This is a genomic window from Pseudomonas sp. A-R-19, assembly GCF_019956575.1.
Lineage (GTDB): Bacteria > Pseudomonadota > Gammaproteobacteria > Pseudomonadales > Pseudomonadaceae > Aquipseudomonas.
On record NZ_JAHBDR010000093.1, the window covers coordinates 115,343 to 173,013 of the forward strand.

Genomic DNA, 57,671 nt, shown 5'->3' on the forward strand with positions numbered 1-57,671 from the left:
TCCAGGCGTCGTACAGGGCGATGGCCGTACCGATGAAGGGCAACATGCCCACGGCCATTTTCAGGTAATTGAACATGGCGCCGGACTTCAAGGCGACCTGTTCCAGGTACAACGCATCATTGGAGCGCGAAGTTGCCCGATGGGCTTCCAGCAAACGGCCCATGTGCGCATTCAGCAAATGCGCTGCCAGGGAGGTGCTGGCTGGCCAGGGCGTACCGACGCCGATCAAGCCGTCGAAATTTTTCACCCGGGCCTGATTGATCCGGCTGACGTGGTGGGCGAAATCCCCCTTCAAGGCACGGCCGGCCAGGTAGTTGACCATCGGGTCGCGCAGGCAGTCGTTGAACAGGCGCATCCGTGCCTGCTCGAGGCTGTCGAACTGGCGCAGAAAAACGCCGTCGGGACTGTCGGGCAGATACAGCAGGGTCAGGCCGCTGATGTGCTCGACGATAAAGGTGACACCGGACAACGTGCTCGGTCCCTCGGCGTGGGTGTCCTTGCCGCCCACCGTCAGGTGTGCCGGCAACAATTTGATGCGCTTGCCGTCGCTGGCAAAGGCTTCACGGCTGGTAGCGTCGATGGCGATTTCCAGCACGCGCTGGCCGTTGGCATCGATGTCCTTTGCCAGCACGGCGAACTCGCCTTGCAGGCGAAGCATCAGGCGCCAGGGTTCGCTCAGGCATTCGTGCCGATATTCATGACTGAACGCCGAGGCCGTCGAGGGGCCGAGGAAGGTCTCGCGGATCAGCGTTTCATACTTCCCGGCCAGATCCAGCTCGGTGACCAGCTTGCGCAGCCAGGACGCATTTATGGTGCTTTTCAGTTTCTGCTGTTGTGCGGCGTCGGCACCGCTGACCTCAACCTTCATGAACGACAGTCGCCACCACATTTCCTGATCGATGTTGCTCAGCGTCAGCTCACCGAGGGGCAGTTTGCTGCGCTGTTCGCTGGCGATCAGCACGTTTTGTTGAGGGGTGCCGGGTGCCGCGCCTTCCATCACGACTTTGCGCCAGTTGGTTGAATCGGGAACGTCGAGCAGCACCTCCACCTGCTGGCTGAGGTTGAAGTCCTGGCGCAGCCGGGCGTCGATAGCCTTGATGGCGAAGGCTTCCCGGGGCGGCAGCTCGCGTTCGAACCACTGCTGGGAGCGTCGCATCGCGGCGATACAGGACTTGAACAGCGTCTTGAGGCGCTCACGCTGCACGGTCGACAGTTCGCGATGCCACGATGGCAGTTGAGCGGCCAGCGCACTGCTGCGGGTTTGTTCGACGATGTGTGCGTACACCAACTCCCGGGCGGCCGAATGGGGCACGGTCAGGCGGGCGAGGGTCTGTTCGCGCAGTTTTTCCAGTTCGACCGCACGTTCGCTGGCACGCGACGGCACAGGATTGGCCGCGATGATCCGGGCCGCCTGTTGTTCACAGCTGTGAAGCTGGGTCTGCAAGGCGTATTCAAACGGCGGGCCATTGAGCGCCAAGACGTGCAGTGCCAGGGCAGGGTCGTTGGCCGGGCGTTTGAACAGTGACTGTTCCAGCTGCTGCCTGGAGGCAAAGCGTTGCAGTCCACCGAAGCGTCCGGGCCAGTAGAGCAACAGGCTGTCGGTCGAATGCGCCAGTAACGCCGAGGGTTTGGCAAACAGCAGAACGCCGTCCAGCTCCTCGGTTTGCGTGCGGGGTGTATCGCCTTCGGTGTCCGTTGCCGACAGTTCCAGCCGCGCGACCACCAGGTCGGCTGCACGGGGCTGATCGGGGGCATCCAGCACGCTGATGAGCCACTGATGCTCTTCACTGTTGATCTGATTCAGGCTCAATTGCAGTTCGGCTTCGGCGCGCAAGCCGTCCTGGCGTGCCTGGTGTAAAGCAGCGTAATGCGCGCCTGGCTGGTGGCGCAGCTCCAGCCATTTGAGTGCATCGGCCATGTCCAGCAGCGCCGTCGCGGCGGTGTTGCTGGCCTGCTCGGCTGTGGTGAGGGCGTCGAGTTGCCGTTGCAGGCGTTGCAGGCGCGGATCGTCGGCGGTACCGGTAAAATCATCACCGAGCAACGCCTCCAGTGCCGCCCGTTGTCGTGCCAGTGCACGGTGACGCATACCCAAAGGGATCTCGGGGCTTAGCTGGCCGAACAGGGCGGCGTTGTCGTCTGTCTGCGCATGCGATGGGTCGGGGGGCGCGACCAGCGCGGCAGCATTATCGGGTCGGTCTGCGGGGGCGACGGACAAGCGCGACAACAGGGCTTCGGCGCTGGTGTGCAGCACCGTCTTGTCGAGGGCGGTGTACTTGACCTTGACCGTGTCCGTCGACAACCGGGGCTGCTCGAACCGCTGCGGTTGATGTTCGATCAACCAGCGCTCCAGTTCAATGCGGCTTTGAAAGGTCATCCAGGCGGATGAATGCGAAGGCAGGTACAACAACTGAGTGACCGGCTGATCGGTATCCCGGGTGATGACCAAGGCACCTGACAGCTGGGTAGACAGTTCTTTGTCATCCTTGAGATTCAGTTGTTCGACATACACCGAGTGTGCGTCAGGCGTTGTTGTTTGCGCTGGCGGGTCGATCATCGCCATCAGCATCTTGACCTGCCCGGCATCCAGGATGCCCTGGGCAAATGCCCATTGGCTCGACGTCTCGAAATGCTGGCGATACAAGTGGATAGCCTGCGCCCGGCGCGAACGATCGGTGCCGAGCGCGCGTGAGCTCCACCAATCGGAGTCGAGGTGGGCTTGCGGGCTCTGCGCCATGAGGCTGAGCCATTGTTCGCGGCATTCTTCCCAGCGCGCCGAGGCGCTCAGGCTCAGGCCTTGATCCGGGTTCGCGGGCAAAGGGAAGGTAAGGCCGAAATTGGCTGCAAGGGGGGTGGTTTCGTCAACCATGACGATGAGTCTCCAAAAGACCGGGCCGTGCCGGCGGTACAGGCATTAGGCGGCAGTCGACAGGAGCTCGGGTGGTACATAGTTATGGTGAGGTTGAATCTGACGCCGGATGACCGCTCGGCACTCTTCATCAAACTGTCATGGAACTGTGGCAGCGCGCTTGAACAAACTTCATCAGACTCGCGCTCTACTGGGGTTCTGCGTTTTGGTGTTTTGTCATGGGTGCTTCATTCTTTTCACGAATCGTTTTTTTGGCCGCGCTGTTGTTCGGCCTGCCGTCCTTTGCGGCTTCGCGTTGTGACGTCAATGTTCCGACCGAACGGGTGGATCTGGCCCAGGTAAGCCTGGCGTACCAGAGCATCGGTCGTGCGTCGGACCCGGCCTTGTTGCTGGTGATGGGCCTGGGCGGGCAGTTGATTCACTGGCCGGATGAGGTGGTGGTCGCCCTGTGCCAGCAGGGCTTTCGGGTGATCCGCTATGACAATCGCGATGTCGGTCTGTCGACCTGGCGGCAAGCACCGCCTGAAGCCAACCTGACCTTCGAAGTGCTGCGCTACAAACTCGGATTACCGGTGTCGTCGCCCTACTCGCTGACCGACATGGCCGACGATGGCCTGGGCTTGATGGACGCCTTGCACATCGATCAATTCCACGTGTTGGGCGCCAGCATGGGCGGGATGATCGCCCAGCACATGGCGGCCATGGCACCGCAGCGGGTCGAGAGCCTGACCCTGATCATGACCAGCTCCGGGGCCGAAGGCTTGCCGGCGCCGAGTGCGGCGCTGGTGCAGTTGCTGGCCCGGCGCGGCGCACCGAACCGCGAAGTGGCCCTGGAGCAGCAGGCCGACTTGTTGGCGGCCCTGGGCAGCCCGATGGTCACCGACGATCGCCAGGCGCTGCTGCATCAGGCCGCGCAGTCCTATGACCGGGCGTTCAATCCCGAGGGCGTGAAGCGCCAGATCATGGCCATTCTCGCGGAGCCGAGCCGGGTGGCGCTGCTCAACCAGTTGCGGGTGCCGGCGCTGGTGGTGCATGGCACGGCCGACCCGTTGCTGCCGGTGATGCACGGCGTGCATCTGGCGGCGCATCTGCGTGGCAGTCAGTTGATCCTGATTCCGGGCCTGGCCCATCGCTTCCAGGAAGCTTTCAAGGCGCCGTTGCTGGCGGCGGTGTTGCCGTACTTGCGCGAGCACCGTGAAGACTCTTCGCACTGGGCGCAGATCGAGCCTGTGGCCGATCGCAACCTTCTCTAACCCCTCAATGTTTTCACCATGACACACCGCCATCGCTGGCAAGCCAGCTCCTACAGGGGGCTGCCGCCAGGCACAAATCCCGGGATCGCCCAATACTCCTGTGGGAGCGGGCTTGCTCGCGAAGAGGGAGTGTCAGTTGGTATTTAAGTTGACTGACACACCGCTTTCGCGAGCAAGCCCGCTCCCACAGGGGACCTGGCTCTAGTCTGGATACGTAGCCAGACAGTCACCAGGGTTGCTTTGAGAATCAGGTCCACACTTAATGACTCAGGCCGTACTTTTTCACTTTGTCGAACAACGTGGTCTTGGCCATGCCCAGTTCCTGGCTGGCCTGGGTCAGGTTGCCGCCGCTGCGTAGCAAGGCATCGCTGAGCAGGTTGCGCTCGAACGCTTCCACCGCTTCGGCAAAGGCCAGGCTCTGGTTGCCACCGCCGGCAGCGGTTTTCTTGAACGCCGGCAGGCCCAGGGCAAAACGCTCGGCGACGTTGCGCAGTTCACGCACGTTACCCGGCCAGTCGTGGCTCATCAGGTTCGATACGGTCTGGTTGTCCAGCTCCGGCGCGATGCGGTCGAAGCGCAGGGATGACTGCTGCAGGAAGTGTTCGAACAGCTGCAGGATGTCTTCACGGCGTTCACGCAGCGGCGGCAGTTCCAGGGTCACCACGTTGAGGCGGTAGTACAGGTCGCTGCGGAATTCGCCGGCCTTGCTCGACTCGACGAGGTCGGATTTGGTCGCCGCGATCACCCGGCAATCCACTGCCACGCTCTGGTTCGAACCGAGGCGTTCGAGGGTGCGCTCCTGTAGCACCCGCAGCAGTTTGATCTGCAAGGGCAGGGGCATGCTTTCCACTTCGTCGAGGAACAGCGTGCCGCCGTCGGCGTGTTCGATCTTGCCGATCCGGCGTTTGCCCGCACCCGTAAAGGCGTTGGCCTCGTGGCCGAAGATTTCGCTTTCGAAGAGGTTTTCCGGCAGGCCGCCGCAGTTCAGGGCGACGAACTGCTTGGTGTGCCGCCGACTGAAATCATGCAGGCAGCGCGCAACCAGTTCCTTGCCGGTGCCGGTCTCGCCTTCGATCAACACGTTGGCCGAGGTATCGGCAACGTTGGCGATCAGTTCCCGCAGGTTCTGCATGGCCGGCGAGCGACCGATGATCCGCCCTTCGAGGGAGTCGCGCTCGGCCAGTTGCCGGCGCAGCGACGACACCTCCCGCGCCAGGCTGCGTTGCTCCAGCGCGCGGCGGGCCACGTCCACCAGGCGCTCCGGGGAGAACGGCTTTTCCATGAAGTCGTAGGCGCCTTTCTGCATCGCGCCGACGGCCATGGAGATGTCGCCGTGCCCGGTGATCAGCACCACCGGCAAGCTGCGGTCGCGGGCCTTGAGGCGGGTCAGCAATTCCAGGCCATCGATGCCCGGCAGGCGAATGTCGCTGACAACGATGCCGGCGAAGTTGTCGCCGACGCGCTCCAGGGCTTCTTCGGCGCTGCCCACGCCAATGCAGGGAATGTCTTCCAGGGTCAGCGCCTGTTGGCAGCCGAGCAGCACATGGGGGTCGTCTTCGACGATCAATACACTAAGGTCGTTGTTCATATTGGCTCGGCGGGAGTGGGGCTTACCAACGGTAAACTGAGGACGAATGCGGTACCACCGCTGGCCGGGTGCTCGACACCCAGGTGACCGCCGGTGGCGGCGGCGAGGCTGGCGGAAAGGGTCAGGCCCAGGCCCAGGCCCTGTTCGCCGGGTTTGGTGGTGAAGAAGGGCTCGAACAGGTGCTTGCGCGCTTCGGCGTCGATGCCGTGACCGTTGTCACGCACCCGCAGGCGATATTTGCCATCGAACGCTTCGCCTTCGAGCCACAACTCGGGTTGCGGCTGCGCTTGCATGGCGTCGAGGGCGTTGCCGATCAGGTTGACCAGAATCTGCTCCAGGCGGGTCTGGTCGATCTGCACCTGCACATCGGTGAAATCGCGGTGCAGTTGCAGCTGAATGTTTTCCACCCGGCCGCCGAGCAATTGCAAGGCCGCGTCCACGCCTTTGCCGAGGCAGGCCTGGCCCTTGTCGTCACCGCGGCGGGCAAACGAGCGCAGGCTGGCGGTGATCCGGCCCATGCGGTCGATCAGTTCGTTGATGGTCTTGAGGTTGGTGCTGGCCACATCGAGCTGGCCGCGTTCGAGGAAGCGCACGGTATTGCCCGACAAGGTGCGCAGCGCCGCCAGCGGCTGGTTCAGTTCGTGGGCGATGCTGGTGGACATCTGGCCGATGGCCGCGAGTTTTCCGGCCTGTACCAGCTCATCCTGGGCGCGGCGCAAGGTCTCTTCGGCGTGCCGGCGCTCGCGGATCTGGCCCTTGAGCCGTTCGTTGCTGGCGCGCAGGTCGGTGGTGCGTTCGGTAATCCGACGCTCCAGCTGATTGTTGGCTTCCTGCAAGGCTTCCCGGGCCGCGAGACGGGTGGCGATCACCTTGCGCCGTTCGTTCCAGGCGATCAACAGAAAGGCGCAGAGGGCAAAGGCCACGGCCACCAGAATCCCCTGGTTGATCGCTTCACGACGCAAGTCCTGGAGCGGCGTGAGCAGGGTGAAATTCCACGGCGTATCGCTCAACTGCCGGGTTTGCGACAGGTAGCTGATGTTTTCATCGTCGGACACCAGTTCGCTGTTGGCCGGGAACGTGAGTTTTTCCACGCCCTCGGACAGGGTTTCCCGGGCCAGCGGTTGCAGTTCGTTGAGCGGGAACCAGTAGTACTGCAGGCTGCGGGCGAGCTTTTCCTTGGTTTCTTCACTCAGCGGCACCACCGACTTCAAGCGCCGGGCCGGATCGCTGGACAGAATGATGATGCCGTTCTCGTCGCTGACGAAGGCTTCCAGGCGCGCCCGCTGCCAGCGTTCTTCCATGGCTTCCAGGCGGACCTTGACCACGGCGACGCCGATGATCTTGCCGTGCTCTTCCAGTCCATGGGCCAGGTAGTAACCGGGTTCGCCGTTGGTGCTGCCGATGCCATAGAAACGCCCGGGCTGACCGCGCACGGCGTTCTGGAAATAGGCGCGAAAGGACAGGTCTTCACCCAGGTAACTGTCGACATCGCGCCAGTTGCTGGTGGCCATGACGCGGCCGGTGGTGTCCATCACGTAGATGGCCCGACTGCGGCTGCGCCGGTTCAGGCCTTCAAGGTAATCGTTGACCGCTTGCCGGTGTTCCGGGGTCGGGTCGGCCAGCAGCTGCGAAACACTGGTTTCGAGTTCCAGCAGGCTGGGCAGGTAGGTGTATTTGCTGATTTCGCTTTCGACGGCACGGGCGTGCAGTTCCAGCTGGCGCTGGCCGTTTTCGCTGAGGCTGCGGATGCCGTAGTGCTCACTGATCCAGAAGCCGATATAGCCCAGTCCGATCATCATGGCGATGATCAGGGGCGGCAGGAACAAATGACGAACCAGACGGGGTTTCACGGCGAGTGATGGCGACGTTGCGCGATAAAGATTGGGGTCGCATTTCATCACAGATGCCTTGGGTCAACCACAACACAAATCTGAACCTTGCACCGGTCCTTGTAGGAGCCGGCTCTGTGGCGAGGGGGCTTGCCGGATCGCCGCATCGCCCCGTTCGGCTGCGCAGCAGTCGTAAACCCTACCCACGCGGTTCGACTTTGCAATGCCGGGGCCGCTTCGCGACCCAACGGGGGCAAGCCCCCTCGCCACACAAGCCCGCCTCCACAGAGGGAGCGGTGTTTGCTTAGTGCTGCAAGATCTTGTTGAGGAAGTGCTGCGTACGTTCGGCACGGTGGCTGATGTCGCCGAAGAACTCTTCTTTCTTGCAGTCTTCAATGATCTTGCCCTGGTCCATGAAGATGACGCGGTCAGCCACTTTACGGGCGAAGCCCATTTCGTGGGTCACGCACATCATGGTCATGCCTTCGTGGGCCAGTTGCACCATCACGTCGAGCACTTCGTTGACCATTTCCGGGTCCAGCGCCGAGGTCGGTTCGTCGAACAGCATGACGATCGGGTCCATCGCCAGCGCACGGGCAATCGCCACACGCTGCTGTTGGCCACCGGACAGTTGACCCGGGTGCTTGTGGGCGTGAGCCGACAGGCCGACACGTTCGAGCAGTTGCAGGCCTTTCTTGGTGGCTTCTTCCTTGCTGCGGCCCAGCACCTTGATCTGCGCGATGGTCAGGTTTTCGGTGATGGTCAGGTGCGGGAACAGCTCGAAGTGCTGGAACACCATGCCCACGCGCGAACGCAGTTTCGGCAGGTTGGTTTTCGGGTCGGCGATGGAGGTGCCGTCGACCACGATGTCACCCTTCTGGAACGGTTCCAGGGCGTTGACGCACTTGATCAGCGTCGACTTGCCGGAGCCGGATGGCCCGCACACCACGATCACTTCGCCTTTTTTGACCTCGGTGCTGCAATCAGTCAGTACCTGGAAGTCCCCATACCACTTGTTGATGCTTTTGATAGAGATCATACGGCGAACCTTTTTTGCAGACGCTTGACCAGCTGCGAGGCGGCAAAGCTGATGATGAAGTACACGAGACCGGCGAAAACCAGGAACTCATTGGAGCGGCCAATGATGTCGCCGCTGGCGCGCGAAGCATTGAGGAAGTCCACCAGGCCGACGGCGTAGACCAGCGAGGTGTCCTGAAACAGGATGATGCTCTGCTGCAGCAGCAGCGGGGTCATCTTGCGGAACGCTTGCGGCAGGATGATCAGGCGCATCATCTGGCCGTAGCTCATGCCCAGTGCCTGGGCAGCGCCCATCTGGCCCTTGGGAATCGACTGCACGCCAGCACGGACGATTTCGCAGAAGTACGCCGCTTCGAACATCATGAACGCCACGATGCACGAGGCGAACGCGCCGATCGGCGTGTCTTCGCCGGTGATCCAGCGCAGTACGAACGGCACCGCCAGGTAGAACCAGGTGATCACCAGCAGCAGCGGAATCGAGCGGAAGTAGTTGACGTAGGCGCCAGCCAGGTTCGACAGCAGTTTGTTGTGGGACAGACGGCACAGCGCCAGGATCGTGCCGAGGATGATCCCGCCGACCACGCCCATGGCCATCAGCTTGAGGGTCATGATCATGCCGTTCCACAAACCGGGAATGGCCGGGATGATGCCCGAGAAGTCGAATTCCATCATTTACCCCCTACGGAGATCAGGCCCGGTACGGCGACTTTCTTCTCGACCAGACGCATCAGCAACATCAGGCTCATGTTCAGGGTGAAGTAGATCAGCGTTGCCAGGGTGAAGGCTTCGAACAGGTTGGCGGAGAACTCGGCGGTCTGTTTGGTCTGCGCGAGCAATTCCATCAAGCCGATCAGCGAGGCCACGGAGGTGTTCTTGAAAACGTTCAGGAATTCCGAGGTAAGCGGCGGAATGATGATCCGGTAGGCCTGGGGCAGCAGCACGTTCCAGTAGATCTGCGGCAGCTTGAAACCCATGGCACGGGCCGCGGATTCCTGGCCTTTTGGCAGGGCCTGGATACCGGTGCGCACCTGTTCGCAAACCCGGGCGGTGGTGAACAGGCCCAGGCACACGACGACGCTGAGGAAGGCCGAGGTGGTCGGGTTCAGGTCCTGCTTGTACCACTCTTGCAGGTCGGCCGGCAGCAGGTCGGGTACCAGGAAGTACCAGATGAACAGCTGAACCAGCAGCGGCACGTTACGGAAGAGTTCGACGTAGCAGGTGGCGATGCCCGATACGATGCGATTCGGCACGGTACGCATGACGCCCAGGATCGAGCCCAGTGTCAGGGCAATGATCCAGGCCACGATGGCGATGGCGATGGTCCAGCCCAGACCGGTCACGTACCAGTCGAGATAAGTCTCGCTGCCCACGCCGGTGGACTTGAAGAACACGCCCCAGTCCCAGTTGTAATTCATTAGGGTCTCCCCTCAGTTCAATCGATGTACAAGTGCCCGCTTGGGGGAAGCTCCGTTCCCGCCTGATCTTTACGTCAGGCACACGCCCCCGGCTCGGCAGCCACCGGTTCGAGTGTTTCCAAAAAATGCCAGCAGGAAGTGACCACCTCCTGAAAGGGCACGCGCCCTGTCAGGAGGTAAGGTTAGTCAGAAATCAGGATTTCTTTTCGTCAGCCGCTTTATCGGTCGGATTGGCGATCAGGGCCTTGAGTTCGTTGCTCATCGGGAAGTTCAGGTTCAGGCCTTTTGGCGGGATTGGCTGCATGAACCATTTTTCGTAGATCTTGTTGATCTCGCCCGATGCGTAGGTGGCCTTGATGGCGTCATCCACAGCCTTTTTGAACGGCTCGTCGCCTTTGCGCACCATGCAGCCGTAGATTTCGAAGGATTGTGGAGTACCGGTCACGGCCCAGTCATCGGCCTTCTTGGCCTTGGCGGCTTCACCGGCCAGTAGGGCGTCGTCCATCATGAAGGCCACGGCACGACCCGATTCCAGCATCTGGAAGGATTCGCCGTGGTCCTTGGCGGAGATGACGTTCATGCCCATCTGCTTGTCGGCGTTCATCGATTTGAGGATGCGCTCGGACGTGGTGCCAGCGGTGGTCACGACGTTCTTGCCTTTCAGATCGTCGAAATCCTTGTACTGGGAGCCTGCCTTGGACAGCAGGCGGGTACCGATTTCGAAGATGCCGACGGAGAAGTCGACTTGCTGCTGACGCTCGACATTGTTGGTGGTGGAACCGCACTCGAGGTCCACGGTGCCGTTCTGCACCAGTGGGATACGGGTTTGCGAAGTCACCAGGTTGTACTTGACCTGGAGGTTCGGCATATCCAGGTCTTTCTTGATGGCTTCGACGACTTTCAGCTGGATGTCGTGGGAGTAGCCGACCGGTTTGCCGGTAGCGTCCGCAATGTAGGAAAACGGAATGGAAGCGTCGCGATGGCCCAGGGTGATGGTGCCGGACTCTTTGATCTTCTTCAGGGTGCCGGTGAGTTCGGCGGCGAAAACCGGAGTGCTGATCAGAGCGGCAGCAATGGCTGCGCCCAGGATATGGGGAACGATGCGCATCAAATTTTCCTCGACTTTGTTTTTTTTATGGAGCCAGTTCATCGGCCCTTTTTGTGCTGCAAAACACCTGAGCGCGTTGATAAGTACGCGCAAAGGACATTCGTCGAAGAAGTGTAGAGCATGACTCGTGCCAGACCAGTGCTAATAGGTTAAGTCATTGATTTATAACTAAATTAAATATTTATGGCGCGAATGTTGAAGCTGAATGATCCGGTTAACCGAACCGACCCGCAGGTCGCGTTCGGAAAACCGAATGGCGGATTGTCTGAATCGCTTCCTGAAGGAGCCGGCTTGCCGGCGATAGCGGTCTCGAGATCGCCATCGCCGGCAAGCAGGCTCCTACGGGGAGGGTATGTCAGGGATATTTGCGCTTGTCCGGTGCTGGCGGGAAGTACTGGTACAACCAGGTCTCACTCAGCGTGCGGTCGTTGGTGCGGATGAACAGACGCAGCTCGACGGGCTCCACGCTGTCATTGGTCGGGTACCAGTCGAACAGGACACGGTAACCCTTGATGTCATCGAGTTTCAGGATGCTGAAATCCTTGACCTCGCCGTTCGAGCAGGTGACGACCGGCTCAATGCCCGCGCCTTCAGGCAAACGGTCCAGGCCGCCGCCAGTGAAGTCCACGGCGAAACGACGGGCCCAGACTGGCGGATAATGCTCGCCCGGCGCCCAGCCTTCGGTGAAACCGCCCATCCCGGAACGGGTGGCGTTGACTCGCGCCAGTGGTGTGCCGACCGGTGGCAGTGCGCTCCAGTAGAGCTTGTAGCCGTAATTCAGCGAGTCGCCGGCAGCCACCGGTTTCTTCGGGGTCCAGAAAGCGACGATGTTGTCCATGGTTTCGCCGGTGGTGGGGATTTCCAGCAGGTCGACCGAGCCTTCGCCCCAGGCGGTGGTCGGTTCGACCCACAGGCTCGGGCGGCGGCTGTACCAGTCGACGGTGTCCTGGTAGCTGGCGAACTCGTGATCGGTCTGCACCAGGCCGAAACCTTTCGGGTCCTTGTCGGCGAAGGCATTGAATTGCAGGGTCGCCGGGTTATTCAGCGGGCGGCAGATCCACTCGCCGTTGCCGCGCCACATGGCCAGGCGATCGGAGTCGTGGATTTGCGGGTGAATGGTGTCGCACATCCGGCGTTCGTGGGTGCCGCAGCTGAACATGCTGGTCATCGGCGCGATGCCCAACTGATCGATGGCGGTGCGTGCATTGACGTGGGCATCAATTTCCATCACTACGCGCTCGGCCTGGCAGTCGATATCGAAGCGGTAGGCACCGGTGGCGCTCGGCGAGTCGAGCAGGGCGTAGACCACGAAGCGGGTGCTGTCCTTGTCCGGTGTCTCGAACCAGAACTTGGTGAAATCGGGGAATTCTTCGCGCTTCTTGGCGTAGGTGTCGATGGCCAGTCCGCGGGCCGACAAACCGTACTGGCCGGTAGCGTCCACCGCTCGGAAGTAACTGGCGCCGAGGAAGGACACGACGTCGTGCTTGTCCAGTTCCGGGGCCTTGAACAACTTGAAGCCGGAGAAACCCAGGTCGCCCTTGAGCTGTGCGGTGTCGACCGTGGTGTTTTCATAGTTGAACAGCGACGGGCGGAAATGCACCTCACGCGCCTGGCGGGTCTTGGGGTCGACGCTGTACATGCGTACCGGCTGCTTGAATCCCATGCCGACGTGGAAAAACTGCACATCCAGCTGACCGTTCAGGTCATTCCACAAAGAGTGGTTGGCGTCGTAGCGGATCGCATTGAAGTTCTGCGGCGTCATGCTCGCCAGGGTCGGCGGCAACTGTTGTTTGGTGTCCTGGTAGCGATTGCTGGCGAGCTGTTTGGCCTGGAGCTTCAGCGCCTCGAAATCGAACGCGGTGGCCTCGCCATCAGCGGTGCCGCCGCTGGCGGCCCAAGCGCGGGCGGCGAGCAGGCCGGTGGCGGACAAACCGGTGTAGGCCGCGATAGCCATGGAGGCTTTGAGCAAGTTCCTGCGGTGCATAAATACAACCTGTCGTGAACAATCCCGCGCCGTTCCTGGCACGTGCTGGATCAGAAATATCGGTTCGGACATGCCTTCGGCCAAACGCAACGGACTTTTAAACAGATGCCGGCTAGCTTAAACCGTTCGATTGCAGAGCAAAATTGATTGATGGCACGACGCTGGCTCGGCAATGAAACAAGACATGTCGGGAAACAATTCCGACAGTGGTTTCTGATTTAGAGGGCATATCTGCTTTTTTCGACTAATTACTCTAAAAACTGTTTTTCAGCGCCCGGAATATTTCTATTCTGTGCACATGACCGGTTTATGCCCTTCGGGCCGGTGCGTTTCAGTTGGCACGAGGCGCTGCTGAAAAAGGGTTAGGGCGATGCGGTTTGTTGCAGTTTTCTTTGACGTATAGAGAAGGACATCGTCCATGTCGAAAGTACAAGGCATTACCGAAATATTGGGAATCTTTCCATGCCTGGCCATGGGGCGACGCAGGCGTCGGCTCAATAACGAGGAAATGAAGTTGGTGGAGCGCTATCGGGAGTTGTCGGAGAACGACAGGATTGCGATGAGGTATCTGGTGGATGCGATGAGGAGTGTTTCGAGGTTTTGAGCAGGGCTGGTTACCGTGATAGCCATTTGGCCTTCACGGTGGCCAGGCTGGTTAACCTGCCTGCATCAGCGTCGGCTATGCCAGCATCTATTGCTTGCTGTCGGACGAATTGCTGGTCGAGCTTATGGAGAGACGCTTCTGCAAACGAGCTATCACATGGAATCATTTCGATGATGTTTCGTTTGACGCTGCGAGTCTCGTTCATGTGGATATAACTCATTGAGCAGGACAATTTATTGAGAGGACTCAAACCAAAGGGGCGGACTGTGAAGTCCGTCCCTTTTTGATCAGCCCGACTTATCCCTTCAACTGCACGTGCCGGCGATTGGGAAGGGGTGCTACACCTGCATCAACTCAGGCATGTCTCGCCACTTGATCCAGGCGTGATGTTGGTAATGCAGCAAGGGCACCGAAACTCCGGCCCAATTCAAGGAGCTCAGGCTTGGCAGGTTTTCCACAGGCTCTGATTTCGCATCACGCAGCGAGGGTATGACTTCGTTGCTCAACCACTGACGCAGATTGCGATTTTCCGGAACGAAGTGGTGGACCAGCAAGGCGTACATGCCGGATTCGCTGACCATCAGGGTTTCGACCGTTTTGCCGTCCTTGCGCAGCCAGACGCTGCGACGTTGGTCGGGATCGAGTTTGAGGGTCAGGCGTTCATTGAGTGGTTTGCCCATCAAGCGACCTAGATCCTGGGCGCAGAACCAGGCTTGGTTGGCTTGCATGAAGGCGTGGAGGAAACGGTTGTGGCGGGTGAAGACATTAGGAATGAAGCAGGAAGGAATTTCAGTCGGATGAGATGTGTGCTTGTGCATTTTTCGACTCCATGTTGAAGAAAGGAGCCGCCAGTAATCCTTCGACAGATTTGGGTGGCGGACCGTGGGGCGTTCGAAGTCGGAACATTCTCGATCAACATGGAAGCCGAGAGGCCCGCGCCACACGGCCCGCCATAACGCGAAACTGAAAGGCAAAAAAATGCCCCAGCTCATATGGGGGGGCGGATGCGCCATGTTGATGTGTTCCGGCTTCGACTCCGGGCCGCTGATTTGGCAGCGACGGGATGAAGCCTATCGGTCAGGCGCTCGCGGCGCCAAGTCTACTCTGGCGACGCGTGTTGTAGGAATCGAGGGTTTTTCAGGAAGGCTGCGTCTGTAGGAAATTCCTGTTTTTGCACTCATTACAGAGACGATATTCCTGAGTCGCGGTATTTCCGTTATTTAAGCGGATCCGGGATAGGAGGCGAAAACTTGGACCAGAGGAGTAGATCTGTGGCTGACGACCGTGACGAGAAACGTAAGAGTGATGCTCAGGATCGCTTCGAAGCGGTGCGCGGCAAAGCCGATATCAAATGGCAAACTGATGAGTTGATGGCATTACTAAGGGGCGGGAGCGTGTTGGTTGAGGTTCTGGACGACGATGCCGTCTGAGGTTTTTGACTCCACGGATCGCTGGGAATGGCCATCCGTGGAGCTCAATTACCGTTGTTTAACCCACTTCCCCCACCGCTCGATACGCCTCATCGATCGCCGCATGGGCATACGCGCTCCACGCCGCGTCCGAGTTGGCAATGCTCACCCGTCCTACTGGCTGACGCGCCAGTTCCATCAGTTTCTCGCTCTCGTCGGCATCGTCGTACAGGCTGTTGGAGAAGTACGCGTAGCCGTGTGACCAGCGGTTGACGGTGATGGCGAGGATGTCGGTTTCGTGGTTGAAACCGCCAGGGCCGAGCATGCGTTGCAGTTGGTCGCGCAATTGCGCTTCCAGTTGTTCGAAGCTCTGGCCATACAGGCGAGCACGGCCGGCGCGGGCCTGGTCGCGGGCGTTCATGCCGCTGTTGGGGCTGGTGGGGACGTAGACCATGTGCAGGCCAATGGGTTGTGTCGGGTCTTTCGGGTGGTCGTAGCCGCCCATGCTCACCGGGTAGTCGAGTTTGATCCGGCTGTAGGGTTGGGTCGCGGCGTAGATTTCATGCACGCCGAGCTTCTGGAATGACTGCCAGTTGCGGATCACCACCTTGGTGTAGACCAGCGGGAACTTCACGTTCTGGCTCAGGGCGTGGGATTGCTCGGCGGGTAGGTCGCGCAGCAGGTACGGGATGATCATGTTGTAGCAGGCCATGATGCAATGCTTGCCGCGCACCTGGCTGAGCTGGCCGCCACGGCTGTAGCCGACGTTCACGCCGCTGCCGACGTTGCGCACGCTAACCGCTGTGCTGTTCAGGCGGATGCGCACTGGGGCTTTGGCCTGGTCGAGTTTGGCGTAGTCGAACGGGGCCAGGACGATGTCGTCCATGGTATGTCCAGGCGCCACGGCCGGGATCAGGCTGCGCACCAGCAAGCGCGCCAGCGAGGCATTGCCGTCGGGGAAGTGGTAGATGTAGGGCTCTTCCATTTCTGCCTGGGCTTCTTCGCTGATCGGCTCCAGATTCATCGCGCTGAAACCTGGGAAACCGACCGAGTAGGCGTCGGACGCGGCCACCGCGTCGATGCTCAGGGCCATGAAGTCGTTGGTGCGGCTCTGGAAATATTTAACCGCCTGAGCCGACAGGCCTACATCCTTGAGCAGGAAGTCCTGATAGCTGGTGGCTTCCAGGTGGGCGGTTTTTTCCTCGGTGGTTTTGCCGGGCAGGTAATCCTTGGGCGTCATGTGCAGGGCGATCAACGCCTGGCGGTCAGCTTCCGGCAACGGGAAGTCGTTGATGAAGTCGGGGATGGAGCGGGCGTGCAACTGGTCGGGGGCGATGTCGTCGGCCACCATCGGCGTCGGGTCGCCGGTCACCAGTTTGTCTTCGCCGAAGTTTTCCTTGTCGAAGAACACCCCGCGGGACAGGCCCAGGCCCGGGTAGAACTGGCGATCAAAAGCTGTCTCGAAGCGCTTGATATTGACCCCGAGTTTCTTCAGCAGGCCGTTCACTTCCTTGCTGTATAGATGGTTCGGCGACTGGAAGGCTTCACTGCCGCCGTAGCCGATGATCATGCGACCACCGGCGGAGAATTCGTTGCGCTTGGCGCGACCGCCGAAGTCGTCGTGGTTTTCCAGAATCAGGATGCGCGCTTTCGGATGTTTCTCACGGTAGAACCACGCAGCGGACAGACCGCTGAGGCCGCCTCCTACCACTACCAGGTCATATTCTTCGGTGATCGGCAGCTTGTCGGTGTCGAAGATCTTTTTCTCCCAGCCCATCTGGTGGGCAATTTCGAACGAGCCGACGTGGCTGCCCCGCAGGCCGGTGAGGGCCGGTGGGTAGTAGCGCCCGTCGGGGGCGGCCTGGAGAAGTTGCAGAGGGGTCATGCCGGCAGCGATGGTGACAGCGACGCCGTTGAGAAAGTCGCGGCGGGTGATATCCATATTTCTTCCTTGTTGGTTTTTTAGATCGCCCCGGCGCCACATCGGCACCGGGGCGAATGCCGTTACCGGCTGACTTTCCAGGCATCGCCCGCAGGTGCCTTGCCGTGGTCATACGGCTTGGCGATCCACATGTAGAGCAAGCCCAGGCCAATCACGATGGCGGTACTGAGCACCATCGCGTAGTTGATGTACCACGCAGCGTCCGGCGTACGTGGCCAGGCCATGTTGATGATTGCACCGACACCATAGACCAGCGCGCCGATGTTCACCGCCCAGCCCCAGGCGCCGAGGGTGAATTTGCCGCTCGGTTTCCAGCCCTTCATGCGCGCATACAGGGCCGCCAGCACAATCATCTGGAACGCCAGGTAGATGCCGATCGCCGCGAAGCTGACGATGGTGGCGACCGCGTCCTGCAGGAAGAAGCCGAGGATGATGATCAGCGCCGGCAGGACGCCGGACACGAACAGCGCGGCAACCGGAACTTGAGTCGTAGGGGAAATCTTCTTCAGCAGTCGGCTGCCGATGACCATTTCATCACGGGCGTAGGAATACAGCAGACGACTGGCCGCCGCTTGCAGGCTGATCACGCAGGAGATGAAGGAAATCATCACCACGCCCATCACGACTTTCGAACCCACCGGCCCGAACGCGTTGTTGAGGATGGTGGTGACCGGGTCCTTGTCGGTACCGTTGATCACGGCTTGCATGTCCGGCACGGCCAGGATCAGCGCCAGGCAGGCGAACATCGCCGCGATGCCGCCGATGTAGATGGTCATGCGCATGGCCACCGGGATTTTCTTGCTCGGGTTCGGGGTTTCTTCGGCAACGTCGCCGCAGGCCTCGAAGCCGTAGTACAGGAACATCCCCGCCAGCGAAGCGGTGAGGAACGCCGGCAGGTACGAGCCGTCGACGCTGATATCGAAGGTGTTGAACAACACGCTGAGCGGTTGATGACGCTCGAAAATCAGCAGGTAAACGCCAACGATCACCGCGCCGACCAATTCGCAGAGGAAGCCGAACATGGCGATACGCGCCAGCACTTTGGTGCCGCTGAGGTTGACCAGGGTGGCGAACAGCGTCAGGAACAGGGCGATGATGATGTTGGTGTTGTTGCTTGGCTCAAAGCCCATCATGGCGGCGAGGTACGGACCGGCACCCACGGCAACCGCCGCGATGGTCACGCACAGCGCGATGGAGTAGATCCAGCCAACCATCCACGCCCAGCGCTTGCCCACCAGGCGACGGGCCCATGGGTACACGCCGCCGGAAATCGGGAACTGCGAAACCACTTCGCCGAAGATCAGGCATACCAGCAACTGGCCGCAACCGACCAGCAGGTAAGCCCAGAACATCGGTGGTCCACCGGCGGCCAGGCACAGGCCGAACAGGGTATACACCCCGACGACCGGGGACAGGTAGGTGAAGCCCAGGGCGAAGTTTTCCCACAGGCTCATGCTGCGATTGAAGTTGGAGGTGTAACCCAGTTTGCGTAGTTGCTCGGCATCGCTGTCGGCAAGGGCTGTAGAGAGATCGGGTGATGCACTCATGTGTGTTTGCTCCGGAAAATCGGCAGATTTCGGATGTCCGAAACCGTGGCGGGGCGTTGGGAGCGCCGCCCGGATCGGTGGTTATTGTTTTGTCTTCTTTGGGGTGGAGCCTGGTGGTGCGTATTGCCGGTTTCTGCCTTGAAACCGAGGTGACCTCTTCGCTGTAGGAGCGAGCTTGCTCGCGAAAAATCTGAGGACACCGCGGGGCGTCAGGATCCCCGTGTCATCGTTGACGTCCATCGCGAGCAAGCTCGCTCCTACAGGCGATGCGTTTCTTAGTGCTTGAACATCACATGCCGAACCACGGTGTAGTCCTCCAGCCCATACATGGACATGTCCTTGCCATAACCGGACAGTTTCTGACCGCCGTGAGGCATTTCGCTGACCAGCATGAAGTGCGTATTCACCCAGGTGCAGCCGTACTGCAAACGCGCCGACAGGCGATGGGCGCGGCCGACGTCGGCGGTCCACACCGATGACGCCAGGCCATAGTCCGAGTCGTTGGCCCAGCCCAGCACTTGAGCTTCATCGCTGAACTTGGTCACCGACACCACCGGTCCGAACACTTCGCGGCGGACAATTTCGTCGTCCTGCTGCGCGTCGGCCAGTACGGTCGGTTCGAAGAAGAAGCCGTTGCCTTCCACAGCCTTGCCGCCGGTGATCAAGCGGATGTGCGGCTGGGCGATGGCGCGCTCGACGAAACTGGCCACGCGGTCGCGGTGTTGTGCGGTGATCAGCGGGCCGAGTTCGGTCGATGGATCATCCTGCAAGCCGTACTTGATGCTGCTGACGGCGGCGCCGAGCTTCTCGACGAACTTTTCGTAGATGCCTGCCTGGGCATAGATGCGGCAGGCCGCGGTGCAGTCCTGGCCGGCGTTGTAGAAACCGAAGGTGCGGATGCCTTCCACGGCGCCGTCGATGTCGGCGTCGTCGAAGATGATCACCGGGGCCTTGCCGCCCAGTTCCATGTGCATGCGTTTGACGCTGTCGGCGGTGCTGGAAATGATGTTCGAACCGGTGGCGATCGAACCGGTCAGCGACACCATGCGCACTTTCGGGTGAGTGACCAGCGGGCTGCCGACGCTAGGACCACGGCCGAACACCAGGTTGAGTACGCCGGCCGGGAAGATCTCCGACGCCAGTTCGGCCAGGCGCAGGGCGGTCAGCGGCGTCTGTTCCGACGGCTTGAGCACCACGGTATTACCGGCGGCCAGGGCCGGGGCGATTTTCCAGGCGACCATCATCAGCGGGTAGTTCCACGGCGCGATGGAGGCGATCACGCCCACCGGATCGCGGCGGATCATCGAGGTGTGGCCGGGCAGGTACTCGCCACCGGCCGAACCGCTCATGCAACGGCTGGCGCCGGCGAAGAAGCGGAACACGTCGGCAATCGCCGGGATCTCGTCGTTCAGCGCGGCGCTGTAGGGCTTGCCGCAGTTGTCCGATTCCAGCTTGGCCAGTTCTTCGCCGTGGGCTTCGATGGCATCGGCGAGTTTGAGCAGTAGCAGGGAGCGCTCTTTCGGCGGGGTCTGCGACCAGCTGTCGAACGCGGCATCGGCGGCGCGCACGGCGGCATCGACCTGGGCTTCGCTGGCTTCGTTGATTTCCACCAGCACACGGCCGAGCGCCGGGTTGAACACCGGTTGGGCGGGGCCTTCGCCGTCCTGCAGTTGGCCGTTGATCAGGAGTTTAGTTTGCATGTTCATGTCCTCTTTGGCGCTTTTATTGTTCTGTAGAAACCGGATCACTGTAGGAGCGAGCCTGCTCGCGATGGACGTGAACGATGACGCGTTCATCCAGGCAGCCCTCGTCATCGTTAACGTTTTTCGCGAGCGGGCTCGCTCCTACAGGAGATGTTGGTCGTCAGTTACTTCCCGCCACTGCCCGCAACGCTTTCGCCGCCACGGGTCAGGTAATAGGCGCCCAGAATCGGCAGCATGGTCACGATCATCACCAGCATCGCCACGACGTTGGTCACCGGCACGTCCCGTGGGCGGCTGAGCTGGTTGAGCAGCCACAGCGGCAGGGTGCGTTCATGGCCGGCGGTGAAGGTGGTGACGATGATCTCGTCGAACGACAGCGCGAACGCCAACATGCCGCCAGCCAGCAACGCCGAGCCGAGGTTCGGCAGGATGATGTAGCGGAAGGTCTGCCAGCCGTCGGCGCCGAGGTCCATCGAGGCCTCGATCAAGCTGTGGGAAGTGCGACGCAAGCGGGCGATGACGTTGTTGTAGACGATCACCACGCAGAAGGTCGCGTGGCCGACGATGATGGTGAACATCCCCGGCTCGATGCCCAGTGTCTTGAAGGTCGCCAGCAACGCGATCCCGGTGATGATCCCCGGCAGGGCAATCGGCAGGATCAGCATCAGCGAGATGCCTTGCTTGCCGAAGAAGTCTCGGCGATACAGCGCGGCCGAAGCCAATGTGCCGAGGACCATGGCGATCAGCGTGGCAATCGAGGCGATCTGCAACGACAGCTTGATGGCTTCGAGCACGTCCGGCCGCGAGAACGCCACGCCGATCCACTTCAGGGTGAAGCCCTTGGGCGGAAAGCTGAACGCTGCGTCTTCGGTGTTGAAGGCGTACAGGAAGATGATCAGGATCGGGAAGTGCAGGAACACTAACCCGCCCCAGGCGGCAATGCGCAGGCCCAAGGAAGCTTTTTCAGAGTGCATCGAAGGCCCCCAGACGTTTGACGATGGACAGATAGATGGCGATCAGCACGATCGGCACCAGGGTGAACGCGGCGGCCATTGGCATGTTGCCGATCGCGCCTTGCTGGGCGTAGACCATGCTGCCGACGAAGTAGCCGGGTGGGCCCACCAGTTGCGGCACGATGAAGTCACCCAGGGTCAGCGAAAACGTGAAGATGGAACCGGCGGCGATGCCCGGGATCGACAGCGGCAGAATCACTTGCATGAAGGTCTGGCGCGGCTTGGCCCCGAGGTCGGCGGAGGCTTGCAGCAACGACGGCGGCAGGCGTTCCAGCGAAGCCTGGATCGGCAGGATCATGAACGGCAGCCAGATGTAGACGAACACCATGAAGCGCCCCAGGTGCGAGGTCGACAAGGTACTGCCGCCAACCCCCGGAATGCCCAGCACGAATTGCAGGACCGGCTCCAGCCCCAGGTGCTGCACGAACCACTGCGCCACGCCGCCCTTGGCCAGCAGCAGCGTCCAGGCGTAGGCCTTGACGATGTAGCTGGCCCACATCGGCATCATCACTGCGATGTAGAAAAACGCCTTGGTCTTGCCTGTGGTGTAGCGCGCCATGTAGTAGGCAATCGGGAACGCAACGATGGCGCTGGCAATCGACACGACAACCGCCATGCCCAGGGTGCGCAGGATGATGTCGAAGTTCGACGGCTGGAACAGCGCGGCGAAGTTGGCCAGGGTCAGGTCGGGGGTGACCGCCATGGTGAAGTCATCGAAGGTGTAGAAACCTTGCCACAGCAGGGTCAGCAACGAGCCGAGATAGATCGCGCCGAACCAGATCAGCGGCGGCACCAGCAGCATCGACAGGTACAGGTTCGGCCGGCGATACAGCAGGTTGGAGAACCGGCGCAGCGGCGAGCCGCCCGACTGGTTTTGAGAGATAGCCAAGGTGTTCATGTCACACCCCGCCCGCAGCGGTGTCGTGCAACGGGATCATGGCTTCGCGTGCCCAACGCGCGCTGATGCGCTGACCGGTCTGGTGTTGTGCGCTAGTGTCCAGCCACTGGTTGTTGGCCTTGCTGATGTTCAGGGTCTGGCCGTTTTCCAGTTTCAGTTCGTAGCGGGTGGCGCTGCCCTGGTACTGGATGTCATGCAGCAAACCGCTGACTTCGATTTCGTGGCTGGCCAGCGGGCCTTCGGCGAAACGCACGTGTTCCGGACGAATCGAGAACGGCTGCGGATTGCCGCTGAGCTGTTTTGCCAGGTCACCGCGGATCACGTTGGAGGTGCCGACGAATTCCGCGACGAAGGTAGTGGCCGGTTTCATGTACAGGTTGCGCGGGCTATCGACCTGTTCGATGCGGCCCTTGTTGAACACCGCCACGCGGTCGGACATCGAGAGCGCTTCGGTCTGGTCGTGGGTGACGAAGATGAAGGTGATGCCGAGTTGGCGCTGCAGCTTCTTCAATTCGCTCTGCATTTGCTCGCGCAGCTTCAGGTCGAGGGCGCCGAGGGGTTCGTCGAGCAGCAGCACCCGTGGGCGATTGACCAGGGCACGGGCCAGGGCCACACGCTGGCGCTGGCCACCGGAGAGCTGCACGGGTTTGCGCTCGCCATAGCCGCCGAGGGCGACCATCTCCAGGGATTCTTCGGCGCGCTTGAGGCGTTCAGCTTTGCCGATGCCTTTGACTTTCAAACCGTAGGCGACGTTGTCGCGAACGTTCATGTGCGGGAACAGCGCGTAATCCTGGAACACGGTGTTCACGTCGCGCTGGTACGGCGGCAGGCCGGCGGCCTCTTCGCCATGAATTCGGATGGAACCTGCGCTCGGCTGTTCAAAACCGGCGATCAGGCGCAAACAGGTGGTCTTGCCCGAGCCGGAAGGCCCCAGCATGGAGAAAAACTCGCCGTCCTGGATGTCGATGGAAACCCGGTCTACGGCTTTCACTTCGCCGAACTGACGGGAAACGTTGGTGAACTGGACTGCAAGCGTCATGGTGCGGTGCTCCAAAAAGGCGAGGGCCGTCGCAGCGGCCCTGCCTGGACTTCTGAAAAAACTGAATCGGTAGAGAAGAGCGCTTTGCGCTCTATCGCTGGCAAGCCAGCTCCTACAGGGGTACACGGACTGTGTAGGAGCCGGCTTGCTGGCGATAAGGTCCGAAGGACCTTCAGGCGTTAACGGCCGCCCATGATCGCGATGTAGTCCTGGGTCCAGCGGCTGTACGGCACGAACTTGCCGCCTTCAGCCTGCGGGGTTTTCCAGAAGGCGATCTTGTCGAACTGGTCGAAACCATTGGTCTTGCAGCCTTCGGCGCCGAGCAGTTCGCTCTCCTTGCACGCCGCCGGAACCGCTGGCAACGAGCCGAACCACGCCGCTACATCACCCTGGACTTTCGGTTGCAGCGACCAGTCCATCCACTTGTAGGCGCAGTTAGGATGCTTGGCCTCGGTGTGCATCATGGTGGTGTCGGCCCAACCGGTGGCGCCTTCTTTCGGGATGGTCGAGGCGATTGGCTGCTTCTCGTTCATCAGGCCGTTGACCTGATAAGGCCATGCACCGGAGGCAACCACGCCTTCGTTCTTGAAGTCGCTCATTTGCACGGTGGTGTCATGCCAGTAGCGGTGGATCAGCGGCTGTTGGGCGCGCAGCAAATCGAGCACGGCCTTGTACTGGGCTTCGGTCAGTTCATACGGGTTCTGGATGCCCAGTTCCGGTTTGGTCGATTTCAGGTACAGCGCGGCGTCGGCGATGTAAATCGGACCGTCATAGGCCTGCACGCGACCCTTGTTCGACTTGCCATCGGGCAGGTCCTGCGGATCGAACACGACGTTCCAGCTGGTCGGCGCGGTCTTGAATACGTTGGTGTTGTACATCAACACGTTCGGGCCCCACTGATACGGGGTGCCGTAGGTCTGCTTGTTGACCACGTACCACGGTGCATCCTTGAGGCGCGGGTCGAGGTTTTTCCAGTTCGGGATCAACGCGGTGTTGATCGGTTGCACACGCTTGCCGACGATCAGGCGCAGGGAGGCGTCGCCGGATGCGGTGACCAGGTCATAACCACCCTTGGCCATCAGGCTGACCATTTCATCGGAAGTGGCGGCGGTCTTGACGTTGACCTTGCAGCCGGTTTCCTTTTCGAAACCGGTCACCCAGTCGTAGGCCTTGTCGCTCTCGCCACGTTCGATGTAGCCAGGCCAGGCCACAATATCCAGTTGGCCTTCGCCCGCCCCGACAGCTTTGAGCGGCTCGGCGGCCTGGACAGCGGCGCTGGCCAGCAGCGCGGTGGTGATTGCACTGAGCAGTGCGGTCTTGTGCACGAACATGGGAATTCCCTCTTCTTTAATTATGGTCGGGGCAGTTTTTTCAACGTGGTTTCAACGTCGTAAACGCGGTCCTGTAGGAGCCGGCTTGCCGGCGATGAGTCCCTCAAACCTTGCGGTGTCCTGATGGACGCCTTCGCTGGCAAGCCAGCTCCTACAAGGGGACCGCTTTGTTCCAACGTTTCTACATCAATGCCTTTACGGCTAATTGTTAGCGTAGTGCGATTTTATAAATGCTGTCCGTGGCGGGCCATGATGTGCCGCACCACGCTGTAGTCCTGAAGCGAATCGCTGGACAGGTCCTTGCCGTAGCCCGAACGCTTCAGGCCGCCATGAGGCATTTCGCTGACCAGCATGAAATGGCTGTTGATCCAGGTGCAGCCGTACTGCAAGCGCGCCGCGACCTGCATGGCCTTGTCGAGGTTCTGGGTCCAGACCGACGACGCCAGGCCGTATTCCGAATCGTTGGCCCAATCCACCGCTTGTGCCAGCTCATCGAAGCGGGTCACGGTGACCACCGGCCCGAACACTTCGCGCTGGACGATCTCGTCGCCTTGCTTGCAACCGGCGAGCAATGTCGGCTGGTAATAGAAGCCGGCACCGGAATGCACGGCGGCACCGGTCACCCGCTCGATGTGCGGCTGGCCGAGGGCGCGTTCGACAAAACTGGCCACGCGGTCACGCTGGCGGGTGCTTATCAGCGGGCCGATTTCGTTGTCGGCGTCGCGTTTGCCGGCAAAGCGCAGGCTGCTGACAGCCGCGCCCAGCTCGGCGACCAAACGGTCATGAATCCCGGCCTGGGCATAAATGCGGCAAGCGGCGGTGCAATCCTGGCCGGCGTTGTAATAGCCGTAGGTGCGCACGCCTTCGACCACGGCCTGAATGTCGGCGTCGTTGCAGACGATCACCGGAGCCTTGCCACCGAGTTCGAGGTGGGTGCGTTTGAGGGTTTTCGAGGCGGCCTGGAGAATCTTCTGGCCGGTGACGATATCGCCGGTCAGCGACACCATGCGGATCTTTGGATGGCTGACCAAATGACTGCCGACGCCTTCGCCACCGCCGCAAACGATGTTGATCACACCCCGTGGCAGGATCTCGGCCAGCGCCGGTGCCAGGGCCAGGATCGACAGCGGCGTGTGTTCCGACGGCTTGAACACCAGGGTGTTGCCGGCGGCGAGGGCCGGGGCGATTTTCCACGCGGCCATCATGATCGGGTAGTTCCACGGCGCAATCGACGCCACCACCCCGATAGGATCGCGACGGACCATGCTGGTGTAGCCCGGCAGGTATTCGCCACTGAGCTGGCCGGTCTGGCAGCGCACGGCACCGGCGAAGAAGCGGAACACGTCCACCGTGGCACTCAGGTCATCCTGACGGGCCAGGTGCAACGGCTTGCCGCAGTTCATGGATTCGAGGCGGGCGAGCAGGTCGGCGTTTTTTTCGATGGCGTTGGCGATGTCCAGCAACAGGTTCGAACGCTGCTGAGGCGTGGTCCGTGACCAACCGGCAAAGGCGCGGTGGGCGGCGAGGATCGCGGCTTCGACTTGCTCGGTGCTGGCTTCGGCGATCTGCGTGATGACTTCGCCGGTGGCGGGGTTGAGAATCGGCTCGACGCAGCCTTGACCGGCGACTAATTCACCATCAATCAATAATGCGGTGAACAACGGGGTCTGCGCGCCAGCCATTTTTCGGGTTCTCTTTTCTTGTGTGGCCATGGTGTTCCCAGTGATGGGGTCCGGCCGTCTTATATAGATGTAACAAGACTAGTTCGCGGGCCCGAGGACGACAAATACTAAATACTGAAGGTGGCGTTCGATTAAATAGATGGCTTGCGCCCGCCGTGGGGTTGTTCGCGTGCAACCGTGAGGAACGGATCCACCAGCGCCGGCCGCGCGGTGCCGCGACGCCAGGCGAGGCCGACGTCGAGGGTCTGGCTGAGGTCGGCAATCGTCCGCGCCTCGATGATGTCGCCCTCCAGAGACCACGGGCGATACGTCATGTCGGGCTGGATCGACACGCCCAATCCGGCAGCCACCAGGCTTCGCACCGCTTCGGTCGAAGCGGTGCGCAGGGTGATGCGCGGTTGCAAGGAGGCTGCCGACCACATGCGCTGGGCGTTACGGTCCATTTCGTCGACGTTCAATTGAATCAGCGGCTCGCGGGCGACGTCGGCGAGGTTGATGCTGTCGTGTTCCAGTAGCGGGTGCTGGGCCGGCAGCCATAGCCGGTGCGGCGAGTGGGTCAGTACTTCGGTCTGCAGGGCGTGACGGTCTTCGAGGTTGGAGAGGATCAGCACGCCGACATCGATCTCGCCGCTGACCAGCAAATGCTCGATGTACGGGCGCTCGTCTTCCATCACGCGGATTTCCACGTTGGGATAGGCGCGCTGGAAACGGGTGAGCAAATCCGCCAGGTAGTAGCCGGCGACCAGGCTGGTCACGCCGACGATCAACTGCCCGGCGACCTGGTCGGTGCTCTGTTGCAGGCTGCGCTTGGCGTTATCCACGGTGGCCAGGATCAAGTGCGCCTGGCGCAGGAATTGATGGCCCTGGTGGGTCAGGGTCATGCCCTTGGCGTGGCGGCTGAACAGGCTGACGCCGATTTCTTCCTCCAGTTGCTGGATCGCCAGGGTCAGGGTCGACTGGGAAATGAACGCGGTTTGCGCGGCGGCGGAGATCGAGCCGGTCTCGGCCACGGCGATGAAATGACGGATCTGACGCAAGGTCATCATGGGAAAGCACCCGGTGGGCTGTTTTTATCGATTTACGAGAGTCTATATCTTTTTTTTCGATAGGCGGCGTGTCAATGCAACATCTGGAAGCACTCTCGCGCACGGGGCGTGGGCACTTTCCAACTAGGCTGGTGGCCTTATTTCAGGTTAAACGTCCTGTGGAGGCGAAAAATGAACACCCGTGGATTGCTCGATCAACTGCTCAAATCCGGTCAGGTCCTGTTGCAGAACAAGACTGGCAGCTCTTCGCACAAAGGCGCGAGCGGCAGCACCGGTGCCCTCGGTGGTCTGCTCTCCGGCGCGAGTGGCGGGGCATTGGCGGCCGGCGCCATGGGCTTGCTGCTCGGCAGCAAAAAGGCCCGTAAGGTGGGGGGCAAGGTCGCTGTCTACGGCGGCCTCGCCGCGTTGGGCGTGCTGGCCTATAAAGCCTATGGCAACTGGCAGTCACAGCAGGGCGTTGCGGCCGGTACAGAGCCGCAAACCCTGGACCGCGTACCGCCCGCGCAAGTCGAGTTGCACAGTCAGGCGATTCTCAAGGCGCTGGTGGCGGCGGCCAAGGCTGACGGTCATGTCGATGAGCGTGAGCGCGCCTTGATCGAGGGCGAATTCACCCGGCTCGACAGCGACCAGGAACTGCAGCACTGGCTGCACGCCGAGCTCAACAAACCGCTGGACCCGAGCGATGTCGCCCGCGCTGCCCGCTCACCGGAAATCGCCGCCGAGATGTACATCGCCAGCGTGATGATGGTGGACGAGGAAAACTTCATGGAGAAGGCCTACCTCGACGAACTGGCGCGGCAGTTGAAGCTGGAGCCGGGGTTGAAAGCCGAGCTTGAGAAGCAGGTTCGCCAGGCTTCGCTGTAGACCTGTAGGAGCGGGCTTGCCCTTCAGTCAATAAATGGTTGTCTGGCACGACGTCTTCGCGAGCAAGCCCGCTCCCACAGTGTTCCTTGCCAGGCTCAAGAATTGCCTACGACACCGATCAAATGTGGGAGCGGGCTTGCTCTCGAAGGCGTATTCAGCCACACCGCATCCTTAATGGCCGATCCGTCGCCCGTTTCTACCCAATCACCGCTGGCACTCATCCCCTCAATTAACGGACAGTCCCCATCCAGAGCCCACCGGCTTGCCCGCGGGATGAGCGGCGGCGTGCATCCGTCTTATAAATGAAACACCGCCCTCGGCTATACTCCCCGCATTTCGAATCAGGCCCGAGGATTGACTGTGAAGAACTGGACGTTGCGCCAACGCATTTTGGCGAGCTTTGCGGTAATTATCGCCATCATGTTGCTGATGGTGGTCCTCTCCTATTCGAGATTGCTGAAGATTGAAGAGAGCGAAGACAGCGTTCGGGATGACGCATTGCCGGGGCTTTACTACAGCTCGATGATTCGCAGCGCCTGGAGCGACGCTTTCCTGCAGACGCAGGAAATGCTTGGTTTGAAAGAAGGGCAGGGCATCAGCAGCGAAGACGCCGCGGAGTTCAAGGCTTTCGAGGCGCGCCTGCTGGAGGAGATGAGCAACTATCGCAACACCGTCACGACGGATGAGGACAAGGTCGAATACGCCGTTTTCGTACAAAAGCACGAGGAATTCAACAAGGTTCTGGCTGCTGTGCTCGAGCTGCACAGCCGGAACCAGGAAGCTGAAGCGATCAAGTTGTTCACCGAGCAACTGACCCCGGTCTGGACCGCCGGCCGGATGAAACTCAACGACATCATCCGCGAAAATAAAGCAGTGGCCGATCGTGACATCGCCGCCATCGACGACGCGGTCATCGCGGCCAAGATCAGCATGGGCATTTCCCTGCTGGTGGCGGTGCTGGCCGCCGGCCTCTGCGGCCTGTTGCTGATGCGCGCCATCATGGCGCCAATGAACCGCATCGTGAAGATTCTGGAAATCATGCGCACCGGTGACCTCAGCAATCGCCTGAACCTGGAGCGCAAGGACGAATTCGGCGCCGTGGAAACCGGCTTCAACGACATGATGACCGAGCTGACCTCGCTGGTGTCCCAGGCCCAGCGTTCGTCGGTGCAGGTGACCACGTCGGTGACCGAGATCGCCGCGACGTCCAAGCAGCAACAAGCCACCGCCACCGAAACCGCCGCCACCACCACGGAGATCGGCGCGACCTCCCGTGAGATCGCCGCCACTTCCCGGGATCTGGTGCGCACCATGACCGAAGTCTCCACCGCCGCCGACCAGGCATCCGTGGCCGCCGGCTCCGGGCAACAGGGCCTGGCGCGCATGGAAGAAACCATGCACTCGGTGATGGGCGCGGCCGATCTGGTCAATGCCAAGCTGGCGATCCTCAACGAGAAGGCCGGCAACATCAATCAGGTGGTGGTGACCATCGTCAAGGTCGCCGACCAGACCAACCTGTTGTCGCTCAACGCCGCCATCGAGGCCGAAAAGGCCGGCGAGTACGGACGCGGTTTTGCCGTGGTCGCCACCGAAGTTCGGCGCCTGGCGGACCAGACGGCTGTGGCCACCTACGACATCGAGCAAATGGTGCGCGAGATCCAGTCGGCGGTGTCAGCCGGGGTCATGGGCATGGACAAGTTCTCCGAAGAAGTGCGTCGCGGCATGTCCGAGGTGCAGCAGGTCGGCGAGCAGTTGTCGCAGATCATCCATCAGGTCCAGGCGCTGGCGCCGCGGGTGCTGATGGTCAACGAAGGCATGCAGGCCCAGGCCACCGGTGCCGAGCAGATCAACCACGCGCTGGTGCAGTTGGGCGATGCCAGCAGCCAGACGGTCGAGTCCCTGCGTCAGGCCAGTTTCGCCATCGATGAGCTGAGCCAGGTGGCCATCGGGCTGCGCAGCGGCGTTTCGCGATTCAAAGTCTGATGAGTGAAATCACGGCCAAACGCTCTGCCGTGAAGCAGGCGCTGCATGCATTGTTCCTGGTGTTTCGCATCGGCAACGAGCGCTATGCCTTGAAGGCTATCGAAGTGGCGGAAGTGCTGCCGCGCCTGCCCTTGAAGCCCATTGCCCATGCCCCCGCCTGGGTCGCCGGGGTGTTCGCCTATCGCGGCACCGTGGTGCCGGTGATCGATTTGAGCGCACTGACCTTTGGGACGCCGGCACAGGCCCGTACCAGCACGCGACTGGTGCTGGTCAACTATCGCCCGGATGAAACTGCCGAGACACAGCTGCTCGGGCTGATTCTGGAACAGGCGACCGATACCTTGCGCTGCGCCCCGGCGGATTTTCAGCCCTACGGCCTGGACAATCGGCAGGCGCCTTACCTCGGGCCGGTGCGCAAGGATGAGCAGGGCTTGCTGCAATGGGTACGGGTCAGCGATCTGCTGGACGACCAGGTTCGCGCCTTGTTATTCCCCTCGCCGCCACTGGATCCGGTGCTGCTGGAGGAACGCTCATGAACAGCGATCAGCGTTTTTTCGACTTCCTCAAGGAACGTATCGGCCTCGACGTGGCTTCCGTGGGGCCGGCGATCATCGAGCGCGCAGTGCGCCAGCGCAGCATCGCTGCACAAGCATCCTCGGCCGATGACTATTGGCGCACCTTGCAGGGTTCCCGGGACGAGCAACAGGCATTGATCGAAGCGGTGATCGTTCCGGAGACCTGGTTCTTCCGCTATCCGGAGTCCTTCGCCACCCTGGCGAAACTGGCGAGCAAACGCCTGGCCGAGATCAACAACCTGCGCGCACTGCGGATTCTCAGCCTGCCGTGTTCCACCGGTGAAGAGCCTTACTCGATCGCCATGGCGTTGCTCGATGCCGGGCTCAAGCCGCACCAGTTCAAGGTCGACGGCATGGACGTCAGCCCGCTGTCGGTGGAAAAAGCCAGGCGCGCCTTCTACGGCAAGAACTCCTTCCGGGGCGACGACATTGCGTATCGCGACCGTCATTTTACGGCCGAGGGTGACGGCTATCGCCTGGACCCGCGTGTGCAGGAGCAGGTGCGCTTGCAGGTCGGCAATCTGCTGGATCCGGCCTTGCTGGCCGGTGAACCGCCGTTCGACTTCGTGTTTTGTCGCAACCTGCTGATCTATTTCGACCAGCCGACCCAGAAGCAAGTCTTCGACGTGCTCAAGCGCCTGACCCACGATGACGGCGTGCTGTTTATCGGTCCGGCCGAAGGCAGTCTGCTGGGACGCCTGGGGATGCGCTCGATCGGTATCGCGCAGTCCTTCGCGTTCAGTCGACAAGGGACTGCGGACCCTGAACCCTTGCCGGTGTTCGTTCCAGCCCCCTTGCCTGTGCCGCAACCGTTGCGCAATCCGCCGCCTGCACCCGTGCGCAGGCGCCCATTCGCCAGTGTCGTGCCGCTGGCTTCTGTAGCGCCAACGTCCGGCGCCGATACGGCCGTGCTGCTGGCGAACATCGCCACGCTGGCCAACGAAGGTAAAAGCGCCGAGGCAAGGGCCGCGTGTGAAAGCTATTTGCGCAGTCATGAACCGGTAGCCCAGGTGTTCTATTGGCTGGGACTGCTCAGCGATGTCGCCGGCAACGTCCTGGAAGCCCAGGGCTTTTATCGCAAGGTGCTGTACCTCGAACCGCAACATTCCGAAGCGTTGATGCACCTGGCCGCATTGCTGCAGGCCCAGGGTGACGCGACGGGGGCCAGACGATTGCAGGAGCGTGCCGCCCGTAGCGGGCGCGCCGCCGACAGTGAGCGTAAACGATGATCGCCTCCGACACCTTTAGCGTCACCCGGGATGCCCAGGCCATCGACGACTGCTGGAACCGCATCGGTATCCACGGCGACAAGTCCTGCCCGCTGCTGGCCGAGCATATTCACTGCCGCAATTGTGCGGTGTATTCGGCGGCCGCCACACGCTTGCTCGATCGCTATGCGTTGCAGCAGGAAGATCGCGGGCCAGCGTCCGTCGCGGTCGAGAACGAGGTGAAAACCCGTTCGCTGCTGATGTTCCGCCTGGGTGAAGAATGGCTGGCTCTCGCGACCCGCAGTCTGGTCGAGGTGGCGCCACTGCAAGCGATTCACTCCTTGCCGCACCAGCGCTCCCGGGCCTTGCTCGGCGTGGCGAATGTGCGCGGCGCGCTGGTTGCCTGCCTGTCGCTGGTGGAGTTGCTGGGGCTCGACGACATCGTCAGCGCGGTGTCCGGCACGCGGGTCATGCCACGCATGCTGATCATCGCGGCCCACGGCGGGCCGGTGGTGGTGCCGGTGGACGAAGTCGACGGGATTCACGCCATCGACGAGCGCATCCTCGATGCCGCATCGCGTTCGGGTGCCCAGGCCAGCGCCAAATACACCCGTGGCGTGTTGCAATTCAAAGGTCGCAGCCTGCGTTGGCTGGATGAAGAACAGCTGCTGTCCGCCGTGACCCGGAGCCTTACATGACCCCCGAGCAAATGCGCGACGCCTCTTTGCTGGAGCTGTTCAGCCTGGAGGCCGAAGCCCAGACCCAGGTGTTGAGCGCCGGCCTGCTGGCGCTTGAGCGCGACCCGACACTGGCCGATCAACTCGAATCGTGCATGCGTGCGGCGCATTCGCTCAAAGGCGCGGCGCGGATCGTCGGCGTCGATGCCGGGGTCAACGTTGCCCATGTGATGGAAGATTGCCTGGTCAGTGCCCAGGAAGGGCGCTTGTTGTTGCGCCCCGGACACATCGATGCGCTGCTGCAAGGTACCGATTTGCTGATGCGCATCGCCACGCCGGGCAACAACCCGGAGGCCGCGGACATCGAGGCCTACGAGGCGTTGATGGCGCGCTTGCTGGACCCGGCGGCCCCGCTGATTGCGCCTGCCGCACCGGTGATGGCCGAACTTCAACTTGAAGCACCTGCGTCCAAGGTCGAGGCACCGGTACCTGTCGTCGAGCCCACACCGACCGCAGTCCCACGCAAGACCAAACGCACCACCGAAAATGGCGAGCGCGTGCTGCGTGTCACCGCCGAGCGCCTGAACAGCTTGCTCGATCTGTCGAGCAAATCCCTGGTGGAAACCCAGCGGCTCAAACCGCACCTGGCGACCATGCAGCGCCTCAAGCGCATGCAGAGCAACAGCCTGCGAGCCCTGGAGAGTCTCAACGTTCACCTCAAGGATCACGCCTTGAGCCTGGAAGCCCAGGAAGTTCTCGAGGATGCGCGGCGCTTGCTGGCGCAATCCCAGCAACTGCTCATGGAAAAGAACGCCGAACTCGATGAGTTCGCCTGGCATGCCAGCCAGCGGGCGCAGGTGTTGTACGACACGGCGCTGGCTTGTCGCATGCGGCCGTTTGCCGATGTGCTGACCGGGCAGGTGCGCATGGTCCGGGATCTGGGGCGCGACCTGGGCAAACAGGTGCGGCTGGAAATCGAAGGCGAGAAGACTCAGGTCGATCGCGACGTCCTGGAAAAGCTCGAAGCGCCGCTGACTCACCTGTTGCGCAACGCAGTCGACCACGGCATCGAAACCCCGGAACAGCGCCTGCTGGCGGGCAAGCCAGCTGAAGGTTTGATTCGCTTGCGCGCCTCTCATCAAGCCGGTTTGCTGGTGCTTGAATTGAGCGATGACGGTAATGGCGTGGATCTGGAAAAGGTCCGTCGCAGTATCGTCGAGCGGAGTTTGTCGCCCGCGCAAACCGCCGCGCAGTTGAGCGAAGAAGAGCTGCTGACGTTCCTGTTCCTGCCTGGCTTCAGTCTGCGCGACACGGTCACCGAGGTGTCCGGTCGCGGTGTCGGCCTGGATGCGGTGCAGCACATGGTCCGGCAGTTGCGCGGCGCAGTGGTGCTGGAACAGACGGCGGGCGAGGGCAGTCGTTTCCACCTCGAAGTGCCGCTGACCCTGTCGGTGGTGCGCAGTCTGGTCGTGGAAGTCGGCGACGAAGCCTATGCCTTCCCGCTGGCGCACATCGAGCGCATGTGTGATCTGGAGCCGGAGGATATCGTGCAGGTCGAAGGCCGCCAGCACTTCTGGCACGAAGGCCGGCATGTCGGCCTGGTCGCGGCCAGCCAACTGCTGCAACGTCCGGCCAGCCAGAACAGCGGGCAAACCCTGAAAGTCGTGGTGATTCGCGAGCGCGATGCGATCTACGGCGTGGCGGTGGAACGGTTTGTCGGTGAGCGGACGCTGGTGGTGCTGCCGCTGGATGAGCGTCTGGGCAAGGTGCAGGACATTTCCGCCGGGGCCCTGCTCGACGACGGCTCGGTGGTGCTGATCGTTGATGTCGAAGACATGCTGCGTTCGGTGGAAAAACTGCTCAACACCGGTCGACTGGAGCGCATTGCCCGTCACAGCAATCAGGTGGTCGAGGCGGCCCGCAAGCGAATTCTGGTGGTGGACGATTCCCTGACCGTGCGAGAGTTGGAGCGCAAGCTGTTGCTCAATCGCGGTTACGACGTGGCGGTTGCGGTAGACGGCATGGACGGCTGGAACGCGCTGCGTTCGGAGGATTTCGATCTGTTGATCACCGACATTGATATGCCGCGCATGGATGGCATCGAACTGGTCACGTTGCTGCGTCGCGACACTCGCCTGCAATCGTTGCCGGTGATGGTGGTGTCTTATAAGGATCGTGAAGAGGACCGGCGTCGTGGACTGGATGCCGGAGCCGACTATTATCTAGCCAAGGCCAGTTTTCATGACGACGCCTTGCTCGATGCAGTGGTCGAGCTCATCGGAGGAGCGCGGGCATGAGGATTGCTATCGTCAACGACATGCCCATGGCGGTGGAGGCCCTGCGCCGCGCCCTGGCATTCGAGCCGACACACGAGGTGGTCTGGGTCGCCGGCAATGGCGCCGAGGCGGTGCGCCAGTGCGCGCAAGACACGCCGGACCTGATTCTGATGGACCTGATCATGCCGGTGATGGATGGCGTCGAGGCCACGCGACGGATCATGGCCGAGACCCCGTGCGCCATTGTCATCGTCACCGTGGATCGCCAGCAGAACGTGCACCGGGTGTTCGAGGCCATGGGCCATGGTGCGCTGGACGTGGTCGACACCCCGGCCCTCGGCGCCGGCAATGCCCAGGAAGCGGCTGCGCCGTTGTTGCGCAAGATCATGAACATCGGTTGGCTGATCGGCGACAAGGGCAACCGTCCGCGCCCGGCGCCGGCACCGTTGCGCAATTCGGGCTCACGCCAGAGCCTGATCGCCATTGGCTCATCCGCCGGTGGGCCGGCGGCGCTGGAAGTCTTGCTCAAGGGGTTGCCGCGTGATTTCTCGCCAGCCATCGTACTGGTGCAACATGTTGACCAGGTGTTTGCCGCCGGCATGGCTGAATGGCTCGGCAGTGCCAGCGGCCTCGACGTGCGGCTGGCCCAGCAAGGCGAGCCGCCGCAAAGCGGCAAGGTATTGCTGGCCGGCACCAATCACCATATTCGCTTGCTGAAAAACGGCACGCTGGCCTACACCGCCGAACCGGTCAACGAGATCTACCGGCCCTCCATCGATGTGTTCTTCGAGAGTGTGGCCAGCTACTGGAATGGTGACGCCGTGGGGGTTTTGCTCACCGGCATGGGGCGTGATGGCGCCCAGGGGCTTAAACTCATGCGCCAACAGGGCTACCTGACCATCGCACAAGACCAGGGCAGCAGTGCGGTGTATGGCATGCCAAAGGCGGCCGCGGCCATCGACGCTGCCGTGGAGATTCGCCCGCTGGACAAGATAGCGCCACGATTGCTGGAGATTTTCGCCAAATGAGCAGCTTTTCCCGCATTCCTGGCCCAGGCAGTACTCAGGTGACCGCACATGAATGAATTACAGCTCGACGACTTCAAGACCGACGAAAACGCCGCCATGGTATTGCTGGTAGACGATCAGGCCATGATCGGCGAAGCCGTGCGCCGCGGCCTGGCGAATGAAGATAATATCGATTTCCACTTCTGCGCCGACCCGCACCAGGCCATCGCCCATGCGGTGCGCATCAAGCCAACGGTGATCCTGCAGGATCTGGTCATGCCCGGCCTCGACGGCCTGAGCCTGGTGCGCGAATACCGCAATCACCCGGCGACCAAGGACATTCCGATCATCGTCCTGTCGACCAAGGAAGATCCGCTGATCAAGAGCGCGGCCTTCGCGGCCGGGGCGAACGATTACCTGGTCAAGCTGCCGGACAACATCGAACTGGTCGCGCGCATCCGCTATCACTCGCGCTCCTACATGACCCTGCTGCAACGGGACGCGGCCTACCGCGCGTTGCGGGTCAGCCAGCAGCAACTGCTCGACACCAACCTGGTGCTGCAACGCCTGATGAACTCCGATGGCCTGACGGGGTTGTCTAACCGTCGGCACTTCGACGAATACATGGAACTGGAGTGGCGCCGTTCGCTGCGTGAGCAAAGCCAGTTGTCGTTGCTGATGATCGACGTCGACTACTTCAAGGCCTACAACGACAGTTTTGGCCACCTGGAAGGCGATGAAGCCCTGCGCAAGGTCGCCTCGGCGATCAAGGACGCCAGTGCCCGACCTTCGGACCTGCCGGCCCGCTACGGCGGCGAAGAATTCGCCCTGGTGCTGCCCAACACCTCGCCGGGCGGTGCGCGGCTGGTGGCCGAAAAGCTGCGCCAGACCGTGGCAGCCCTGAAGATCCCGCACAATTCGCCGAGCGGAGGGTCGAGCCTGACCATCAGCATCGGCCTCTCGACCATCACCCCGACAGCCGGCAGCAATTGCCGGGAGCTGATCTCGGCGGCGGACAAGGGGCTGTATTCGGCGAAGAATAATGGGCGTAATCAGGTGGGGGTTGAGTAGGGGCGTGCGCACCGATGGTTGATTAGAAATAGCTGACAAGCTTATTTTTGATGGAGTAAAAATAAACCTGTCAGCTATTCGTATGTTTTACGGAGTCTGCGCCTGCGTTCGCCGCCCAATGACGTTCTTCAATCGCAACTGTCTCGCAGCGGGATGGTAAGTACAAGAGCGAAGTCGTGCAGGACGACGACTTCGTTGCGGATCTCCTCACGCGCATGTCCCGAGTAACTTCCGGTTCATAAAGACGTCACTGGTCCTCTTTGTTGGTCCCCCAATAGTCGTTGAGCTATTCCTGCCGCACCAACCACGCGGTTTGTCTTTGCGACGCAATTCGCACTCAAGTTCCTGAACGCTATTTTTAGCTTTGCGGGACTGCTCCCGATTTTCATTTTGCCGGATTTTTTTCGAACACTGCACTTCATTCAGAACCAAGCCGCTTGCTCCACTTTGACAAAGAATTTCGCTGATCTCTTCCGCCGGGAAGTCATGGCCTTCGACCGGTTACGCGTAGAAGCAAAATCCTGAGCAATGCGGCTTTACGTTTAGGTGAAAAGCGCGGCACGAATAAACGCAATCGGTACACAATATGAATTTTAGGAAAGTTCGATGAATCGACAAATTGTCCTGAGTCCAGGAGCTATAGAAATACGTTTGGGGTAAGCGTTTTGTTTGTAGCTTGTTGATAGCAATCTCTACAGTTTAAGAATCGTCTCTCTTGCATATAGTCCCGGTCCTACACGGAAAAATATTGATCAATTGTGTCGTGGGGGTTACAACTAATCCCGTCATTGCAAGTTGATGGCATGTGTTCAGATAGCTGGTGCTAGCAGTTTCAGCTCCTATGTCAAATAAGGAGTGGCAAGAGTGATTTAACTCTTGGGTGAAGTGCAGGGCTAGGGCACCCTAGTCTTGAATAATAAGGAGATAGTATGCGAGAGCTTAACTTTAATGTAGGTCATGTCGCAGTCGTAGATTTTTCAGAATCCAATTCACAGTCTGTTGCGGAATATTTTTCTAGAAATCAGAAGCATCTAGAAGCTTCTATGCCGAAACGTCCTTCTGAATTTTATACACAAGCGTTCTGGCAGGAACAATTGTCACGCTACCAATTATCACGCGCCGCTGGTAACGAGTTGCGGTTCGCTCTTGTCGATAGCGGAAAGGTAGTAGGTATAATAAGTTATGATCAAATAGTAAAAGGTCCTTTTCGAGCTTGCTATTTAGGTTATAGCATCGATAGAGAGTACCAAGGAAAAGGGTTAATGAGAGAGGCACTGTCACAAACAATTAGCTATGTGTTGGATGAGTTAAATATGAATAGGGTGATGGCAAACTATGAACCGTCAAATCAACGAAGTGTCAAATTGTTGAAGTCACTAGGGTTTGAGCGTGAAGGGTACGCCAGGAAGTATTTGAAGTTGAATGGCATGTGGCGGGATCATATTTTAACAAGCTTAATTTCAGATTAGGAATCGTTGAAAGGATGAGAGTATGGAACCGATACATCCGACTGCATCGGTCTGTCGACCATCCCCCCGAAAGCGGGCAGCAATTGCCGCGACCTGATCCTGGCGGCGGACAAGGGGCTGTATTCGGCGAAGAAAAATGGGCGCAATCAGGTGGGGGTTGGGTAACGCTCGACTTGATGGTGATGAACCTGTGGCGAGGGGGCTTGTCGGATCGCCGCACCGCCCCGTTGGGTCGCGAAGCGGCCCCGAAACTGCCGCCTATGTCTGCCAGACATACCGCATTGACTGGTTTTACGACTGCTTCGCAGTCGAACGGGGGCAAGCCCCCTCGCCACAGGTGGGTGGTGACTGCTTGATTTGCAGTTGGCAGGTGGCCGCTGACTGAAACCATTCGCCGGTAAACCCGCCATGCGGGCTGCCGGGATCGCTTGATTACGGTATACTCGCCGGCTTTCAAAAGTTCGCCAACGAGTGCTGCCCGTCATGGAAATCAACCCGATCCTGAACACCATCAAGGACCTGTCCGAGCGCTCCGAAACTATTCGGGGGTATCTTTGACTACGATCAAAAGCATGAGCGTCTGACCGAAGTCAATCGCGAGCTTGAAGATCCGAGTGTCTGGAACAAACCTGAATACGCCCAGGAGCTGGGCCGCGAGCGCGCTGCGCTGGCGCAGATCGTCGATACCCTCGACGAACTGAACACCGGTCTGGCCGATTGCCGTGACCTGTTGGACATGGCCGTTGAAGAGAACGACGAAGGCGCAGTGGGCGATGTCGTCGCCGAGCTGGCCCGTCTCGAGGAAAACCTCGCCAAGCTTGAATTCCGCCGCATGTTCAGCCACGAAATGGACCCGAACAACGCCTACCTGGACATCCAGGCCGGTTCCGGCGGCACCGAAGCCCAGGACTGGGCCAACATCTTGCTGCGCATGTACCTGCGCTGGGCCGACAAACGCGGCTTCGACGCGACCATCATGGAACTGTCCGCCGGTGAAGTCGCCGGGATCAAGGGCGCGACCGTGCACATCAAGGGCGAATACGCCTTTGGCTGGTTGCGCACCGAGATCGGCGTGCACCGCCTGGTGCGCAAGAGCCCGTTCGACTCCGGCAACCGTCGCCACACCTCTTTCTCCGCGGTGTTCGTTTCCCCCGAGATCGATGACAAGGTGGAGATCGAGATCAACCCGGCAGACCTGCGGATCGACACCTATCGTTCTTCCGGTGCCGGTGGTCAGCACGTAAACACCACCGACTCGGCCGTACGTATCACCCACGTACCGACCAACACCGTGGTCAGCTGCCAGAACGAACGTTCCCAGCACGCCAACAAGGACACCGCCATGAAAATGCTGCGGGCCAAGTTGTACGAGCAGGAAATGCAGAAGCGCAACGCGGCGTCCCAGGCGCTGGAAGACACCAAGTCCGATATCGGCTGGGGTCACCAGATCCGTTCGTACGTGCTCGATGCCTCGCGGATCAAGGATCTGCGCACCAACATCGAACGCAGCGACTGTGACAAGGTGCTCGATGGCGACATCGACGAATACCTGGAAGCGAGCCTGAAATCGGGGCTGTAATACACTGACACACCGCGCCCCCCTGTAGGAGCCGGCTTGCCGGCGATCCCCGGCCGAAGGCCGGGGACAACGAACCAGATGGAATATTTAAAGACATGAGCGACCAAGAACTCGACCCGCAAGCCCTGCAACAGGAAGAAAACTCCCTGATCGCCCTGCGCAAGGAAAAGCTTGCTGCCGAGCGCGCCAAGGGCAATGCCTTCCCGAATGACTTCCGCCGCGAAAACTACTGCGAGCAACTGCAGAAACGGTACGCGGACAAGACCAAGGAAGAGCTCGCAGAAGCTGCAATCCCGGTCAAGGTTGCCGGTCGCATCATGCTCAACCGTGGCTCGTTCATGGTGATCCAGGACATGACCGGTCGCATTCAGGTCTACGTCAACCGCAAGACCCTGTCCGAAGAAACCCTGGCCGCGGTGAAAACCTGGGACATGGGCGACATCATTGCCGCCGAAGGCACCCTGGCCCGTTCCGGCAAGGGCGACCTGTACGTTGAAATGACCAACGTGCGCCTGCTGACCAAATCCCTGCGCCCGCTGCCGGACAAGCACCACGGCCTGACCGACACCGAGCAGCGCTATCGCCAGCGCTACGTTGACCTGATCGTCAACGAAGACGTGCGCCAGACTTTCCGCGTGCGTTCGCAAGTCATCGCGCACATCCGCAGCTTCCTGATGCAGCGTGACTTCCTGGAAGTGGAAACGCCGATGCTGCAGACCATTCCTGGCGGCGCGGCAGCCAAGCCGTTCGAGACTCACCACAACGCCCTGGACATGGGCATGTTCTTGCGCATTGCGCCGGAGTTGTACCTCAAGCGGCTTGTTGTCGGCGGCTTCGAGAAAGTGTTCGAGATCAACCGCAACTTCCGTAACGAGGGCGTTTCGACTCGTCACAACCCTGAATTCACCATGTTGGAGTTCTACCAAGCCTACGCCGACTACGAAGACAACATGGACCTGACCGAAGAGCTGTTCCGCGAACTGGCTCAGCTGGTTCTGGGCAGCACCGACGTGCCATACGGCGACAAGGTGTTCCACTTCGGCGAGCCGTTCGTGCGTCTGTCGGTGTTCGACTCGATCCTCAAGTACAACCCCGAGCTGACCGCTGACGACCTGAACGACATCGACAAGGCCCGCGCCATCGCGAAGAAGGCCGGGGCCAAGGTGCTGGGCTTCGAAGGCCTGGGCAAACTGCAGGTGATGATTTTCGAAGAGCTGGTCGAGCACAAGCTGGAGCAGCCGCACTTCATTACCCAGTACCCGTTCGAAGTGTCGCCGCTGGCCCGTCGCAACGACGACAACCCGAACGTCACCGACCGCTTCGAGCTGTTCATCGGTGGTCGTGAAATCGCCAACGCCTACTCCGAGTTGAACGACGCGGAAGACCAGGCCGAGCGCTTCATGGCCCAGGTGGCCGACAAGGACGCTGGCGACGACGAAGCCATGCACTACGACGCCGACTTCGTGCGTGCGCTGGAGTACGGCATGCCGCCAACGGCGGGTGAAGGCATCGGCATCGACCGTCTGGTGATGCTGCTGACCAACTCCCCGTCGATCCGCGACGTGATCCTGTTCCCGCACATGCGGCCGCAAGCGTAAGTGTTTCAAATAAAAAGCCGCCTTTGAGGCGGCTTTTTATTGCCTGTCTGGTACAAACGTATCAACTTGTTACTTTCATCTGAGAGGAAATACCTGTCGTGATTCGTGCAATAGCTCAAGAAGGTGCAGCGGGTATCGCCACTGCGGTCGCTGAAAGTGTTCAGTACCAGGGCCGCAAGGCCAGCCGACAGGGCAGTGAGCAGCGTCGACAGGACATTCTCGACGCCGCCATGCGCATTGTCGTGCGCGATGGCGTGCGCGCGGTACGGCATCGCGCGGTGGCCGCCGAGGCGCAAGTGCCTTTGTCGGCGACCACTTACTATTTCAAGGATATCGATGACCTGCTCACCGATACCTTTGCCCAATACGTGGAGCGCAGTGCCGCGTACATGGGCAAGTTGTGGGTGAACAACGAAGGTCTGTTGCGCGACATGATCGCCAGCGGCGATGGCAGCCCGCAGGCGCGCTCGACACTGGCGGACGATATTGCACGGCTGATGACCGATTACGTTCACCGGCAACTGGTCAATCGCCGCGAGCATTTGATGGCCGAGCAGGCGTTCCGCCAGGAGGCTTTGCTCAACCCGCGCCTGGCCGAACTGGTGCGCTCGCATCAGCAAATCCTGCTGCAGGGCTCTTGCCAGCTGTTCCAGGTGCTGGGCTCGCGCGAGCCGCATCAGGATGCCAAGGTGTTGACGGCGATTATCGGGCGGATGGAATATCAGGGGCTGCTCAACGTAGACGAACCGGCCGCCGAAGAGGAAATGCTCGGCATCCTCAAGCGCTACATGCACCTGGTGCTGGCGTCGGTGTAGCCCGGTTGGTGCATGACCTGTGGGAACTGGCCTGTGGCGAGGGGGCTTGCCCCCGTTGGGTGGCGAAGCCGCCCCAAAACCAGTGACCTCGGTGAGACAGTCAGTCCGGATGCGCTGGTTTTACGACTGCTTCGCAGCCGAACGGGGGCAAGCCCCCTCGCCACAGAAGGCGCTGTGCATCTGAGGGCGAAGCGTGTTCATAGGGAGTGTTGAATGAAAGCCTGGCGTGTCGTTGTGATCGCCTTGTCGTTCCTGCTGCTCAGTGGCTGTCTGGTAACCTTCAAGGAGCCGCTGCCCACAAGCGAACCCGCGCCTAAAGGATTGCTCGGCAAATGGACCAGCACCAATGCCTGGGGCGAGGCGCTCAACCTCGAACTGAGGCACATCGGTGACAACCGCTATCAGGCCGTCAGCTATTACCGGGCCAGGCCCAGGGAGCGGGAGGCCTATCCCTTCACGGTGTCACGCCATGGCAACCGCTGGTATCTGTCGGCGAAGGTGCCGGCGCAGTTCGGTGGGCATTTCACCCTGGGCGGTTTTGAGCTGACCGACAAACATGAGTTGGTGGTCTACAACCTCGATCTCGATCAGATCAACCAGGCCATCAAGCAGAAAGCCCTGAGCGGTGAAAGCTTCCAGACCGGCGACGGCGATGGCGTAATGATCGACAGCAACATGGACCAAGTCGCCGCCTACCTCGACGACCCGGCCAATTCCGATGTGTTCGTCGAAGCGGTGCGCTATCAGCGTCAGGCCAAGGCCAAATAACCGGCATCAACAGGTTTCTACAGGAGTTTCGCGTGGACGATTACCAACAGTCGATACGCATTTTGTCCGATCGCATCGTGCTGGCGCAGACGCCGATCCGCGTACTCGATGCGGTCAAATGGGACGACAATATTCGCAAGGGTTTCCTCAAGGCCAAGGGCAAGGAAATGCCGGCGGTGGACCGCGACTACTACCTCAACCGGCCGCTGGCGTTCGATTCCAGCAAGGTGAAGCTGGAGTTCCAGAACATCGAGCGCGACATCACCCGCCAGCTCGGCCAGTTCAACCCGGTCGGCCAGATCATGCGGCGCATGTGCAAGGAATACCGCATGGTGATCCGCATGCTCGAAGCCCGTGGCACCGAGGATTTCGGCCTGATTTCCCAGGAGCTGTACGGCGCCGCCTCCGATGCGTTCCACGCTGGCGACCCGACCCTTTCCGACCTGGGCATGATGCTGTCCGAATACCTGAACAACATCGATGGCCGTGGCGACCTCAAGGACGAACCGAAGACACTGACGGCCAAGGATGCGGTCGACATGTTGCAGCATCGCTTGAACAAGGTGTTTGGCGAAGCCGAGGAAACCATTCGGGTGTTCGAGTCCGATGGCATCGTCGCCGACGCGGCGGCCGGCGCCGACTACATCAAGATCCGCTCCGACGCGATGTTCAACAACCGCGATGTGCGCGCCCTGGAAGTCCATGAAGGGCTGGTACACGTCGGCACCACCCTCAACGGCCTGAACCAGCCGATCTGCACCTTCCTGGCCAAAGGGCCGCCCTCGTCGACGGTGACCCAGGAAGGCCTGGCGATCCTGATGGAAATCATCACCTTCGCCTCCTACCCGAGCCGCCTGCGCAAGCTCACCAACCGCACTCGCGCCATTCACATGGTGGAGGAGGGCGCGGACTTCCTGCAGGTGTTCGAGTTCTTCCGCGAGCAGGGTTTCGAGATGCCCGAGAGCTACAGCAACGCCAGTCGCGTGTTCCGCGGCTCGGTGCCGACAGGTCTGCCATTTACCAAAGACTTGTCCTACCTCAAGGGCTTCATCATGATTTACAACTACATTCAACTGGCCGTGCGTAAAGGCAAGCTGGAGCAGATACCGCTGTTGTTCTGCGGCAAGACCACCCTGGAAGACATGCGCACCTTGCGCCAGTTGGTGGACGAAGGCCTGGTGGTGCCGCCCAAGTACCTGCCGGAACAGTTCCGCGACATGAACGCGCTGTCGGCGTGGATGTGCTTCTCCAACTTCCTCAACCACCTGAGCCTGGACCGGATCGAGGCGGATTACTCCAACATCCTGTAAGGGCTGGTGAAATCCAAATGTGGGAGCGGGCTTGCTCGCGAAAGCGGTGTGTCAGCCAACTGAGATGTTGAATGTTAAACCGCATTCGCGAGCAAGCCCGCTCCCACAGGGGTATGTATTCCAATCTTCACTGCGAGGTTTCAACGGATGAGAATCCTCGGCATCGTCTGCCTTCTCCTGGTCTTGAACGGTTGCAGCTCACTGCTGTTCTACCCCGAACCCGGCCAGTTGTTCACCCCGGAAAAGGCCGGGCTCGAATACCGCACCGTCACCCTGAACACCGCCGATGGCCTCAAACTGAACGCATGGTGGCTGCCGGCGAAGCAGGGAGTGGAGGTCAAAGGCACAGTGCTGCACCTGCACGGCAATGGTGGAAACCTGCCCATGCACCTCGGCGGCAGCTTTTGGCTGCCGGAAAATGGTTACCAGGTGTTGCTTGTTGATTATCGCGGTTATGGCCTGTCCGAAGGCGAACCAAGCCTGCCGGCAATCTATCAGGACATCGATGCGGCGTTCGCCTGGCTGGACAAGGCGCCAGAGGTTCAAGGCAAGCCGCTGATCCTGCTCGGCCAGAGCCTCGGTGGCTCGATGGCCGTGCATTACCTGGTCCAGCACCCGCAACGGCAGAAGCAACTCAAGGCCATCGTCCTCGATGGCGTACCCGCCAGTTACCGCAGCGTCGGTCAATTTGCGTTGAGCCATTCATGGGTGTTTTGGACGTTCCAGGTGCCGTTGTCATGGCTGGTGCCGGATGGCGACAGCGCGATCAACGCCATGGCGCAGCTTAAAGACGTGCCGAAACTGCTCTACCACAGCATCGACGATCCGATCGTGCCTCTTTCCAACGGCATCCGACTGTATCAAGCTGCGCCGCCGCCGCGGGTGCTGCAACTGACCCGTGGCGGTCATGTGCAGACGTTCGCCGACCCGGTCTGGCGCACAGTCATGCTGCGTTACCTCGATGACCCGCAGCATTTCAACGGCCTGCGCCGCCTGGGTGAAATCCCCAATTACCCGGCACCGCCGAATTCTGAAGATGAACCACCAGAGAGTCCGCAATGAGTGAAGAACGTAACGCCATCCCGCTGATCATCACCGGTATCTGCAGCATCCTCGGCACCGTGGGGGCCCTGTGGTGGTACGGCTACCTGCACTTCGCCAAGCCTGAAGATGCGTTGCTGCTCAACGAATTCACCATGCTCAAGACCGTTCCGGGCGAAGACTACAAAGTCTCTCTGGAACCGGCCGCGCAAGTGGCGCAGTGCATCGATGGCGTGCTGGTGCTGTTCGACATGGAACAGAAGGGCCTGACCGGTGTGCTGGTCGACAGCAAGAAGAAAGCCGTGCGCTGCATGGGGCAGGAAACGCCGCAGAAGCTGGAGCAATAAACCGGTCCTGACCAACAACACAAATCCAATGTGGGAGCGGGCTTGCTCGCGAAAGCGGAGTGTCAGTCAACATTGATGCTGAATGTTCCACCGCATTCGCGAGCAAGCCCGCTCCCACAGGGGGAGTGATGCGGCCGATTATTGCGTGTTGGCGCTAATCGCCGAACGCGGCACTACCGGTTGATTGTCATTGGAAATGGTCACCTCCACCCGACGATTCATCGCCCGGCCCGAGGTGCTGGCGTTATCCGCCACCGGATACTCCTTGCCGTACCCCTGCGCCACGATCCGCGCCGGATCGACGCCCATCTTCACCAGCGCAGCCCGCACGGAGTCCGCGCGACGTTCCGACAGCGACTGGTTGTGCGACGCCGTACCGGTGCTGTCGGTATAACCTTCGACAATCACTTTGCGGTCGGGGTTTTCCTGGAGGTACTGCGCCAGTTTGTTGATGTTCATCAGGCCGTTGGATTTCAGCTCGGCCTTGTCCGTGGCGAACAGCACATCGCCAAAGGTCACCAGTGTCCCGCGATCGGTCTGCCTGGCGTTGAGACTGTCCTTGAGTTGTTTGATCTGCTGATCCCGGCCTTCCAGGCGGGCCTCGGCCCGTTGTGCCGAGGTGTTTTTCAGATTGGCTTCGGCGGTGCGCAGGGCAATGGTCTGCTTGGCCACTTCAACCCGCTGGTTGGTCAGATAGGCAAGCTGGTCGACCTTGGCCGCGTCCTCCTTGTCCCGATAGGCCTGATCGGCCTTGTCCAGATAATCGCTGGCTTCCTTGGTTTCCAGGGCGGCGACCTTGGCCGCTTGCGGGTCGGCCTGCAGCCCCGTGTAGTTGGTGCGGGCCTGTTCGAGGTTGGCGTTGGGTGGTGTGGAACAGGCCGCCAGGGCTACGGTGACAGCCAGCAGGGCAGGGATCATCAGTTGATTGGGTTTCATGATTTCGTCCTTTTAGTCGAGTGGGAATGCGTGGCGCCGCGCCGATTACTGAAGGGTGCGCTGGCTTTCCTGACGCAATTCCTGAACGCCTTTCTGCGCGTCCTTCACGGATTGTTCGGTCTTCATCGCCTGGGCCTTGCGCTCGGCCACGCGAGCGTCCCACTCGGCCTGTTCGGCGAGCGTCCGGGCCTGGTCATATTGTTTGTCGTGCATGGCGATTTCGGCTTGCTTGAGCTTGTCCTGGGCCGACTTCATTTCCACGGCGGCGAATTCGGTGCCGCCGGCACTCACGGCGTCGTTGACGGCCGATTGGGTCACCGCGTATTGCTCGGTTGGCGGGTTGCCGGCACAACCGGACAGGATCAGGCTGGTACCGAGGGCCAGCGCCGCCAGTTGGAGGCCGCGCGCATGAGTGAACGAGGATGTGCCGGTTCGGGTTTTCATGGTCTTCAACTCCATTGGGCTAACTCCTGAAAGCGTTGAATCCATCCTGGGCTGGGCGCTGAAGCCATCAATTGCGGGGCATTTTGAAACGCTCGTCCCAGGCGTGGTTACTTGGGTTGACCCGAGGCTTTTTTTGAAAGTTCAGAGAAATTAGCCGGCTATCGAAAAAAACGGGTTCGAATGGGCAGGCCTCTAAGGCGGGGTTTTGCGTCACGCAAAGCACTATGCCGGACCTCTTGCAGGCCCGGAGAAACGCAATTTTTCAAGCTGAAATACGGGCCAATGTGGGAGCGGGCTTGCTCGCGAAAGCGGTGTATCAGTCAACGTAGATGTCGAATGCCAGACCGCTTTCGTCGGATCGCCGCCCGGAGCAAGCCCGCTCCCACAGGGTTCAATGCAAATTCAGTGTTTCTGTTTGTCCTCAGGCATCGACAAATCGTGCAGATGCCGACGGGACAGCGCCAGGAAACGCGGGGTCGGCCCGATGTCTTCGTACAGCGGATCACCTTCTTCGTCAGTGGCAACCACGGTCGAGCCCTTGACGTACGGGAAGCTTCTTTCCAGCTCTTCCAGCGCGGCGCCGATCAGATCGCCGAGCAGTTCTTCGGGATGTCGTTTGGGGTACATCTCGACGATCGCGGCCAGCCGTGCGGCGGACTCCATATCCAAATGAATCGAGTAGCCGGTATCGGTCAGGCGACCCTTGGCGTTTTCTTCCCAGTGGTGGGCAAGCTCGCGGATTTTCATATTGACCTCATTGCGCTCCCGCTCGTGGCAGGCAGGGTGAGTGTGACGACAGCCATTGTGCGGCTTCTCTTCAGACTAGCTTCTACAGGCAAGGTTTACAGGCCCTTCGTCGTCTTGCTTGTAAGAACCGGTCTGGGGCGGCACTCTCTAGATTCGTAGCCGCCCGGATTTTTTGCTGGAGACCTGCTGATGACTGATATTGATGCACGCTTGCGCGAGGACGTTCACCTGCTGGGTGAGCTGTTGGGCAATACCATTCGTGAACAATATGGCGACGATTTCCTCGACAAGATCGAGCAGATCCGCAAGGGCGCCAAGGCTGACCGGCGCGGTTCCATGGACGCCGAACTCAGCGCCAGCCTCAATCAGTTGTCCGAAGACGAATTGCTGCCGGTGGCGCGGGCGTTCAACCAGTTTCTCAACCTGGCCAACATCGCCGAGCAATACCAGTTGATTCACCGTCGCGAGGAATCCCAGGAGGCGCCGTTCGAGGCCAGGGTGCTGCCGGAGTTGCTCGCGCGCCTGCGCGCCGAGGGGCATGGCGCCGAGGCGCTGGCCCGGCAACTGGGCCGGCTGGAGATCGAGTTGGTATTGACCGCGCACCCGACCGAAGTGGCACGCCGCACACTGATCCAGAAGTACGACGCCATCGCCGCGCAACTGGCGGCCCTGGATCACCGCGACCTGACCAGCGCCGAGCGCGAGCAGATCAAGACCACCTTGCAGCGCCTGATCGCTGAGGCCTGGCACACCGAAGAAATCCGCCGCACGCGTCCGACACCGGTGGATGAAGCCAAGTGGGGTTTCGCGGTGATCGAGCATTCGCTGTGGCAGGCCATTCCCAATTACCTGCGCAAGGCCGACCAGGCCCTGCACGACGCCACCGGCCTGCGCCTGCCACTGGAGGCGGCGCCGATTCGCTTTGCCTCGTGGATGGGCGGTGACCGCGACGGCAACCCGAACGTGACGGCGGCGGTTACCCGTGAAGTGCTGCTGTTGGCGCGCTGGATGGCGGCTGATTTGTACCTGCGCGATGTCGATCACCTGGCGGCTGAGCTGTCGATGCAGCAAGCCAGCGATGAACTGAAGGCCAAGGCTGGCGACAGTGCCGAGCCTTACCGGGCCGTGCTCAAACAGCTGCGCGAACGCCTGCGGGCGACACGCAACTGGGCACACGCCGCCTTGTCGACGTCGATCCCGGCACCGAGCGATGTACTGCAAAACAATCGCGAACTGCTCGATCCGCTGGAGCTTTGCTACCACTCGTTGCACGAGTGCGGCATGGGTGTGATTGCCGACGGGCCGTTGCTCGATTGCCTGCGCCGTGCGGTGACCTTCGGCCTGTTCCTGGTGCGTCTGGATGTGCGCCAGGATTCGTCGCGGCACACCGCGGCGATGACCGAAATCACCGACTACCTTGGCCTCGGTCGCTACGAGGACTGGAGTGAAGAAGAGCGCATCGCCTTCCTGATGCGTGAATTGAGCAATCGTCGTCCCTTGTTGCCGGCGTACTTCAAGCCATCCGCCGACACCGCCGAAGTGCTGGCGACCTGTCGGGAAATCGCCGCTGCACCGGGGGCATCCCTCGGTTCCTACGTGATTTCCATGGCCGGCGCGGCTTCCGATGTACTCGCCGTGCAATTGCTGCTCAAAGAGTCCGGTGTATTGCGACCGATGCGCGTGGTGCCGCTGTTCGAAACCCTGGCCGACCTCGACAACGCGGGTCCGGTGATCGAGAAACTGTTGCTGTTGCCGGGTTATCGCGCGCGCCTGCAAGGGCCGCAGGAAGTGATGATCGGCTACTCCGACTCGGCCAAGGACGCCGGCACCACTGCGGCGGCCTGGGCGCAGTACCGGGCGCAGGAGCGACTGGTGGACATCTGCCGTGAACAACAAGTGGAGCTGCTGTTGTTCCACGGTCGCGGTGGCACCGTGGGACGTGGCGGCGGTCCGGCCCACGCGGCGATCCTGTCGCAGCCACCGGGTTCGGTGGCGGGGCGTTTCCGTACCACCGAACAGGGCGAAATGATTCGCTTCAAATTCGGCCTGCCGGACATTGCCGAGCAAAACCTCAACCTGTACCTGGCCGCCGTGCTTGAGGCGACCTTGCTGCCGCCACCACCACCCACGCCTGAGTGGCGCCATTTGATGGACGAACTGGCCGCGGACGGTGTCAGCGCCTACCGCGCCGTGGTGCGGGAGAACCCCCAATTCGTGGAGTATTTCCGTCAGTCGACGCCGGAGCAGGAGCTCGGGCGCTTGCCGCTGGGCAGTCGTCCGGCCAAGCGTCGGGCCGGAGGAATCGAAAGCCTGCGGGCGATTCCGTGGATCTTCGGCTGGACCCAAACGCGCCTGATGTTGCCCGCCTGGCTGGGTTGGGAGGCGGCCTTGAGCAAGGCGCTGGAGCGTGGCGAAGGGGAGCTGCTGGGGCAGATGCGTGAGCAGTGGCCATTCTTCCGCACCCGCATCGACATGCTGGAAATGGTCCTGGCCAAGGCCGATGCCGACATTGCGCGGTCCTACGATGAGCGTCTGGTAGAGCCGAATCTGCTGCCATTGGGTGCGCACTTACGCGACCTATTGTCGCAGGCGTGCACCATCGTTCTCGGCCTGACCGGGCAGTCGCAGCTGCTGGCACATAGCCCAGCGACCCTTGAGTTCATCCGCTTGCGCAACACTTACCTCGACCCTCTTCATCTATTGCAGGCCGAGTTGCTGGCCCGTTCAAGAGTACAGGACGTGGCGCAGGGCAGCCCGGTAGAACAGGCCTTGCTGGTGTCTGTGGCGGGGATTGCCGCCGGTTTGCGTAACACCGGCTAAGGTTTTTACCGTGGCATTGGGCGTCCGGCTCTACGGCCGGATGCCAGCCGATGGCGAGCATAAAAGTGCAGCCAGGCGACAGTTAATGATGGGGTTGCGACTTGGGAAACTGTGCGCAAAGGTCGCAAGAGGCAGCGGTTTCTCCGACTTTCGGCGTCTTGTGTGGGCGCAGCCTGCTGTGTATCTTGATCAGCCTTTGGCCGTTTGGGCGGTCACGACCCTATTTTTGAGATTGGCCCCACGAGGCGAATCTGACGTTATCTATATAAAAAATTGAGGAGCACATCGATGCGCGTCATTCTGCTGGGAGCTCCCGGGGCCGGTAAAGGTACTCAGGCTAAGTTCATCACCGAAAAATTCGGCATTCCGCAAATCTCCACCGGTGACATGCTGCGTGCAGCGGTCAAGGCCGGCACCGAGCTGGGCATCAAGGCCAAGAGCATCATGGATGCCGGCGGCCTGGTGTCCGATGACCTGATCATCGCACTGGTCAAGGACCGTATCGCCCAGTCCGACTGCGCCAACGGTTTCCTGTTCGACGGCTTCCCGCGCACCATTCCCCAGGCTGAAGCCCTGGTGACTGCCGGCGTCGAGCTCGATGCAGTGGTTGAAATCGCCGTCGAAGACGAAGAAATCGTCCAGCGTATCGCCGGTCGCCGTGTTCACGAGGCCAGCGGCCGCGTGTACCACATCGTCTACAACCCGCCGAAAGTTGCTGGCGTAGACGATGTCACCGGTGAAGATCTGGTACAGCGCAAGGACGACACCGAAGAAACCGTGCGTCATCGCCTGTCGGTCTACCATTCCCAGACCAAGCCGCTGGTGGATTTCTACCAGAAGCTGTCGGCTGCCAACGGCAAGCCGAAGTACAGCCATATCGAAGGCGTCGGTTCGGTTGAAGCGATCACCGCCAAGGTGCTTGCAGCCCTGAGCTGAAAAACCTGATTCGCTGCATCATCCACGGCCCGCTTGCGGGCCGTTGTTGTTTATACTGACGCACTTTTTCTGACCTCTTTTACGGAAACATCAATGAGCACCTTGCTGGCCCTGGACACCGCGACTGAAGCTTGCTCCGTTGCCTTGCTGCATGACGGCAAGGTCACGAGTCATTACGAGGTGATCCCGCGCCTGCACGCGCAGAAGCTGTTGCCGATGATCAAGCAACTGCTGGCCGATGCTGGCACCACACTGCAAGCGGTCGATGCCATTGCGTTCGGCCGTGGCCCGGGGGCCTTCACCGGCGTGCGCATTGCCATCGGCGTGGTGCAAGGCCTGGCGTTTGCCCTGGAGCGCCCGGTGCTGCCGGTATCGAACCTGGCCGTGCTGGCGCAACGTGCGCTGCGCGAACACGGTGCCACTCAGGTCGCCGCGGCCATCGACGCGCGGATGGACGAAGTGTATTGGGGGTGCTACCGCGAAACGGCTGGGGAGATGCGTCTGGTGGGTGCGGAAGCGGTATTGCCGCCGGAGTCGGCTGCATTGCCGGCCGATGCCAGTGGTGAATGGTTTGGCGCGGGCACCGGGTGGGGTTATGGCGAGCGCATCGCCGTCAGCCTGAGCGGGCAGGACGCGGGCATGTTGCCCCACGCAGAAGACCTGCTGACCCTGGCGCGATTTGCCTGGGAACGCGGCGAGGCGATCGTGGCCGACGAGGCGCAGCCGGTTTATCTGCGCGATAAAGTGGCGACGCCTAAAGCGCGTTGATTCACGCAGTACCTGTGGGATAGTGTTCTGCTCTAATTCTGCCAATCATCAGTTTCTAACCCCAGCTTTTAAACCTTTTGCCTTTTATGTGTTCTAGTTATCACTCGGCGGTTTGCGAAGTGGGTATTGCGCCACTAAACTGCCATCACTGATTCCGAGCATGCACCTATGCGTATAGACGGCGTTTCCTCTCAGTCCTACTCCATCAAGCGCAAGCCAAGCAAAGGCCGAGTGGTGGAAGACGACGCCATTGATATCGAAGGCGAGCTGGAATTCCCGACTGAAGAGCAGCTGGCTGCCCGCGCCGCCAAAGCCTCTGCGCAAAAACTGAGCAACCTTCCCGCCCGCCAACAAGACATGCTTTACCACCGTGCCATGAGCAAAAGTGTGGCGATGGCCCTGGCCAGCTACCTGAGCACCGCCGGTTTCGTCGACTGGGAAGCGGATGTGCTGGGTCTCGACCTGTACATCTGATGTTGCTGCCGTATTACCTTGGTTGTCCTTCGTGGAGCGAAAACGCCTGGCGTGATTACCTGTATCCGCCGGACGCCAGGACTGCCGATTTTCTTGCTCTCTATTCCCAGGTTTTCAATGCCGTGGAAGGCAACACGACCTTCTACGCGAGCCCGGCTGCCAGCACTGTGCAGCGTTGGGCCGAGACCATGCCCGAACACTTTCGCTTCACTGCCAAGTTTCCCGGTGAGATCAGCCACGGTGGCGATCTGCGCGAGCAACTGACCGCCGCCGAAACCTTCCTGCAATTGCTCAGCCCGCTCGGCGAGCGAGTGTCGCCGTTGTGGTTGCAGCTGTCGAAAAGCTTCACGCCGCAACGCTTGCCCGAACTGGCCGGATTCATCGATGCCCTGCAGCGGCCGCTGGCCGTGGAAGTGCGGCATGACGAGTTTTTCGCCAAGGGTGACAGCGAGCGAATGCTCAATCGTTTGCTGCTCGATCGCGGAGTCGAACGCATCTGTCTCGATTCCCGGGCGTTGTTCAGTTGCACCTCGACCGAGCCCTCGGTGCTCCACGCCCAAGCAAAGAAACCCCGTGTGCCACCGCGTCCAACGGCCTTTACGTCTTTTCCGCAGGTGCGTTTTATCGGCCATCCGACGCTTGAGGCCAACGACAGGTTCCTGGAACCCTGGGTCGAAAAAATCGCCCTGTGGATCGAAGAAGGCCGCACGCCGTACATCTTCCTGCACACGGCCGACAACCTGCTGGCGGCAAAACTGGCGCAGCGCTTTCACGCCCGGCTGATGCTGCGTTTGCCTGGCTTGCCGGCGCTGCCTGAGCTATACAGAGAACCCGTCGCCGAGCAACTTGGCCTGCTCTGAGGCGGATTCTTTCCCCTCTTCAGGAGCCTGCCAAATGGATGCGCAAACCCTTCGAGCCCAGGCGTTCAAAGCCCTTCACGAACGCCCGGGGGCTTTTGTGATTCCCAATCCGTGGGATGCCGGCTCGGCGAAAATGCTCGCCAGCCTTGGCTTCGAGGCGCTGGCGACCACCAGTGCCGGTTATGCCTTTTCCCTGGGCCGCGCCGATGGCGGATTGACCCTCGACGACACCCTGTTGAACGTCAAGGCGATTGTCGCCGCCACCGACTTGCCGGTTGCAGTCGACCTGGAAAACGGCTTTGCCGACAACCCGGCTGATTGCGCCAAAAGCATCTTGCGCGCAGCCGAGGCCGGGGCCGTCGGTGGTTCGATTGAAGATGCCACCGGCCGCGAAGAAGGCCCTATCTATTGTTTCGAGCACGCTGTGGCGCGCATTGAAGCCGCTGTGGCTGCCGCTCGCAGTTTGCCGTTCGACTTTACGTTGACTGCCCGTGCGGAAAACTTCCTGCACGGCAATCCCGATCTGGACGACACCATCCGCCGTTTGCAGGCATTCGCCGAAGCCGGTGCCGATGTGCTCTATGCACCGGGTCTGCGTAGCGCCGAGGATGTGCTGGCGGTGGTGCGCGCCGTGGCGCCAAAACCGGTGAATGTGTTGATGTCGGGCGGCTTGAAGCTGACGGTCGCGCAGTTGGGGGAAATGGGGGTCAAACGTATCAGCGTCGGTTCGGCGCTGGCATTGGCGGCCTATGGTGAATTCTTCCGCGCCGCCGAGGAAATCCAGACATCGGGCACGTTTGGTTTCACTTCCCGTTCGATGCCGTACCAGAAGGCCAATCAGTTCTTCAAAGGCTGAGGATCAGGCGGCGATACGCAGGTTTTGCAGGATGATCGGGCGTGCCCAGCCGTTATCGAAATCGAGCTGTTTCTGCTGCGCCACCAGCTCTTGCGGCGAGAACGGCGGGAACGGCTTGTCGAGCAGGTCGAGTTCGAACTCGGCGATGGGCAGGTGCAGCGAACGCGGTTGCGGGGCAGGGCCAGCTTCTGGCACCGGCTGACCGGCGTTCAATACGATCGGGCGAACCCAGCCGCTTTCGAAGTCCTGCTGCTTTTGCTGGGCGACGATTTCGTCCGCCGGGAACGGTGGGAATGGCTTGTCGGCCAGGTCCATTTCGAATTCGGCAATCGGCAGGAACAGCGGCTCGGGTGGGCGGACTTCGTTGTCCTTCACGTCGCATTCGCGCTGGGACACGATGTGGGCCAGCAGGTCGCTGCCGACAGTGGGTTCAACCGGGCTTTCGAGGTCGACCGGTGGAAAATTCAGAGATTCAGGTAGCACTTCACCCGACTGTTCGGCCAGCGCTCGGGCAAAGAAATCCTGCCAGATGTGGCTGACGCCGCTCAGTGCCTGGGTATTTCGCAGGTTGTAGTCGCCGTAGGGCGAGATAAAACCTGTGATTGTGGGTTGAATGTCTGACATTTCTCTCGGTCGACGCTCAGCTCTGGCAAAATGCTCGATAGTTTTGTTATCGGCAGTTTTTGCCGATCATTAATTTTTTGAGCGTGTTTTCCGATGATTGATCAACCTGCGGCCTGCCGTATCCATGTCCAGGCCCTGGACGCGGCTTTCGAACCACAAGCCGAGCAATGGGCCGAGCGCCTGGGCTTGCCGATGCAAGTGGCGGACGGCGAGTTTGCCCTGCAGGTGGGCGACCAGGGCTTGCAGTTACAGCAGATGGGGCCGGATGCACCGGGGCCGGTGCGGGTAGACTTCGTCGAGGGCGGTGCGGCCCATCGCCGGTTGTACGGCGGTGGCAGCGGGCAGATGATCGCCAAGGCTGTTGGCGTCGCCCAAGGCGTGCGCCCGCGAGTACTGGATGCCACGGCAGGGCTGGGCAAGGATGCGTTCGTGCTGGCCAGTCTCGGTTGCGAGATGAGCCTGATCGAGCGTCAACCGCTGATCGGCGCCTTGCTGGAGGATGGCCTGGCCCGTGGCGCGGAAGATTTCGACGTGGCGCCGATCGTGGCGCGCATGCGCTTGCTCAAGGGCAACTCGATCGAGGTCATGCGCAATTGGGAGGGCGAGCCGCCGCAGGTGATCTACCTTGACCCGATGTTCCCGCATCGCGAGAAAACCGCGCTGGTGAAGAAAGAGATGCGCCTGTTCCGGCCGCTGGTGGGCGATGACCCGGATGCGCCGGCACTGCTCGAAGCCGCCTTGGCCCTGGCCAGCCACCGGGTGGTGGTCAAGCGTCCGCGCAAGGCGCCTTGCATCGAAGGGCCGAAGCCGAGTCATGCGCTGGATGGCAAGTCCAGTCGGTATGACATTTATCCGAAGAAGGCGCTCAAGCCTTAAGACCGGGTCGCCTGCTTCGCGAGCAAGCCCGCTCCCACATTTGACCGCGTTCTGCCTGACGGAACCGGGTCACCTGTGGGAGCGGGCTTGCTCGCGAATACGCCCGCCCAATCGCCACAAACTCATCTGCCTCATTCCGGCCGATAAGCCCGCATGAACAACCCCACCACTTCCCGCACATGGCTCTCCGCCGCCTCGCCCACCGGCGGCTCGCCGCAGCCATACAGCAAGCGAAAATTCCCTGCGCCCTTGAGCAGGCAAAAGAAGTGCTCGGCCGCGTTGTGCGGCTTGTCGATGTGCAGCACGCGGCTTTCATCGATCTTGCTCAGCAGGCGTTCCATGCCATGCAGCATGCGCTCCGGCCCGGCTTCGAAGAATATCTGTGACAGCTTAGGGTCCTGGCTGCCCAGGGTCATCATCAAGCGGTGCAAGTTCACTGATTCATCACTGTTGATCAGGTGATGAAAACCGCGCGCGATGTTCAGCAGCACGGTTTCCACCGCCACGCCTTCCGGCAATTCGAAGAACAGCGGCGGCAACTGCTCCTCGCACTTGGCCATCACGGCGGCGGAGAACAGCGTCTCCTTGTCGTTGAAGTGGCTGTAGACCGTCAACTTCGACACACCGGCCTCGGCCGCGACGGCATCCATGCTGGTATTGGCATAACCCTTACTCAGAAACAGCGTTTTCGCCGCATCGAGGATCGCCTGGCGCTTGACCAGATCCTTGGGTCTGCCTGGGCCATTAGGTGCTGAAGGATAGTTTGGCATATTCGTTTTTATTACTGGACTGGTGAGTTTGGTATTAATAACATACTGCTCAGTATAATTATTCAAAGCACCATTAGCGAAAGGTCCTTCACCATGTTCCGCTATGCCTTGCCCCTCGCGTTGCCAGTCACCCTGGCTTTTTTATTGTCTGCGTGTGGTCACGAAGAGGTGCCGCAAGCCAGCGTGCGCCCGGCCATGGTGGTTCAGCCAGAGCCTTCGGCGCAGTCCATGGAAAGCTATCCCGGTGAAGTTCGTGCACGTTATGAGCCGGACCTGGCGTTCCGCATCGGCGGTAAAGTCAGCCGACGACTGGTGGATGAGGGGCAGCGGGTCAAGGCCGATCAACCCTTGGCGGAGCTCGATCCCCAGGACGTGCGCCTGCAACTGGAGGCCACTCGCGCCCAGGTCGCCGCCGCTGAAGCCAATTTGAGCATGGTGCGTGCCGAGCGTGATCGCTATAAAACCCTCATGGAACGTCAGCTGGTCAGCCGTTCGCAGTACGACAATCACGAAAACCTTTACCGTTCCGGTGAAGCGCGCCTCAAGCAAATCAAAGCCGAATTCAACGTCTCCAATAACCAGGCCAGCTATGCCGTGTTGCGTGCGCCGCAGGACGGCGTCGTGGCCAAGCGTCTGGTGGAGGTCGGTCAGGTCGTGGCCGCCGGGCAAACGGTGTT

General features: G+C 60.8%; 50 protein-coding genes and 1 pseudogene (2 of these 51 running past the window's edge). 28 read left to right on the forward strand and 23 right to left on the reverse strand.

Features of this window, described 5'->3' with window-relative positions; genetic code table 11:
- Window positions 1-2,866, reverse strand: the 5' portion of a protein-coding gene (locus tag KGA88_RS26240; protein WP_223595263.1) for a dermonecrotic toxin domain-containing protein. It extends 2,369 nt beyond the left edge of the window; only the first 2,866 of its 5,235 coding nucleotides appear in the window; it begins with the start codon at window positions 2,864-2,866; its stop codon lies beyond the left edge, outside the window.
- Between the two features lie 218 nt (window positions 2,867-3,084).
- Here KGA88_RS26240 and KGA88_RS26245 point away from each other — a divergent pair, with 218 nt between their 5' ends.
- Window positions 3,085-4,119 carry an alpha/beta fold hydrolase gene (locus KGA88_RS26245; RefSeq protein ID WP_110662341.1) on the forward strand — a complete coding sequence of 345 codons (1,035 nt, stop codon included), beginning with the start codon at window positions 3,085-3,087 and terminating at the stop codon, window positions 4,117-4,119.
- A gap of 259 nt (window positions 4,120-4,378) precedes the next feature.
- Here the strand turns inward: KGA88_RS26245 and KGA88_RS26250 are convergent, their stop codons facing one another.
- The 7 genes from KGA88_RS26250 to KGA88_RS26280 form a co-directional block, all read right to left on the reverse strand.
- Window positions 4,379-5,707: a sigma-54-dependent transcriptional regulator gene (locus tag KGA88_RS26250; protein WP_223595264.1), complete on the reverse strand. Its 1,329-nt coding sequence runs from the start codon at window positions 5,705-5,707 to the stop codon at window positions 4,379-4,381.
- Window positions 5,704-7,605 carry a sensor histidine kinase gene (locus tag KGA88_RS26255; RefSeq protein ID WP_223595266.1) on the reverse strand — a complete coding sequence of 634 codons (1,902 nt, stop codon included), beginning with the start codon at window positions 7,603-7,605 and terminating at the stop codon, window positions 5,704-5,706. Before KGA88_RS26255 ends, KGA88_RS26250 begins: the two co-directional genes overlap by 4 nt.
- Before the next feature lie 235 nt (window positions 7,606-7,840).
- The gene (locus tag KGA88_RS26260; protein ID WP_015093699.1) at window positions 7,841-8,575 is read right to left on the reverse strand and encodes an amino acid ABC transporter ATP-binding protein; all 735 of its coding nucleotides are present in this window, start codon (window positions 8,573-8,575) and stop codon (window positions 7,841-7,843) included.
- Complete coding sequence (locus KGA88_RS26265; protein WP_110661446.1) at window positions 8,572-9,243, reverse strand: amino acid ABC transporter permease; 672 nt, start codon at window positions 9,241-9,243, stop codon at window positions 8,572-8,574. The genes KGA88_RS26260 and KGA88_RS26265 overlap by 4 nt, the downstream gene beginning before the upstream one ends.
- Window positions 9,243-9,989 (reverse strand): amino acid ABC transporter permease, encoded by a 747-nt coding sequence (locus KGA88_RS26270; RefSeq protein WP_110661448.1) that lies wholly within the window; start codon window positions 9,987-9,989, stop codon window positions 9,243-9,245. The genes KGA88_RS26265 and KGA88_RS26270 overlap by 1 nt, the downstream gene beginning before the upstream one ends.
- A 193-nt stretch (window positions 9,990-10,182) precedes the next feature.
- Complete coding sequence (locus KGA88_RS26275) at window positions 10,183-11,097, reverse strand: glutamate/aspartate ABC transporter substrate-binding protein (RefSeq protein WP_223595271.1); 915 nt, start codon at window positions 11,095-11,097, stop codon at window positions 10,183-10,185.
- 355 nt (window positions 11,098-11,452) lie between these two features.
- Window positions 11,453-13,081: a glucan biosynthesis protein D gene (locus KGA88_RS26280; RefSeq protein ID WP_223595273.1), complete on the reverse strand. Its 1,629-nt coding sequence runs from the start codon at window positions 13,079-13,081 to the stop codon at window positions 11,453-11,455.
- 418 nt (window positions 13,082-13,499) lie between these two features.
- Between KGA88_RS26280 and KGA88_RS26285 the strand changes: the two genes are divergently transcribed.
- Window positions 13,500-13,685, forward strand: a complete 186-nt coding sequence (locus KGA88_RS26285) for a hypothetical protein (RefSeq protein ID WP_110662350.1) — start codon at window positions 13,500-13,502, stop codon at window positions 13,683-13,685.
- 338 nt (window positions 13,686-14,023) lie between these two features.
- Here the strand turns inward: KGA88_RS26285 and KGA88_RS26290 are convergent, their stop codons facing one another.
- Window positions 14,024-14,503 (reverse strand): Bro-N domain-containing protein, encoded by a 480-nt coding sequence (locus KGA88_RS26290; protein WP_223595275.1) that lies wholly within the window; start codon window positions 14,501-14,503, stop codon window positions 14,024-14,026.
- A 453-nt stretch (window positions 14,504-14,956) separates the two neighbouring features.
- Between KGA88_RS26290 and KGA88_RS26295 the strand changes: the two genes are divergently transcribed.
- Complete coding sequence (locus tag KGA88_RS26295) at window positions 14,957-15,115, forward strand: hypothetical protein (RefSeq protein ID WP_181432145.1); 159 nt, start codon at window positions 14,957-14,959, stop codon at window positions 15,113-15,115.
- 58 nt (window positions 15,116-15,173) lie between these two features.
- Here the strand turns inward: KGA88_RS26295 and KGA88_RS26300 are convergent, their stop codons facing one another.
- The 9 genes from KGA88_RS26300 to KGA88_RS26345 all read right to left on the reverse strand — a co-directional run bounded on the left by KGA88_RS26300 (window position 15,174) and on the right by KGA88_RS26345 (window position 27,295).
- Complete coding sequence (locus KGA88_RS26300; RefSeq protein ID WP_223595276.1) at window positions 15,174-17,036, reverse strand: NAD(P)/FAD-dependent oxidoreductase; 1,863 nt, start codon at window positions 17,034-17,036, stop codon at window positions 15,174-15,176.
- 62 nt (window positions 17,037-17,098) lie between these two features.
- Window positions 17,099-18,583 (reverse strand): APC family permease, encoded by a 1,485-nt coding sequence (locus tag KGA88_RS26305; RefSeq protein WP_223595277.1) that lies wholly within the window; start codon window positions 18,581-18,583, stop codon window positions 17,099-17,101.
- Between the two features lie 275 nt (window positions 18,584-18,858).
- Complete coding sequence (locus tag KGA88_RS26315; protein ID WP_223595278.1) at window positions 18,859-20,283, reverse strand: gamma-aminobutyraldehyde dehydrogenase; 1,425 nt, start codon at window positions 20,281-20,283, stop codon at window positions 18,859-18,861.
- Window positions 20,284-20,450: 167 nt separating this feature from the next.
- Complete coding sequence (locus tag KGA88_RS26320; RefSeq protein WP_102699051.1) at window positions 20,451-21,260, reverse strand: ABC transporter permease; 810 nt, start codon at window positions 21,258-21,260, stop codon at window positions 20,451-20,453.
- A complete protein-coding gene (locus KGA88_RS26325; RefSeq protein ID WP_110658965.1) occupies window positions 21,250-22,197 on the reverse strand; it encodes an ABC transporter permease in 948 nt (315 codons plus the stop codon). The genes KGA88_RS26320 and KGA88_RS26325 overlap by 11 nt, the downstream gene beginning before the upstream one ends.
- Window position 22,198: 1 nt before the next feature.
- Complete coding sequence (locus tag KGA88_RS26330; protein ID WP_110658967.1) at window positions 22,199-23,236, reverse strand: ABC transporter ATP-binding protein; 1,038 nt, start codon at window positions 23,234-23,236, stop codon at window positions 22,199-22,201.
- A gap of 179 nt (window positions 23,237-23,415) precedes the next feature.
- Window positions 23,416-24,567, reverse strand: coding sequence for a putative ABC transporter substrate-binding protein YdcS (gene ydcS, locus KGA88_RS26335; RefSeq protein WP_110658969.1), 1,152 nt, complete (start codon window positions 24,565-24,567; stop codon window positions 23,416-23,418).
- Between the two features lie 224 nt (window positions 24,568-24,791).
- A complete protein-coding gene (locus KGA88_RS26340; RefSeq protein ID WP_110658971.1) occupies window positions 24,792-26,279 on the reverse strand; it encodes a gamma-aminobutyraldehyde dehydrogenase in 1,488 nt (495 codons plus the stop codon).
- Between the two features lie 101 nt (window positions 26,280-26,380).
- Window positions 26,381-27,295 (reverse strand): LysR family transcriptional regulator, encoded by a 915-nt coding sequence (locus tag KGA88_RS26345; RefSeq protein ID WP_085724453.1) that lies wholly within the window; start codon window positions 27,293-27,295, stop codon window positions 26,381-26,383.
- A gap of 171 nt (window positions 27,296-27,466) precedes the next feature.
- Between KGA88_RS26345 and KGA88_RS26350 the strand changes: the two genes are divergently transcribed.
- The 17 genes and pseudogenes from KGA88_RS26350 (at window position 27,467) to KGA88_RS26435 (ending at window position 45,883) form a co-directional block, all read left to right on the forward strand.
- Window positions 27,467-28,159 (forward strand): tellurite resistance TerB family protein, encoded by a 693-nt coding sequence (locus KGA88_RS26350; protein ID WP_223595281.1) that lies wholly within the window; start codon window positions 27,467-27,469, stop codon window positions 28,157-28,159.
- A gap of 360 nt (window positions 28,160-28,519) precedes the next feature.
- The gene (locus KGA88_RS26355; protein ID WP_223595282.1) at window positions 28,520-30,142 is read left to right on the forward strand and encodes a methyl-accepting chemotaxis protein; all 1,623 of its coding nucleotides are present in this window, start codon (window positions 28,520-28,522) and stop codon (window positions 30,140-30,142) included.
- Window positions 30,142-30,678: a chemotaxis protein CheW gene (locus KGA88_RS26360; RefSeq protein ID WP_223595284.1), complete on the forward strand. Its 537-nt coding sequence runs from the start codon at window positions 30,142-30,144 to the stop codon at window positions 30,676-30,678. Before KGA88_RS26355 ends, KGA88_RS26360 begins: the two co-directional genes overlap by 1 nt.
- Complete coding sequence (locus tag KGA88_RS26365; protein WP_223595286.1) at window positions 30,675-31,946, forward strand: CheR family methyltransferase; 1,272 nt, start codon at window positions 30,675-30,677, stop codon at window positions 31,944-31,946. The genes KGA88_RS26360 and KGA88_RS26365 overlap by 4 nt, the downstream gene beginning before the upstream one ends.
- Window positions 31,943-32,623 carry a chemotaxis protein CheW gene (locus tag KGA88_RS26370; protein WP_110658981.1) on the forward strand — a complete coding sequence of 227 codons (681 nt, stop codon included), beginning with the start codon at window positions 31,943-31,945 and terminating at the stop codon, window positions 32,621-32,623. The genes KGA88_RS26365 and KGA88_RS26370 overlap by 4 nt, the downstream gene beginning before the upstream one ends.
- Entirely contained in the window at window positions 32,620-34,899 is a 2,280-nt protein-coding gene (locus KGA88_RS26375) for a hybrid sensor histidine kinase/response regulator (protein WP_223595288.1), read from the forward strand. The genes KGA88_RS26370 and KGA88_RS26375 overlap by 4 nt, the downstream gene beginning before the upstream one ends.
- Window positions 34,896-35,906 (forward strand): chemotaxis response regulator protein-glutamate methylesterase, encoded by a 1,011-nt coding sequence (locus tag KGA88_RS26380; protein WP_223595291.1) that lies wholly within the window; start codon window positions 34,896-34,898, stop codon window positions 35,904-35,906. The genes KGA88_RS26375 and KGA88_RS26380 overlap by 4 nt, the downstream gene beginning before the upstream one ends.
- Window positions 35,907-35,954: 48 nt before the next feature.
- Window positions 35,955-36,956, forward strand: coding sequence for a PleD family two-component system response regulator (locus KGA88_RS26385; protein WP_223595293.1), 1,002 nt, complete (start codon window positions 35,955-35,957; stop codon window positions 36,954-36,956).
- Window positions 36,957-37,885: 929 nt separating this feature from the next.
- Window positions 37,886-38,425, forward strand: coding sequence for a GNAT family N-acetyltransferase (locus KGA88_RS26395; protein WP_223595295.1), 540 nt, complete (start codon window positions 37,886-37,888; stop codon window positions 38,423-38,425).
- 42 nt (window positions 38,426-38,467) lie between these two features.
- Window positions 38,468-38,590, forward strand: a pseudogene (locus tag KGA88_RS26400) (diguanylate cyclase domain-containing protein); the annotation flags it as partial.
- Between the two features lie 318 nt (window positions 38,591-38,908).
- A protein-coding gene (gene prfB / locus KGA88_RS26405) for a peptide chain release factor 2 (protein ID WP_098465888.1) occupies window positions 38,909-40,004 on the forward strand; the annotation gives its coding sequence in 2 pieces (ribosomal slippage) (window positions 38,909-38,980 and window positions 38,982-40,004; 1,095 coding nt in all).
- Window positions 40,005-40,099: 95 nt separating this feature from the next.
- On the forward strand, window positions 40,100-41,602 hold the full coding sequence (gene lysS / locus KGA88_RS26410) for a lysine--tRNA ligase (protein ID WP_223595297.1): 1,503 nt from the start codon (window positions 40,100-40,102) through the stop codon (window positions 41,600-41,602).
- 98 nt (window positions 41,603-41,700) lie between these two features.
- Window positions 41,701-42,417, forward strand: a complete 717-nt coding sequence (locus tag KGA88_RS26415; protein ID WP_110662344.1) for a TetR/AcrR family transcriptional regulator — start codon at window positions 41,701-41,703, stop codon at window positions 42,415-42,417.
- A gap of 213 nt (window positions 42,418-42,630) precedes the next feature.
- On the forward strand, window positions 42,631-43,185 hold the full coding sequence (locus KGA88_RS26420; protein WP_110663297.1) for a hypothetical protein: 555 nt from the start codon (window positions 42,631-42,633) through the stop codon (window positions 43,183-43,185).
- A gap of 32 nt (window positions 43,186-43,217) precedes the next feature.
- Complete coding sequence (locus tag KGA88_RS26425; protein WP_160389893.1) at window positions 43,218-44,495, forward strand: flavohemoglobin expression-modulating QEGLA motif protein; 1,278 nt, start codon at window positions 43,218-43,220, stop codon at window positions 44,493-44,495.
- Between the two features lie 147 nt (window positions 44,496-44,642).
- Complete coding sequence (locus KGA88_RS26430; RefSeq protein ID WP_223595302.1) at window positions 44,643-45,557, forward strand: alpha/beta hydrolase; 915 nt, start codon at window positions 44,643-44,645, stop codon at window positions 45,555-45,557.
- Window positions 45,554-45,883 (forward strand): hypothetical protein, encoded by a 330-nt coding sequence (locus KGA88_RS26435; protein WP_046041078.1) that lies wholly within the window; start codon window positions 45,554-45,556, stop codon window positions 45,881-45,883. The genes KGA88_RS26430 and KGA88_RS26435 overlap by 4 nt, the downstream gene beginning before the upstream one ends.
- 138 nt (window positions 45,884-46,021) lie before the next feature.
- Here KGA88_RS26435 and KGA88_RS26440 read toward each other — a convergent pair whose 3' ends face one another.
- From KGA88_RS26440 to KGA88_RS26450, 3 genes are all read right to left on the reverse strand, one after another.
- Window positions 46,022-46,819 carry an OmpA family protein gene (locus KGA88_RS26440; RefSeq protein WP_110659725.1) on the reverse strand — a complete coding sequence of 266 codons (798 nt, stop codon included), beginning with the start codon at window positions 46,817-46,819 and terminating at the stop codon, window positions 46,022-46,024.
- Window positions 46,820-46,864: 45 nt separating this feature from the next.
- Window positions 46,865-47,278 (reverse strand): DUF4398 domain-containing protein, encoded by a 414-nt coding sequence (locus KGA88_RS26445; protein ID WP_110659724.1) that lies wholly within the window; start codon window positions 47,276-47,278, stop codon window positions 46,865-46,867.
- A 387-nt stretch (window positions 47,279-47,665) separates the two neighbouring features.
- On the reverse strand, window positions 47,666-48,010 hold the full coding sequence (locus tag KGA88_RS26450; protein ID WP_110659723.1) for a pilin assembly protein: 345 nt from the start codon (window positions 48,008-48,010) through the stop codon (window positions 47,666-47,668).
- 189 nt (window positions 48,011-48,199) lie between these two features.
- On the opposite strand from KGA88_RS26450, the gene ppc reads away from it, so the two are divergent.
- The 6 genes from ppc (at window position 48,200) to KGA88_RS26480 (ending at window position 54,724) form a co-directional block, all read left to right on the forward strand.
- Window positions 48,200-50,830 (forward strand): phosphoenolpyruvate carboxylase, encoded by a 2,631-nt coding sequence (gene ppc / locus KGA88_RS26455; RefSeq protein ID WP_223595312.1) that lies wholly within the window; start codon window positions 48,200-48,202, stop codon window positions 50,828-50,830.
- Window positions 50,831-51,118: 288 nt separating this feature from the next.
- Entirely contained in the window at window positions 51,119-51,766 is a 648-nt protein-coding gene (adk, locus tag KGA88_RS26460) for an adenylate kinase (RefSeq protein WP_223595314.1), read from the forward strand.
- Between the two features lie 93 nt (window positions 51,767-51,859).
- Entirely contained in the window at window positions 51,860-52,534 is a 675-nt protein-coding gene (gene tsaB, locus KGA88_RS26465; protein ID WP_223595317.1) for a tRNA (adenosine(37)-N6)-threonylcarbamoyltransferase complex dimerization subunit type 1 TsaB, read from the forward strand.
- 168 nt (window positions 52,535-52,702) lie between these two features.
- Window positions 52,703-53,008, forward strand: coding sequence for a hypothetical protein (locus KGA88_RS26470; protein WP_110659719.1), 306 nt, complete (start codon window positions 52,703-52,705; stop codon window positions 53,006-53,008).
- Window positions 53,008-53,868 carry a DUF72 domain-containing protein gene (locus tag KGA88_RS26475; RefSeq protein WP_223595319.1) on the forward strand — a complete coding sequence of 287 codons (861 nt, stop codon included), beginning with the start codon at window positions 53,008-53,010 and terminating at the stop codon, window positions 53,866-53,868. Before KGA88_RS26470 ends, KGA88_RS26475 begins: the two co-directional genes overlap by 1 nt.
- A 34-nt stretch (window positions 53,869-53,902) precedes the next feature.
- Window positions 53,903-54,724 (forward strand): isocitrate lyase/phosphoenolpyruvate mutase family protein, encoded by an 822-nt coding sequence (locus KGA88_RS26480; protein WP_223595321.1) that lies wholly within the window; start codon window positions 53,903-53,905, stop codon window positions 54,722-54,724.
- A gap of 3 nt (window positions 54,725-54,727) precedes the next feature.
- On the opposite strand, the gene KGA88_RS26485 is transcribed toward KGA88_RS26480, so the two are convergent.
- Window positions 54,728-55,348 carry an energy transducer TonB gene (locus KGA88_RS26485; protein ID WP_110659716.1) on the reverse strand — a complete coding sequence of 207 codons (621 nt, stop codon included), beginning with the start codon at window positions 55,346-55,348 and terminating at the stop codon, window positions 54,728-54,730.
- Between the two features lie 93 nt (window positions 55,349-55,441).
- Between KGA88_RS26485 and KGA88_RS26490 the strand changes: the two genes are divergently transcribed.
- A complete protein-coding gene (locus tag KGA88_RS26490) occupies window positions 55,442-56,224 on the forward strand; it encodes a class I SAM-dependent methyltransferase (RefSeq protein ID WP_263296275.1) in 783 nt (260 codons plus the stop codon).
- Between the two features lie 131 nt (window positions 56,225-56,355).
- Here the strand turns inward: KGA88_RS26490 and KGA88_RS26495 are convergent, their stop codons facing one another.
- Window positions 56,356-56,994 (reverse strand): TetR/AcrR family transcriptional regulator, encoded by a 639-nt coding sequence (locus KGA88_RS26495; RefSeq protein ID WP_223595323.1) that lies wholly within the window; start codon window positions 56,992-56,994, stop codon window positions 56,356-56,358.
- A gap of 93 nt (window positions 56,995-57,087) precedes the next feature.
- On the opposite strand from KGA88_RS26495, the gene KGA88_RS26500 reads away from it, so the two are divergent.
- On the forward strand, window positions 57,088-57,671 hold the 5' portion of the coding sequence (locus tag KGA88_RS26500) for an efflux RND transporter periplasmic adaptor subunit (RefSeq protein WP_110661957.1). Its footprint extends 517 nt past the window's final position; the window shows 584 of its 1,101 coding nt (coding positions 1-584); it begins with the start codon at window positions 57,088-57,090; its stop codon lies off the right edge, out of view.

Coding starts and splice junctions, on each gene's coding strand:
- KGA88_RS26245 (WP_110662341.1), top strand. CDS start 3,085: ATGGGTGCTTCATTCTTTTCACGAATCGTTTTTTTGGCCGCGCTGTTG.
- KGA88_RS26250 (WP_223595264.1), bottom strand. CDS start 5,707: ATGAACAACGACCTTAGTGTATTGATCGTCGAAGACGACCCCCATGTG.
- KGA88_RS26255 (WP_223595266.1), bottom strand. CDS start 7,605: ATGAAATGCGACCCCAATCTTTATCGCGCAACGTCGCCATCACTCGCC.
- KGA88_RS26260 (WP_015093699.1), bottom strand. CDS start 8,575: ATGATCTCTATCAAAAGCATCAACAAGTGGTATGGGGACTTCCAGGTA.
- KGA88_RS26265 (WP_110661446.1), bottom strand. CDS start 9,243: ATGGAATTCGACTTCTCGGGCATCATCCCGGCCATTCCCGGTTTGTGG.
- KGA88_RS26270 (WP_110661448.1), bottom strand. CDS start 9,989: ATGAATTACAACTGGGACTGGGGCGTGTTCTTCAAGTCCACCGGCGTG.
- KGA88_RS26275 (WP_223595271.1), bottom strand. CDS start 11,097: ATGCGCATCGTTCCCCATATCCTGGGCGCAGCCATTGCTGCCGCTCTG.
- KGA88_RS26280 (WP_223595273.1), bottom strand. CDS start 13,081: ATGCACCGCAGGAACTTGCTCAAAGCCTCCATGGCTATCGCGGCCTAC.
- KGA88_RS26285 (WP_110662350.1), top strand. CDS start 13,500: ATGTCGAAAGTACAAGGCATTACCGAAATATTGGGAATCTTTCCATGC.
- KGA88_RS26290 (WP_223595275.1), bottom strand. CDS start 14,503: ATGCACAAGCACACATCTCATCCGACTGAAATTCCTTCCTGCTTCATT.
- KGA88_RS26300 (WP_223595276.1), bottom strand. CDS start 17,036: ATGGATATCACCCGCCGCGACTTTCTCAACGGCGTCGCTGTCACCATC.
- KGA88_RS26305 (WP_223595277.1), bottom strand. CDS start 18,583: ATGAGTGCATCACCCGATCTCTCTACAGCCCTTGCCGACAGCGATGCC.
- KGA88_RS26315 (WP_223595278.1), bottom strand. CDS start 20,283: ATGCAAACTAAACTCCTGATCAACGGCCAACTGCAGGACGGCGAAGGC.
- KGA88_RS26320 (WP_102699051.1), bottom strand. CDS start 21,260: ATGCACTCTGAAAAAGCTTCCTTGGGCCTGCGCATTGCCGCCTGGGGC.
- KGA88_RS26325 (WP_110658965.1), bottom strand. CDS start 22,197: ATGAACACCTTGGCTATCTCTCAAAACCAGTCGGGCGGCTCGCCGCTG.
- KGA88_RS26330 (WP_110658967.1), bottom strand. CDS start 23,236: ATGACGCTTGCAGTCCAGTTCACCAACGTTTCCCGTCAGTTCGGCGAA.
- ydcS (WP_110658969.1), bottom strand. CDS start 24,567: ATGTTCGTGCACAAGACCGCACTGCTCAGTGCAATCACCACCGCGCTG.
- KGA88_RS26340 (WP_110658971.1), bottom strand. CDS start 26,279: ATGGCCACACAAGAAAAGAGAACCCGAAAAATGGCTGGCGCGCAGACC.
- KGA88_RS26345 (WP_085724453.1), bottom strand. CDS start 27,295: ATGATGACCTTGCGTCAGATCCGTCATTTCATCGCCGTGGCCGAGACC.
- KGA88_RS26350 (WP_223595281.1), top strand. CDS start 27,467: ATGAACACCCGTGGATTGCTCGATCAACTGCTCAAATCCGGTCAGGTC.
- KGA88_RS26360 (WP_223595284.1), top strand. CDS start 30,142: ATGAGTGAAATCACGGCCAAACGCTCTGCCGTGAAGCAGGCGCTGCAT.
- KGA88_RS26365 (WP_223595286.1), top strand. CDS start 30,675: ATGAACAGCGATCAGCGTTTTTTCGACTTCCTCAAGGAACGTATCGGC.
- KGA88_RS26370 (WP_110658981.1), top strand. CDS start 31,943: ATGATCGCCTCCGACACCTTTAGCGTCACCCGGGATGCCCAGGCCATC.
- KGA88_RS26375 (WP_223595288.1), top strand. CDS start 32,620: ATGACCCCCGAGCAAATGCGCGACGCCTCTTTGCTGGAGCTGTTCAGC.
- KGA88_RS26380 (WP_223595291.1), top strand. CDS start 34,896: ATGAGGATTGCTATCGTCAACGACATGCCCATGGCGGTGGAGGCCCTG.
- KGA88_RS26385 (WP_223595293.1), top strand. CDS start 35,955: ATGAATGAATTACAGCTCGACGACTTCAAGACCGACGAAAACGCCGCC.
- KGA88_RS26395 (WP_223595295.1), top strand. CDS start 37,886: ATGCGAGAGCTTAACTTTAATGTAGGTCATGTCGCAGTCGTAGATTTT.
- lysS (WP_223595297.1), top strand. CDS start 40,100: ATGAGCGACCAAGAACTCGACCCGCAAGCCCTGCAACAGGAAGAAAAC.
- KGA88_RS26420 (WP_110663297.1), top strand. CDS start 42,631: ATGAAAGCCTGGCGTGTCGTTGTGATCGCCTTGTCGTTCCTGCTGCTC.
- KGA88_RS26430 (WP_223595302.1), top strand. CDS start 44,643: ATGAGAATCCTCGGCATCGTCTGCCTTCTCCTGGTCTTGAACGGTTGC.
- KGA88_RS26435 (WP_046041078.1), top strand. CDS start 45,554: ATGAGTGAAGAACGTAACGCCATCCCGCTGATCATCACCGGTATCTGC.
- KGA88_RS26440 (WP_110659725.1), bottom strand. CDS start 46,819: ATGAAACCCAATCAACTGATGATCCCTGCCCTGCTGGCTGTCACCGTA.
- KGA88_RS26445 (WP_110659724.1), bottom strand. CDS start 47,278: ATGGAGTTGAAGACCATGAAAACCCGAACCGGCACATCCTCGTTCACT.
- KGA88_RS26450 (WP_110659723.1), bottom strand. CDS start 48,010: ATGAAAATCCGCGAGCTTGCCCACCACTGGGAAGAAAACGCCAAGGGT.
- ppc (WP_223595312.1), top strand. CDS start 48,200: ATGACTGATATTGATGCACGCTTGCGCGAGGACGTTCACCTGCTGGGT.
- adk (WP_223595314.1), top strand. CDS start 51,119: ATGCGCGTCATTCTGCTGGGAGCTCCCGGGGCCGGTAAAGGTACTCAG.
- tsaB (WP_223595317.1), top strand. CDS start 51,860: ATGAGCACCTTGCTGGCCCTGGACACCGCGACTGAAGCTTGCTCCGTT.
- KGA88_RS26470 (WP_110659719.1), top strand. CDS start 52,703: ATGCGTATAGACGGCGTTTCCTCTCAGTCCTACTCCATCAAGCGCAAG.
- KGA88_RS26475 (WP_223595319.1), top strand. CDS start 53,008: ATGTTGCTGCCGTATTACCTTGGTTGTCCTTCGTGGAGCGAAAACGCC.
- KGA88_RS26480 (WP_223595321.1), top strand. CDS start 53,903: ATGGATGCGCAAACCCTTCGAGCCCAGGCGTTCAAAGCCCTTCACGAA.
- KGA88_RS26485 (WP_110659716.1), bottom strand. CDS start 55,348: ATGTCAGACATTCAACCCACAATCACAGGTTTTATCTCGCCCTACGGC.
- KGA88_RS26490 (WP_263296275.1), top strand. CDS start 55,442: ATGATTGATCAACCTGCGGCCTGCCGTATCCATGTCCAGGCCCTGGAC.
- KGA88_RS26495 (WP_223595323.1), bottom strand. CDS start 56,994: ATGCCAAACTATCCTTCAGCACCTAATGGCCCAGGCAGACCCAAGGAT.